Source organism: Colwellia sp. BRX9-1, from assembly GCF_014077195.1.
In the GTDB taxonomy this organism is placed as follows: Bacteria; Pseudomonadota; Gammaproteobacteria; order Enterobacterales; family Alteromonadaceae; genus Colwellia_A.
Window position 1 is genome coordinate 57,672 of record NZ_JACGVM010000008.1, and the last position, 57,671, is coordinate 115,342.

Annotated in this window: 45 protein-coding genes and 1 riboswitch (1 of these 46 only partly in view); of the genes, 24 read left to right on the forward strand and 21 right to left on the reverse strand. The window is 37.6% G+C overall.

All coding sequences use genetic code 11. The features are described from left to right. Positions 1-314 precede the first annotated feature (314 nt). Positions 315-1,724, reverse strand: a complete 1,410-nt coding sequence (locus tag H4J76_RS09615; protein WP_220466015.1) for a M20/M25/M40 family metallo-hydrolase — start codon at positions 1,722-1,724, stop codon at positions 315-317. 207 nt (positions 1,725-1,931) lie between these two features. On the opposite strand from H4J76_RS09615, the gene H4J76_RS09620 reads away from it, so the two are divergent. Further along, on the forward strand, positions 1,932-2,144 hold the full coding sequence (locus H4J76_RS09620; RefSeq protein WP_182230512.1) for a hypothetical protein: 213 nt from the start codon (positions 1,932-1,934) through the stop codon (positions 2,142-2,144). Between the two features lie 134 nt (positions 2,145-2,278). After that, entirely contained in the window at positions 2,279-2,596 is a 318-nt protein-coding gene (locus tag H4J76_RS09625; RefSeq protein ID WP_182215574.1) for a hypothetical protein, read from the forward strand. Positions 2,597-2,639: 43 nt separating this feature from the next. Here the strand turns inward: H4J76_RS09625 and erpA are convergent, their stop codons facing one another. Together erpA and H4J76_RS09635 are read right to left on the reverse strand one after the other, a co-directional pair. Then, on the reverse strand, positions 2,640-2,981 hold the full coding sequence (gene erpA, locus H4J76_RS09630) for an iron-sulfur cluster insertion protein ErpA (protein WP_070375537.1): 342 nt from the start codon (positions 2,979-2,981) through the stop codon (positions 2,640-2,642). Between the two features lie 201 nt (positions 2,982-3,182). After that, the gene (locus tag H4J76_RS09635; protein WP_182215576.1) at positions 3,183-3,992 is read right to left on the reverse strand and encodes a PEP-CTERM sorting domain-containing protein; all 810 of its coding nucleotides are present in this window, start codon (positions 3,990-3,992) and stop codon (positions 3,183-3,185) included. A gap of 298 nt (positions 3,993-4,290) precedes the next feature. Between H4J76_RS09635 and prsT the strand changes: the two genes are divergently transcribed. After that, complete coding sequence (gene prsT / locus H4J76_RS09640) at positions 4,291-7,104, forward strand: XrtA/PEP-CTERM system TPR-repeat protein PrsT (protein WP_182215578.1); 2,814 nt, start codon at positions 4,291-4,293, stop codon at positions 7,102-7,104. Between the two features lie 26 nt (positions 7,105-7,130). On the opposite strand, the gene H4J76_RS09645 is transcribed toward prsT, so the two are convergent. Further along, positions 7,131-7,862 carry a DUF6776 family protein gene (locus tag H4J76_RS09645; RefSeq protein ID WP_182215579.1) on the reverse strand — a complete coding sequence of 244 codons (732 nt, stop codon included), beginning with the start codon at positions 7,860-7,862 and terminating at the stop codon, positions 7,131-7,133. A 78-nt stretch (positions 7,863-7,940) separates the two neighbouring features. Here H4J76_RS09645 and H4J76_RS09650 point away from each other — a divergent pair, with 78 nt between their 5' ends. The 4 genes from H4J76_RS09650 (at position 7,941) to hemL (ending at position 12,621) form a co-directional block, all read left to right on the forward strand. Further along, positions 7,941-9,644 carry a chloride channel protein gene (locus tag H4J76_RS09650; protein WP_182215581.1) on the forward strand — a complete coding sequence of 568 codons (1,704 nt, stop codon included), beginning with the start codon at positions 7,941-7,943 and terminating at the stop codon, positions 9,642-9,644. Further along, complete coding sequence (locus H4J76_RS09655; RefSeq protein ID WP_182215583.1) at positions 9,641-10,072, forward strand: CopD family protein; 432 nt, start codon at positions 9,641-9,643, stop codon at positions 10,070-10,072. The genes H4J76_RS09650 and H4J76_RS09655 overlap by 4 nt, the downstream gene beginning before the upstream one ends. Before the next feature lie 183 nt (positions 10,073-10,255). Further along, positions 10,256-11,263, forward strand: coding sequence for an aspartate carbamoyltransferase (locus tag H4J76_RS09660; protein ID WP_197517584.1), 1,008 nt, complete (start codon positions 10,256-10,258; stop codon positions 11,261-11,263). A gap of 74 nt (positions 11,264-11,337) precedes the next feature. Next, complete coding sequence (gene hemL / locus H4J76_RS09665; protein ID WP_182215584.1) at positions 11,338-12,621, forward strand: glutamate-1-semialdehyde 2,1-aminomutase; 1,284 nt, start codon at positions 11,338-11,340, stop codon at positions 12,619-12,621. A 129-nt stretch (positions 12,622-12,750) separates the two neighbouring features. Here the strand turns inward: hemL and H4J76_RS09670 are convergent, their stop codons facing one another. From H4J76_RS09670 to pepB, 4 genes are all read right to left on the reverse strand, one after another. Continuing rightward, the gene (locus H4J76_RS09670; RefSeq protein WP_182215586.1) at positions 12,751-13,146 is read right to left on the reverse strand and encodes a hypothetical protein; all 396 of its coding nucleotides are present in this window, start codon (positions 13,144-13,146) and stop codon (positions 12,751-12,753) included. Positions 13,147-13,304: 158 nt separating this feature from the next. Further along, positions 13,305-15,614 (reverse strand): penicillin-binding protein 1B, encoded by a 2,310-nt coding sequence (mrcB, locus tag H4J76_RS09675; RefSeq protein WP_182215588.1) that lies wholly within the window; start codon positions 15,612-15,614, stop codon positions 13,305-13,307. A gap of 53 nt (positions 15,615-15,667) precedes the next feature. Next, a complete protein-coding gene (gene hrpB / locus H4J76_RS09680) occupies positions 15,668-18,193 on the reverse strand; it encodes an ATP-dependent helicase HrpB (protein WP_182215590.1) in 2,526 nt (841 codons plus the stop codon). 198 nt (positions 18,194-18,391) lie between these two features. Then, the gene (gene pepB, locus H4J76_RS09685; protein WP_182175393.1) at positions 18,392-19,681 is read right to left on the reverse strand and encodes an aminopeptidase PepB; all 1,290 of its coding nucleotides are present in this window, start codon (positions 19,679-19,681) and stop codon (positions 18,392-18,394) included. 348 nt (positions 19,682-20,029) lie between these two features. On the opposite strand from pepB, the gene sfsA reads away from it, so the two are divergent. The 7 genes from sfsA (at position 20,030) to panC (ending at position 26,315) form a co-directional block, all read left to right on the forward strand. Next, positions 20,030-20,770, forward strand: a complete 741-nt coding sequence (gene sfsA, locus H4J76_RS09690; protein ID WP_182215592.1) for a DNA/RNA nuclease SfsA — start codon at positions 20,030-20,032, stop codon at positions 20,768-20,770. Positions 20,771-21,089: 319 nt separating this feature from the next. Next, a complete protein-coding gene (gene dksA, locus H4J76_RS09695) occupies positions 21,090-21,530 on the forward strand; it encodes an RNA polymerase-binding protein DksA (protein WP_182175389.1) in 441 nt (146 codons plus the stop codon). A 39-nt stretch (positions 21,531-21,569) separates the two neighbouring features. After that, positions 21,570-22,496: a tRNA glutamyl-Q(34) synthetase GluQRS gene (gluQRS, locus tag H4J76_RS09700; protein WP_182215593.1), complete on the forward strand. Its 927-nt coding sequence runs from the start codon at positions 21,570-21,572 to the stop codon at positions 22,494-22,496. 204 nt (positions 22,497-22,700) lie between these two features. Continuing rightward, positions 22,701-24,083, forward strand: a complete 1,383-nt coding sequence (gene pcnB, locus H4J76_RS09705) for a polynucleotide adenylyltransferase PcnB (protein ID WP_182215628.1) — start codon at positions 22,701-22,703, stop codon at positions 24,081-24,083. Continuing rightward, entirely contained in the window at positions 24,083-24,574 is a 492-nt protein-coding gene (gene folK / locus H4J76_RS09710) for a 2-amino-4-hydroxy-6-hydroxymethyldihydropteridine diphosphokinase (protein ID WP_182215595.1), read from the forward strand. Before pcnB ends, folK begins: the two co-directional genes overlap by 1 nt. An 80-nt stretch (positions 24,575-24,654) precedes the next feature. Continuing rightward, positions 24,655-25,452, forward strand: coding sequence for a 3-methyl-2-oxobutanoate hydroxymethyltransferase (panB, locus tag H4J76_RS09715; RefSeq protein ID WP_182215597.1), 798 nt, complete (start codon positions 24,655-24,657; stop codon positions 25,450-25,452). 17 nt (positions 25,453-25,469) lie between these two features. After that, on the forward strand, positions 25,470-26,315 hold the full coding sequence (gene panC, locus H4J76_RS09720; RefSeq protein WP_182215599.1) for a pantoate--beta-alanine ligase: 846 nt from the start codon (positions 25,470-25,472) through the stop codon (positions 26,313-26,315). A gap of 105 nt (positions 26,316-26,420) precedes the next feature. Here the strand turns inward: panC and H4J76_RS09725 are convergent, their stop codons facing one another. From H4J76_RS09725 to H4J76_RS09745, 5 genes are all read right to left on the reverse strand, one after another. Further along, a complete protein-coding gene (locus H4J76_RS09725; RefSeq protein ID WP_157470960.1) occupies positions 26,421-26,558 on the reverse strand; it encodes a hypothetical protein in 138 nt (45 codons plus the stop codon). A 254-nt stretch (positions 26,559-26,812) separates the two neighbouring features. After that, entirely contained in the window at positions 26,813-28,441 is a 1,629-nt protein-coding gene (gene panP, locus H4J76_RS09730) for a pyridoxal-dependent aspartate 1-decarboxylase PanP (RefSeq protein ID WP_182215601.1), read from the reverse strand. A 407-nt stretch (positions 28,442-28,848) separates the two neighbouring features. After that, positions 28,849-29,571 (reverse strand): tRNA (guanosine(46)-N(7))-methyltransferase TrmB, encoded by a 723-nt coding sequence (locus tag H4J76_RS09735; protein ID WP_182215602.1) that lies wholly within the window; start codon positions 29,569-29,571, stop codon positions 28,849-28,851. Continuing rightward, a complete protein-coding gene (locus H4J76_RS09740; RefSeq protein WP_182215604.1) occupies positions 29,571-30,344 on the reverse strand; it encodes an ABC transporter permease in 774 nt (257 codons plus the stop codon). The genes H4J76_RS09735 and H4J76_RS09740 overlap by 1 nt, the downstream gene beginning before the upstream one ends. Position 30,345: 1 nt before the next feature. Beyond that, complete coding sequence (locus H4J76_RS09745) at positions 30,346-31,281, reverse strand: ABC transporter ATP-binding protein (protein ID WP_182215606.1); 936 nt, start codon at positions 31,279-31,281, stop codon at positions 30,346-30,348. A 167-nt stretch (positions 31,282-31,448) separates the two neighbouring features. Here H4J76_RS09745 and H4J76_RS09750 point away from each other — a divergent pair, with 167 nt between their 5' ends. Continuing rightward, the gene (locus H4J76_RS09750) at positions 31,449-33,776 is read left to right on the forward strand and encodes a S9 family peptidase (protein WP_182215607.1); all 2,328 of its coding nucleotides are present in this window, start codon (positions 31,449-31,451) and stop codon (positions 33,774-33,776) included. Positions 33,777-33,932: 156 nt separating this feature from the next. Here the strand turns inward: H4J76_RS09750 and H4J76_RS09755 are convergent, their stop codons facing one another. Both H4J76_RS09755 and H4J76_RS09760 read right to left on the reverse strand, forming a co-directional pair. Beyond that, positions 33,933-36,347: an EAL domain-containing protein gene (locus H4J76_RS09755; RefSeq protein ID WP_182215609.1), complete on the reverse strand. Its 2,415-nt coding sequence runs from the start codon at positions 36,345-36,347 to the stop codon at positions 33,933-33,935. Positions 36,348-36,365: 18 nt separating this feature from the next. Beyond that, entirely contained in the window at positions 36,366-37,988 is a 1,623-nt protein-coding gene (locus H4J76_RS09760; protein ID WP_182215610.1) for a FecR domain-containing protein, read from the reverse strand. Between the two features lie 313 nt (positions 37,989-38,301). On the opposite strand from H4J76_RS09760, the gene H4J76_RS09765 reads away from it, so the two are divergent. Then, positions 38,302-38,811 (forward strand): DUF2059 domain-containing protein, encoded by a 510-nt coding sequence (locus H4J76_RS09765; protein ID WP_182215612.1) that lies wholly within the window; start codon positions 38,302-38,304, stop codon positions 38,809-38,811. A gap of 68 nt (positions 38,812-38,879) precedes the next feature. Here the strand turns inward: H4J76_RS09765 and H4J76_RS09770 are convergent, their stop codons facing one another. The 5 genes from H4J76_RS09770 to H4J76_RS09790 all read right to left on the reverse strand — a co-directional run bounded on the left by H4J76_RS09770 (position 38,880) and on the right by H4J76_RS09790 (position 44,672). Beyond that, positions 38,880-40,016: a succinylglutamate desuccinylase/aspartoacylase family protein gene (locus tag H4J76_RS09770; protein ID WP_404842398.1), complete on the reverse strand. Its 1,137-nt coding sequence runs from the start codon at positions 40,014-40,016 to the stop codon at positions 38,880-38,882. Between the two features lie 33 nt (positions 40,017-40,049). Next, entirely contained in the window at positions 40,050-41,294 is a 1,245-nt protein-coding gene (locus tag H4J76_RS09775; RefSeq protein WP_182215616.1) for a PLP-dependent decarboxylase, read from the reverse strand. Between the two features lie 26 nt (positions 41,295-41,320). Then, entirely contained in the window at positions 41,321-42,070 is a 750-nt protein-coding gene (locus H4J76_RS09780) for a 2,3,4,5-tetrahydropyridine-2,6-dicarboxylate N-succinyltransferase (protein WP_182215618.1), read from the reverse strand. Positions 42,071-42,100: 30 nt separating this feature from the next. Beyond that, positions 42,101-43,033, reverse strand: coding sequence for a 4-hydroxy-tetrahydrodipicolinate synthase (dapA, locus tag H4J76_RS09785; RefSeq protein ID WP_182215620.1), 933 nt, complete (start codon positions 43,031-43,033; stop codon positions 42,101-42,103). 90 nt (positions 43,034-43,123) lie between these two features. Then, positions 43,124-43,295, reverse strand: a riboswitch (Lysine riboswitch). A gap of 126 nt (positions 43,296-43,421) precedes the next feature. After that, entirely contained in the window at positions 43,422-44,672 is a 1,251-nt protein-coding gene (locus H4J76_RS09790) for a DsbA family protein (RefSeq protein WP_182175349.1), read from the reverse strand. 222 nt (positions 44,673-44,894) lie between these two features. Here H4J76_RS09790 and H4J76_RS09795 point away from each other — a divergent pair, with 222 nt between their 5' ends. From H4J76_RS09795 to arcA, 3 genes are all read left to right on the forward strand, one after another. Continuing rightward, positions 44,895-45,929, forward strand: a complete 1,035-nt coding sequence (locus H4J76_RS09795; protein ID WP_259366488.1) for a methyltransferase — start codon at positions 44,895-44,897, stop codon at positions 45,927-45,929. 43 nt (positions 45,930-45,972) lie between these two features. Beyond that, positions 45,973-47,589, forward strand: coding sequence for a sensor histidine kinase (locus H4J76_RS09800; protein WP_182214430.1), 1,617 nt, complete (start codon positions 45,973-45,975; stop codon positions 47,587-47,589). A gap of 201 nt (positions 47,590-47,790) precedes the next feature. Further along, on the forward strand, positions 47,791-48,492 hold the full coding sequence (gene arcA / locus H4J76_RS09805) for a two-component system response regulator ArcA (protein WP_070375514.1): 702 nt from the start codon (positions 47,791-47,793) through the stop codon (positions 48,490-48,492). Positions 48,493-48,568: 76 nt separating this feature from the next. Here arcA and H4J76_RS09810 read toward each other — a convergent pair whose 3' ends face one another. After that, complete coding sequence (locus tag H4J76_RS09810) at positions 48,569-48,916, reverse strand: Hpt domain-containing protein (RefSeq protein ID WP_070375513.1); 348 nt, start codon at positions 48,914-48,916, stop codon at positions 48,569-48,571. Positions 48,917-49,211: 295 nt separating this feature from the next. On the opposite strand from H4J76_RS09810, the gene folE2 reads away from it, so the two are divergent. The 5 genes from folE2 to H4J76_RS09835 all read left to right on the forward strand — a co-directional run. Then, positions 49,212-50,135 carry a GTP cyclohydrolase FolE2 gene (gene folE2, locus H4J76_RS09815; RefSeq protein ID WP_070375512.1) on the forward strand — a complete coding sequence of 308 codons (924 nt, stop codon included), beginning with the start codon at positions 49,212-49,214 and terminating at the stop codon, positions 50,133-50,135. 487 nt (positions 50,136-50,622) lie between these two features. After that, positions 50,623-55,083, forward strand: coding sequence for a glutamate synthase large subunit (gltB, locus tag H4J76_RS09820; protein WP_182214605.1), 4,461 nt, complete (start codon positions 50,623-50,625; stop codon positions 55,081-55,083). Positions 55,084-55,116: 33 nt separating this feature from the next. Beyond that, positions 55,117-56,532: an FAD-dependent oxidoreductase gene (locus tag H4J76_RS09825; protein WP_182214432.1), complete on the forward strand. Its 1,416-nt coding sequence runs from the start codon at positions 55,117-55,119 to the stop codon at positions 56,530-56,532. A 173-nt stretch (positions 56,533-56,705) separates the two neighbouring features. Further along, complete coding sequence (locus H4J76_RS09830; RefSeq protein ID WP_182214433.1) at positions 56,706-57,464, forward strand: ABC transporter substrate-binding protein; 759 nt, start codon at positions 56,706-56,708, stop codon at positions 57,462-57,464. A gap of 110 nt (positions 57,465-57,574) precedes the next feature. After that, positions 57,575-57,671: the 5' portion of a YicC/YloC family endoribonuclease gene (locus H4J76_RS09835; protein ID WP_182214435.1), read on the forward strand. It continues 767 nt past the right edge of the window; the window shows 97 of its 864 coding nt (coding positions 1-97); the start codon lies at positions 57,575-57,577; the stop codon falls past the right edge of the window.

The following is a 57,671-nucleotide window of genomic DNA, read 5'->3' on the forward strand; positions in this document are numbered from 1 at the left end:
CATTAACGTGAGTAAACACCAAAGATTAATTCACCTTTTTTAATAAAAATGAAAATAGGCACAGTGAAGGTACTATTCATTTACTATCGTGGAGAACTTTAGAGAATTTTTTCCGTCAACTATTAGTGAGTATATTTATTAAAAGTTAAGTTTATAGTTCTAATAAAATCAAGAAAACAATAAATGTTTCTTATACTTGTAATAATAGAAGATCAGGTGTCGGTGAGTTAAATAAAAAGAACAAGGGATTATATTTACGAAGTGATGAATAATGAGTCGCGAAAAATCCACCTGATTTTTCACGACTCCTCATATTATTTTCTAAAGTTAATTCCTGATTGAGCTGAAAAATAAGCAAATAGAGTATAAACCGCTGTTGCTTGCTTTAAGTCTTCAGGGTTCACTTTGTCCAAGGTATCGTTCTCTGTATGGTGATAATCAAAGTACTTGGTGCCATCAGGTGCAAAATTCATGCTTGGCATACCTGCAGCGCTCATTACACTCATATCTGATTGTGCTTGTGCATTATTATCGTTTGATAATTCAACGCCTAACGGCGCAAGATGCTTAGCAAGGTCGTTAATTGCCGTTAATGACTCTTTACCAACACCCGAAGTCATTTTATAAATCTTACCAACACCAAAGTCCCATTCGGCGCCAATGATATGATTATCCATATTTTTTTCATGGACCTCCATATATTTTTTGGCACCTAATAAACCCACTTCTTCAGCCGCAAAAAGAATGACGCGGATAGTGCGCTTTGGACGTATAGGTAATTGAGCAATGTGATGAGCAGAAGCAAGCATCATAGCAACACCCATACCATCATCTAATGCACCCGTACCCACATCCCAGCTGTCAAGATGAGCACCAATTGAGACAATTTCATCAGGAAATTCGCTACCGGTTATTTCACCAATGACATTGGCAGAAACGGCTGTTATTTTAGCATCAGTATGGCTGGTTAATTTTAGAAAAAAGCTAACCGGTTTATTGCGCTTTAATTGATTAACAAGTAAGTCTGCGTCAGGATTTGAAAGCGCAGCTGCAGGAATTTTTTTCACGCCAGCCTCATAACGCATAATGCCGGTATGAGCTATACGGTTATTGTCTGTACCTACAGAACGCATAATTAATGCTGATGCCCCTTTTTTAGCGGCTACAACTGCCCCACCCACACGCGTACCTACGGCTGGACCATAGCCGTTACCGTCGATATGCTCTTCCATTTGATAAGAAACAAATGCAATTTTTCCATCTAAACTGTTATCTGGTGCCGCGATTAAGTCAGCTAAGGTTTCAAAATGTGCAACATTTCCAATCAACCCTTCTTCACTGGTAGCAATACTGCCACCAAGAGCAATGGCGACGACCTTATGAGGATAAGGCGAGATTATTTTCGCTTGTGCTTCACCACGTTGCCAAAAAGTACCCGTGACTTCTTCTGTCCACACTTTATCAAAGCCTAAAGCGTTCATTTTAGCTTGCGCCCAAATGACAGCTTTTCTATCACCTTCTGAACCCATTAATCGATGCCCCACTTCCGTGGTTAAAGATTCTAAGACTTGATAGGACAAATTAGATTGCAGAGCGGTATTTTTTAATTGTGTCAGTTGCTTAGTTTCTGATTCAGTCAGTGTTGCCGCTGAACTTGATAAAGCTAACAAAGTACTACTGAAAACAAGCGTTTTTATTACAGATTGAAAAGGCACTTTAAGCATTATATTCCCTTTTATAGATATTATTGATTGTAGAATTAATTCAGTATCAAGAATCTTGCGCCGACATGCAAATAGGTTCGCCTTAAAAAAGTGGCAAACTATCTTTATTAAAACCATTGAGCCCTAATTAAGCGAATACTGAACTTTTAAAAGATTTATAGCTCAATACTACAGCGCTAAATATAAAGTAAACAAGGAGGATTACATTTGAATAAATTAAGCAAAGGACTGACCTTCTCGATTATCTTGCATATAGCTGTACTGATCATTTTTACACAAGGGTTATCAACAGTTCCACTTAGCGCAGTAAAAAATAACGATTCGGTTAACCCTATTATTCAAGCTCGCCTATATTTTCCTTTACGGTTAAGGAAAAAAGCGATTCTTACTTCCAGCAAGGAACCGCTAGCCATTAAATAAACCATGCCAACAGATGAAAAAAAAGAAGTAATGAATGGTTAGAAAAAACCAATAATAGGAAGATACAGCCTGCAAAGTTATCTAAACAGCCAATTGATAAAAACGTGTTGGAGAGTAAAACATCAAGTAAAAAAATGAGTCAAACGTCACTGGAGAAGCTTAAGCAACGTTTAGATAACCAAGCCCGTGAAAACGCTGCAAACAACAGCTTAACTAAATACCTAACCGAGAAGAGTACCGTTGGCCAATCCATCACAACGTATGATCAGTTAGCCCCAGCGAAAGCAAAAATTAAAGAGGTAGATTGTAATAGCAGTAAATTTAATAGTGCGCTAAAAGCGATGTCAACCTTGCTTGGCGGCAGTATCAGGTGTAATAGCATGCCTAATTTAAAAAACTTTTTAAATAAAAGAATGGCCGTAGCTGAAAAAAAAGCACAAAAAAGCCAGTGATATTTCGCTGGCTTTTTGTTAATCGCAATGTAACTAAAGAGAATTAGATTGAGAAAGAAGATCCACAACCACAGGTTGATGAAGCGTTTGGGTTATGTACTAAAAATCTACTACCTTCTAAACCTTCAATATAGTCAACTTCGCCGTCAACTAAATATTGTAAACTCATAGGATCAATAACCATAGTGACGCCTTTTTTCACAATAGTCATGTCACCGTCATTTACTTTTTCATCAAAAGTAAATCCATATGAAAACCCTGAGCAACCACCACCTGTTACATAAACACGTAATTTCAATTCCGGATTTTCTTCTTCTGTGATCAAAGATAATACTTTATTTGCGGCGGCATCGGAAAATTTTATTGGTAATTCGGGAGTTGACATATTGCTCTACTTACAAAGATGTTACGGGAGTGTCTCGCGTGTATTATCTTAAACTTGACTAATTTAGTCAAGTATTGTCTGAGATAGTAAAATTTATCAGCAAGAAGAAAAATTTCATCTTAAATATATACAAAAAATGCGCTATATAATTAAATATAGCGCATTAATTAAACCACTAACGGGTCAGTAGCTAACGGTCAATTAGTGAGTTATTTTTCTACGGTAAATAAGACCAAACATAGCAAGTAACATTAATACAAATGTTTGTGGCTCTGGCACTGCAATAGTATCTTTAGGAGGAGCAAAAGAAGCTACACCTTCAATAATGTCGTTAGCACAGGTCATTGCCCAGCGAAAGGCAATTTGATTAGCTGTCGCTAATGCAGTATTGGCAACATCAAACGAAAAACTAACTTTACCATAACCAACATTTCCTATTTTATAAGAACGACCGCCAACAGACCAATCTGAAGATGTAATAGTTGTACCATCATTACCAGACCGAACAGCTTGATTGTAACGGGCATTTCGATGTTCATCTGATGAAACGATTAAGTTGTTGTTAGAAAACCCTGTTCTCAAGTCACCTGTACCTGATTTATTATTACGTGAACTGCCAAGGTCATAAACATAGTTCCAGTTTGTACCCGTATTAGTATCCGTTTTAGAATATCTATCACCCGTGTTTGGCAGAGCACCGTCTGGATTCCAAGGAGATGTTCCGCTGTTATTAAGGTCTTTGTCCGCGGCCATAAACAAATCACCTAACTCAATATCATTATCGCCAATGTTATTGTAAAATGATGTAAAAATATTAACATTTAGTATTGTTCCAACTCGAGAAACCACCATCTTATCAATGTCATATCTATACTTACTACCATTAATATCGCCATCGTAACCTGCACCAATATATTTATCCATGATCGTTTCCGCCGGGATATCCACAGCAAACCCGTTAATACTTGATACTGAAAGTGCAGCGATTGCAATCCATTTTAAACATTTCATATTTTAAACCTACTTCTAAATACTGGCATAAATAACATGTGTAATAAAAACACAAGACTATGTATAAATTTTATTTACTTATTGACCCCACACAACTCAATATTCAAGCCAAGATTAAAAAGCCCTTTATTTTTAAGTGCATAGGATTATATTATTTGATATATCGGTTATTTTACCTAAAAGTGTAAAAAATATCGACAACTATTAACGGTACAACTTAAACAATTAAAGATCTGCTAGATATTCATAATGACTCCTAGTATCCTTAGCAATTGATTTTCATAAGAGAAATAATTAAATGGCCTCTTTGGTAAAAACGACTTTAGCCTTACTCTCCGGCACAATTTTATTGCTGAGTTCGCATGCTCTGGCTTTGCCCGATCAAAACGCAGATAAACCTTATGAAGATGCCCTAGCAAGCTTTTACCTTTCTGAACTCAATGCGGCAATTATTCATTTAAAGAATGCCTTAAAAAATGATCCTGAACATTTACCTTCTATGGTGTTACTCGCCGAAGTATATATTGCTATGGGTGATGGCGCTTCGGCAGAAAATCAACTAGAAAACGCTCAAGAAAAGAATGCTGATGAAAGTAAAATACTGCCGTTAATGCTTGAAGCTTATCTTTTACAGCAAAAATATAAAAAAGTAATTAATGCGCCAATGGCTTCTATAACTCAAAAACAACAACTGAGTAAAGTTGCCGTATTGCAAGGACGTGCTTTTATAGCGATGAATAACTTAGCGCAAGCAAAAGTTTTATTCCAAGAAGCTTTAGAGTATATGCCTAGTAGTATCAAAGCCCAATTAGGCATAGCACAAGTAGAACTGCTTAATGGAAATATGCTCCAAGCAAGAGCCTATATTGATAAAGCACTCTCTTTATCGCCAACAAACAGTGTCGCTTTGACAATGCTTGCTAATATAGAACAGCAAGCTGGCAATCGGATTGAATCGTTAAAAATAATTTCACAAGTTATTGAGCTAAACAATAAAGATTTTCCTGCGTTACTTACACGAGCCAGTTTATATATTGAACTGGGTGATTTTCAACTTGCTTTAAACGACCTTGGTATAATCATCACAGAAATCCCCAATGAGCCGAAAGCAAATTATTTAAAGATAATTGCAAACAGTGCCTTAGGTAATACTGAAGAAGTTAATAAAACAACCGCTCATATCAATACCGTATTAATGGGATTACCCGAAGATATAATGAAACAGAATCCCGTGTATCTTTATTTAGCGGGTGTGATTAGTTTTCAGCAACAAGAAAACTTAAAGGCTCAAGATTTTTTGCAAAAATATATCGCTATTATTAGTGACGATATAAGAGCGTTAAAGTTAGCCGCTCAAATTGAACTCGCATTAAATAATCCCTTTCGTGCAAAAACATTATTAGTAAAATCTAAGCTAGTAGCCCCTGACGACGTTGAAACATGGTCGCTTCTTGGTCAGACCTATACCGTATTAGGAGAACTACAACTTGCTGAAGATTACCTCAAAGATGTTATTGACAGTGATAAAGAAAATCCCCAACCTTTATTTGAGTTAGCAAAGTTAGAAATTTTAACAGGAAAGTTCCCACAAGCTATTACTCACCTTCAATTAGCAAAATCAATAGATGCTAATATAAGTTTTATTGTGCTGCTCGCAGAGGCCTTCCAACAAAACAATCAGTTTGAACAGGCACTAGAGCAATTAGACCTTGCGTTAATTTTACAAAGTGATGATAGCGTTTTGCACTTAAAAAAAGGTATTTTATTAGGTCAATTAGAACAGCACCTACTAGCAAAAGAATCACTAGAACAATCACTAAAGTTAAACCCTAACAACCTTAGGACACTTGTCCATTTATCAAGAATCGATGTTATAGAACAACAGCCAGAAAAAGCGATAGCAAAAATAAATAAGAAAATCGTTGAACTAACAGAACCCAATTCATTTTTACTGATTGAGCTAGGTAATATACATCGCCTAACCAACAATAATAATGAAGCGTTATCAGCCTACAAAAAAGCCTACAGTGTTGATAATACTAACCCCAATGCATTAATAAATATTATTGAAATACAAGTCATGCTTGGCCAATTGAAAGAAGCGATAACCTTAACCAGTGAGTTTTTAAACAAAAACAACAAAGCAGGAAGTATTTATCTAGCACTGGCTAATTTATACATGGCAGATAAAGAATACCAAAAAGCGTTTAGTACTTTCGAATTGGCGGTTAAAAATAGTAATGATAAATCAAATGTTTATAATATTTTTGCTGATGCACAATTGTCACGATCAGATTTTGAAGGCGCTACACTCAGCTTAAAACGATCTATTTCATGGAATGCTGAAAATCTTGACTCCCATTTAAAGTTGTTTGATATTTATCTGCAACAAAAAAACGAAACGTTAGCGCTCGATATTTTAAAGCGTATAGCCAAAAAAAGTACTAATATTATATTTTTAAACAACCTTGAGGGTAACTTATACTTACAATTAGGAAAACTAGCCGAAGCAGAAAAAATATTTCTAGCTTCCTTGAAAAAAAGTCAAAACCGACCCGCCGTTTATGGTTTATATCGTGTATACAAACAACAAGAACAATTTTCAAAGGCGCTTGATTTATTGACCCTTTGGGTTAAAGAAAATCCAAGAGACATTACCTCTCAAATAGCAATCGCGGATACACTAGTCGCAACAAATCAACTGCAGAGTGCTGCTAAAAAATACCAAGATTTAATTGAGGTGTTTTCTGAACTGCCAATTTTGTTGAATAATGCCGCACAAGTATTCATTAAACTGGAGCAGTTCCCTCAGGCATTAACGTATGCAAAAAAAGCAGACAAGATATTACCTGATAATGTCGCAATAATGGATACACTTGCTTGGTCTTATACCCTAAATAAACAAGCAGATTTGGCACTACCTATATTTAGACAAGTTATTGTTAAAGATTTCAACAATGCTGAAATAAAGTATCACTTAGCTGTTACTTTATATCAATTAGATCGCAAGGGTGAAGCAAAGAAATATCTAAAGGCTGCGTTAGAAAATGAAAGTACACTTCCTAACAGAGCTGCTGCTATAGCACTTATGGAAAAGCTTACTGAGGAATAGCGTGAATAATTAAAAAACACTTGTCATTATTGAGTGTTTTTTAATAAATCATTCCAGATATAGCTCTGGTCTATTCGCTGATATTTTTGCCATCTATTTTTTGGTAAAATAGCAGCTAACGCTAATTTTTCGGGTAAAAAGTTTGCAGGAAGAGTGAACTCACCTTCAACAATTTGAAAGTATTGAAAACTAAAAGATAAATCTTTCTTTGTAGATACCGATATATTACTTAACTTTAATTCGCTTGGCTTATTATCTAAGCTCCCCAATAAAGTAAAATCGACATAGCCTTTAGCAAAACGCTTACGTACTTGCTGTTGCATTAAAACAATTTGAAAACGAAAATGATGTGGACTGGCTGTTGGGTGGATCATCATTCGATCAATCGCCAATCCATCAGCGGTTTTTTCTGGTGCCATCACTTTTTCATAAAAAGCTAATTCTTTTTTTACTTCATAATGCTCAGACTCCATGCTTTTTAAAAGCTCTTGGGAGTGCTGATTAGCCATACGTTCAACTTCTAACTCTACTTCAAGGGTATTAATCTGACTATTTTGCTGAACATTCTTTTCATAAAGTTTACTCAATCGCGTTTGCTGTTGTGCTAACGTTTTAACTTGATAACCATGATAAAAATTCCCAACACGATAGCCACTGTAAAGACAGATAACAATCACGAGAAGAAGTAAAAGGGCGGAACGAAATGCGCCTAAACGCACAACAACCGTATTTAGATTTATTTTTGCTAACCAATTCATTTGAAAAGTATTATGATATCCAACGAGTTAATAAATATTTTTAGGCTCAAACAATAAAAGGTGCACCCTTTCATTATTATGATATCGCTCTCTTTACTTAGAAAACGTTTAGCCTTACCGAGAACTTCCTGGCAACTTTGTTTGTTAGCCGCTTTAGGTGGCACTGCATCAGCACTTTTAGTTGTGCTATTCTCCTACAGCATTGAGACAGTTCAAAGCTTTTATTTAGTCCAAAAAGATAATTATACCAGCTTAGATGCTTTAAGTCGTTTCCATTTGCCTATCGTAGGCGGATTAGTCATTTTATTTTTTGCTTGGCTAACCGGCTACCAGTATTTACGCACCGGCATTCCTTTTGTATTACATCGCCTAAAAGTAGCTAATGGCATTATTCCATTTCGCAATACGTTAAATCAATTTTTCGGCAGTGTGATTGCATTAGCCTCAGGCTTCTCAGTTGGAAAAGAAGGACCTGCTATACATTTAGGAGCCGCTTGTAGCAGTTATTTAGGTAACAAGTTAAATCTACCTTTTAATACCATACGCACACTTTGTGCATGTGGCATTGCCGCAGGTATTTCCGCTTGTTTTAATACCCCCATTGCCGCTGTTATATTTGTTATGGAAGTTATTTTACGCGAATACAAAGTGCATATTTTTATTCCTGTAATGATCGCTTCTATTACGGGGTCAATGATCACCCGAAGCCTTTTGGGGCCTGCCCATGAATTTGGATATTTTAGTAAAATATCCCTAAGTTTTCATCATTACCCTGTTTTGATTATATTAGGGTTAATACTTGGGTTATTAGCCTATGGCTTTAACCGATACTTAGTCCTTATTATAAAATATTCGAGCTCGATTCATATTGTGCCACGCATTATGTTAGCAGCATTAATTACTGGCATACTTGGCTTCTTTGTACCCTTTGCTATGGGCACAGACTTAAGTGTAATAACGTTTGCCTTAGAAAATAATATTCCTTTACAATTATTACTTGGGGTTTTATTCGCTAAAATCTTGATGACCATTACCGCTTTAGGCCTAGGTATTCCTGGTGGTATTATCGGTCCTATTATTGGTATTGGTGCTATTGTAGGCACCTGTGTTTCAGTATTAGCTACGGGTTATCTACCCGGAGAAAATTTTGCTGGTGATTATGCCTTAATGGGTATGGCGGGGTTCTTAGCAGCAACACTAAACGCTCCCCTTGCCGCATTATTAACGGTAGTCGAGTTGTCAAATCAGTTAGAGGTTGTTGTGCCAGCAATGATAGTTATCACCACTGCCTGTGTCTTTTCAGGGCAGTTTTTCAACAACCGATCGGTATTTGTTATGCAACTTGAGCAGCAGGGTCTCAAATATCGAAAATCTCCCATCGAGAAATCATTGCAACGTATCGGTGTATTAGGCGTTTTACAGGAAAATATTAGCGTTTATCAACAAGAATGTTCTTTGGAAGTTTTCAGGGCATTGAAGAATGTTGAATTGTTAAATCATGTTATTATTGAAGTAGCACCTGAAACAGAAAGTCTTAGTCCTTACTCAACATTTTCATGGTTAAAAATAAAACACGAGCCAGGCACTAAGCGCGTTGAAATAGTACAATTACAGCTACTACCTTTGCAAAGCCAATCAACTTTAGCTGAAGCCTATTTAGCCCTGATTGAACAGCGAGATGGTGGTGTTTATATTTATGATAATGATCCTAATGAGATCTTAGGTATTATTACTTTTGAACAGATCAGAAGTTATTTATTAGAAGGAAAAACAACAGTATGACAACTCTTTTATGGTTAAAAGCTTGCCATGTTTTTTTTATGGTCGCTTGGTTTGCTGGTGTTTTTTATTTACCACGCCTGTTTGTTAATCATGCTGAAACCTCTAGTATTGAAGTCGCCGAGCATTTAAAGGGGATGGAAAAACGTTTGTTATATTTTGTAACACCTTTCGCTGTGTTAACCGTGTCTTTAGGCATAGCCTTGATTTATTATTACGGGTACGCTTGGTTTATTGCTTCAAAATGGTTGCACTTAAAAATAACTTTAGTGATTTTACTGCTCGCTTACCATGGTTATTGTTTTAAGTTAGTTAAAGATTTTAAAGAAGATAAAAATGTACGTTCAGGAAAATTTTATCGAATTTTTAATGAATTTCCCGTCCTTATATTGCTCGCCATATTATATTTGGTGTATTTAAAACCTTTCTAATGGCTTATCTTTGCTCATATTCTGGTTTATAGCCCATAAGAAGCTTTCATTAATTAATTTGAACGCTTTGATTTAGACACACAGAAATTGAATAACAGCGATAATCTATTCTCAACATTTCTGAATTGTGCTATATTCCTGCATCAAAAATAGTCGCAGTCTTATAATTTTAGGTAACTTTTTATGATGAAGTTTGAAGGAAGTCATATCCTTTCTGTCTCGCAGCTTAATCGCGATGCTATCTCTCGTATTTTAGAAGTTTCATCACTAATGGCCCCTTATGCTATGCGTAAGAAGCGTTGTCATGTGTTGGATGGCGCAATTCTCAACAATCTTTTCTTCGAGCCCAGTACCCGTACTCGGGTCAGTTTTGGTGCGGCTTTTAACCTTCTCGGTGGTGCTGTTCGTGAGACCGTTGGACAAGAAAATTCATCGTTGAGTAAAGGTGAATCTCTCTTTGACACGGCACGTGTTATTAGCGGCTACTCTGATATTATTGCGATGCGACATCCCACGATGTATTCAGTTGAAGAGTTTTCAAAAGGCAGTAGTGTACCGGTTATTAACGGCGGAGATGGAGCTAATGAACACCCAACACAAGCCTTACTTGATTTGTTTACCATGCAATCTGAAATGGCGCCACATAACAAAACTTTAGACGGTTTAAATATTGTCTTAATGGGTGATCTCAAACACGGGAGAACCGTACATTCATTATCAAAATTACTCAGCTTATATAAAAACATGAAAGTAACGATGATATCTCCTGACGCACTTAACATGCCCGACAGTATAATCTCATCCTTAACCAATGCCGGACATCAAGTTGTGGTTACCGATAAAATTGACCATAATTTATCGTGCGATATCATCTATCAAACGCGCATTCAGCAAGAGCGCTTTGCCAGTAAAGACGAAGCTAATTTGTACCGTGGTCATTTCAGCTTAAATAGAGAAGTTTATCAGCAGTTTTGCCAGCAACATACTGTGATAATGCATCCCTTACCACGCGATTCTCGCCCTGAAGCAAACGAGCTTGATAGTGATTTAAATGATTTAGACAACCTAGCTATTTTTAGACAAGCCCAAAATGGTGTACTGGTACGTATGGCATTATTTGCCTTAACACTGGGTGTTGAAAATAAGCTCAGCCAATTTGAAAAACCAGTGACTTGGTACACCAACAAATAAATAATTCTTAAGTATATAAGCGACAACAGTTTATTTAATGTTAGTCGTATTATAATTAACAAAGTAGGCAATTTATGAACCATTCAGAACAACTTTTTAACAGCGCAAAACAAATTATTCCCGGTGGCGTAAACTCGCCTGTTCGTGCATTTAATGGTGTTGGCGGTACGCCTTGTTTTATTAAACGCGCTGAAGGTGCATATATTTATGACGCCGATGATAAAGCTTATATTGATTATGTCGGTTCTTGGGGACCAATGATTTTAGGCCATAACCACCCGGCTATTTTAGCAGCAGTTATTGAAACTGCTCAAAATGGCTTAAGTTTTGGCGCACCTACCGAGCTAGAAATCACTATGGCAGAGAAGGTACGTGAACTAGTACCGTCAATGGAACGCATTCGAATGACCAGCTCAGGTACAGAAGCTACCATGAGCGCAATTCGGTTAGCTCGTGGCTACACTGGACGTGATAAAATCTTAAAGTTTGAAGGTTGCTACCATGGTCATGCTGATTCGCTATTAGTAAAAGCAGGCTCAGGTGCACTAACCATGGGGGTGCCAAATTCACCTGGTATTCCTGCTGATGTTGCCAAGCACACATTAACCGTTAGTTTTAATAATATTGACGAAGTTAGACAAATCTTTGCTAAATATAAAGATGAAATCGCCTGTATTATTGTCGAACCTGTTGCTGGAAACATGAACTGTGTTCTTCCGGTAGAAGGTTTCCTTGAAGGTCTACGTGACGTTTGTGATGAACATAAAAGTGTATTGATTTTTGATGAAGTAATGACCGGCTTTCGTATTGCATTAGGTGGGGCTCAAGCACATTACAATATTGTTCCTGATTTAACGACGTTAGGTAAAGTTATTGGTGGTGGTATGCCTGTCGGTGCGTTTGGCGGTAAAAAAGAGATTATGGATTATATTGCACCTATTGGCCCTGTTTACCACGCAGGTACCTTATCGGGTAACCCTATCGCTATGGCTGCCGGTTTAGCGGCATTAAATGAATTAAGCATCGGTGATAAACACGAGCAATTGAGTGCATCAACTGAAAAGCTTGCTATGGGTTTAAAAGCAGCAGCCGAGCGCAATGGCGTGTCATTAAGCATTAACTATGCTGGTGCAATGTTTGGTTTTTTCTTTACTGATTCACCAGAGCCTGTCACTACTTTTGAACAAGCAACCGCTTGCGATACAGATAAGTTCAGACGTTTCTTCCACTTAATGCTAGAAAACGGCATCTACTTGGCACCTTCAGCTTATGAAGCTGGCTTTTTATCTATGGCTCATACCGATAAAGAGATTGAATTAACGTTAGCCGCTGCTGATAAGTGCTTTGCTCAACTATAATGTAAAAATTAGCGTGGTTTAGCGACTAAACCACGCCCGTTGACGCACAAGGATGCTCATTTTTTAACAAGACCATCCTTAAAATAAAAAGGGATAGCCGATGGCTATCCCTTTTTATTAACGGTGACGCTAATTTACTTTAACGGCCAGTAATTCATTTTCAAGCCAATGATAAGCTTGTTGCCAACCTAATTCTAAACCTGAAAATACCGGATATTTCCATTGATCAAATGAACGACTTGCCTGCAGTTTCTTCGTCACTAAGACACTTTTTTCAGAATAGCAAACAAAGGCAAGCGCTTTTAAACCTTCATAAGATGCGACTGAAAGTTTCGCCTCATAAGTATAGGTGTAGTTATTAATGCGGTTGATTAACAAGGCAAAATCCCCTTCTACGTTCTCATGCACAAATTCATGGCATTCCTCAACCATTTCAAGTGTCATTTCGACGCCTTCATCAGCGGTTACTTCAATAATATTATTTGCAAATATATTATAAAAGCCAAAACTTAAACGATGCTTCATATCAGATCCAGCGTATTAATTTTATACGTGATATCAATCCCTTATGATTAACAAGCAATCCTATGAGCCAGCTAATTTTTTATACAATAGTATCTGTATAATAAACATGCAAGAAAAGGCATGATAAAAAAACAAGATACATTAGTAAACCTGTCATGCTAATCAGTAAAAAGTTGTTCGAACCAAGATAACTTTTTCTTCTTTTCTGTCAGCTTTTTTCCTAAACAATGCGGCTCTATTAAAAGACCTGTCGTTATTGCCGGATAACTAATCATTTCAGCACACTCGATACTGACGGCGATACCACTGGAAGATTCAAAATTAGTTAATGCAATATTTTCAGGCATTAAACGACTTTTGTTAACCACACCGTTTTTATTCATAAACTGTGCAAATAGCACTAAAGCGCCGCTACTGCCTGTTAGGTTGGTCGGTTTGTTGTCGTCACGACCTAGCCAAGTCGTCACTAAGTTTTGGTTATCATAACCAATAAACCAACTGTCTCTTTGATCATTGGTGGTACCCGTTTTCCCTGCTACTGCTGCCCCATCTAAACGCCAAGTAAGCGACTTAGCCGTTCCCACTTCGGTTACTTGTGATAAAGCATGGTCAAGTAAATACATAGCTTGAGTTGAGAACAACTGCTCGTCTGGCGCTTCAAATTGCCATAAAGTTTCGCCCTGTGCCGAGATAATACGGTCAATCGCATGACTATTACTCTTAAATCCTTGATTGGCTATAGATAAATAAAGCTGATTAATTTCATATGGTGATAAACTTAAAGAGCCCAATAACATACTAGGGCGAGTGACGATATCTTCGGGATAACCTAGCAAGTGAAAGATATTGGCAATATTTTCTAAGCCGAGTTGCATACCTAAATTCACTGTTGGCACGTTTAACGACCTAACTAAAGCATCATGTAGGCTTACCTTGCCTTCAAATTTTCCATTATAATTATTTGGACGCCATTCTTTGCCCCCATCGCTGATAAGTACAATAGGTTCGTCGTTCAATAAGGTTGCAAAGTTATATTGTTGATAACGCTCTAGAGCGGCCAAGTATATTGCGGGTTTTACTAATGAACCGATGGGACGTTTAGCATCTAATGCTCGGTTAAATCCGGCATAACCCGCTTTTTTATCGCCAACTAAGGCTTTTACTTCACCTGACTTGATATCGGTAACCACCATGGCAAGTTGTAAGGACTCGCCTTTGTTTAGTATTGTTAGCTCAGGGATATGCTTAGCTATCGTTTGTTCTGCATTCATTTGTGCTGTTATTGAAAAGCCTGTAAAAACTCGAACACCCGCTTGTTGTTGGAACGCTGAAAGCTTTTCAGAAAGTTCTTTTTTGACCAATTGTAAATAAGCAGGAAACTTTTTATTGGCTAAACGGCGAGTTTTACGAATAGATAAAGGTGATACGACTGCCGCTTGATAGTTTTTTTGTGAGATCAGTTCATTTTGATACATCAACCGTAAAACAAGATCTCGTCGCTTTTTAGCATTTTTAGGATGACGCCAAGGATCATAATAACTAGGCCCCTTGACCTGCCCAACAAGCATGGCCATTTGTTCAATCGTTAAAGATTGGATCGGCTGACCAAAATAAAATTTAGCTGCTAAGCCAAAACCATAAATACCATTAGCATAGTGTTGTCCTAAATAGACTTCATTTATATAGGCTTCAAGTAGCTGATCTTTGCTATATCTAAGCTCCAAAATAATCGACATAACCGCTTCGTTAACTTTACGCCAGAGTGTTTTATCACGGGTTAAAAACATATTTTTAACCAGTTGCTGTGTTAAGGTACTCCCTCCCTGAACCGTTCTCCCTGCTTGAATATTAGCCACTAAAGCTCGAAAAATTCCTAATGGGGAAACACCCGCATGAAAATAGAAATCACGGTCTTCAACTAATAGTAAGGTATCAATAAGTTGCTCTGGTACTCTTTGTAGTGAGACTATCACCCTATCTTCTTTGTTTTCAGGAACTAATCGTCCCAGTGAGTAAGGTTCAAATGAAAAACTTTCAATAGCTCCTTGCTCATTAAACAAAGAAAGTATTTTGTTACCGGCAATATTAATAGTGAAACGCTCTACGTGCGTATTACCGTTGCCAAAATCAAAAGCGCGACGATAAACAATCAGCGTCGTCTTTGATAAAGCAAATTCTCCCGGGTTGAGCGCCTGTTGCTTTCTCTGATAACCAGACAAAAGTAAATTTTGCTTTAGTTGAGCAAGTGAAGCATTATCGCCAACTTTGAAACTGTCAACTTTGCCATAAACTTGCACGGGAATGTTCCACCGTTGCCCCTCAAATTTATCTTTCACTTTACTGTCGAGGTAAACCGCATAAAAGCTAAATAAAAATATAAAGGTGATGAACAATTTCAAAGCAGTATGCCAGCACCAACTTACCCGAGAGGCTCTGGTAGAACTCTTTTCTTTGGTTTCTTTTTTCACATTATTAGTCATTTTAAATAGTATTTTCATCCGTTAATAAAGCTAATGCTTCATTACATATATTTTTTAACGCGGTTAGTCGCCTTTGCATTAGCGGGATCATTCGGCCAAAAGTGCTTAGGGTATTTTGCTTTCATCTCTTTTTGTACTTCCTTGTAGCTTCCTTGCCAAAAAGCAATGAGATCTTGTGTCACTTGAATAGGTCTCTTTGCCGGCGATAGCAGCTCAATAATCAAGGAAACATCGCTGTTATGTTGATCATCGCCAACCTTAGGGGTAACACTCACGCCATAAAGCTCTTGCATAGGCATTGAAACAATTGGCGCTTGCTCGACACTATATCGAATTGGGCAACGTCTTCCTGTTGGGCCAACAAAATACTCAGGGGCAATACGAGCGAAGGTTTTTTGCTGGTTATAATCAAGTAACGATAGTAATGCCGATGATAAATTTACTTTATCTAGCTGGTTTTTATTTTTAATCGCACCAATAAAAGGAACTAACCATAACGCTAAGTGTTGTAATAAATCACTTTCCTCAACATTAGGAAAATTTAAATGCGGCTGAGTTTGATTAACCCAACGCCAACGACTGAGTAATTTTTGATCAGCTTCGCGCCAATGAAGATAGGACAGACCATTTCGCTCAATTTGTTGTTGCCATAAAGTAGCTAGTGCTTCATCACTTATTTGTTCATTACTGGGCTTTTCTGACAAGACAATAGCACCAAATACTGTTTGCTGCTTAGCACTTATACGTTGGGTTTTCGAATCGTAATTAAGTTGTTTTATTTTTTTTTCAGCGATAATTCCCAAATTAATAAGCTTTTTAATATCAACCGGTGCAGCAAGTCTTACTTGTAATTTTTGTTGGTATTCAGCTAAATTAGCAGCCACAATATAATCTTCACTCGCCAGCGCATCTTGCTCATTGATCATAAGACCTTTACCATTTTCAGCTAAAAAATGGCCGTATTGTGCCCGTTGTTTAGCAATACGCTCGGGATAAGCTAAAGCAAGTAATAATCCGGTTAATTCCACTGGTAAGCTTGATAAATTCGATACTGAAACTTCATTAATTCTTTGTAAGTGTTTTTTTGTTTGTAGGAAAAATGACTGATATTTTTTGCTGTTTGATTGCTGAATTAACTCACTCAAACGGTGACGTAAGTCACAATCGGTAAATGCACGTTCACCACGAAATATATCTCGGTCTTCAAGCAATGACGCTAACAATGCGGCGAGGTTTGTTAATCCTAAGTATTGATGTTTTTTTTCTAATGCTGAGGCTCTCACAATCATTTTAGCAAAACGTGGATGACAAGCAAAACCAGCAACATTTTTGCCAAGTGGAGTTAAGTTTCTTTTATCGTCAAGTATCTGCAGCTTTTGTAATTCTTGCCATGCTTGAGTTTCGAGTAGTTTTGCCGGAAGTTCTATCAGAGGTAGTTCATTAAATTGCTTAACACCCCAGCGTGCAACCTCTATAACCATAGGAAGTAAGTCAGCTTGTTGAATTTCACTGGCACTTTGTTCGTTCCTGCGCTGAAAATCTTCGTCGCTGTAAAGTCGAATACATTTACCTGCCATCATTCGACCCGCACGTCCCATACGCTGTATTGCAGAGGCCTTAGAAATATTACGCTGCTGTAACTGATTTGTCAGCGTTTGCCGGTCGTAGATGGCGACTTTTTCTAAACCACAGTCTATAACTAAATCAATTCCTTCAATAGTTAAACTCGTTTCTGCAATATTAGTTGCTAGAACAATTTTATGAAGCCCTTGCTCGGTAGGCGAAATTGCCTGTTGTTGCTCCGCAAGCGTTAAGTTGCCATATAATGGACATAATAAAAAATGCTTGGGTAATAACTCACCTAACTTTTCAGCAAGAAAACGAATGTCAGCGATACCGGGTAAAAAAACCAATATTGAACCTTGGTGCGAGTTTATTGCATTCTTACAAATATTAACCGCGTGTTCACGCCATAATCGGCTATTTTTTACTGGCGAATAACTAACATCAATAGGGAAACTTCGACCTTCACTAGCAAGAGAAACGGCGTCGGGTAATTGCTTGAGTAATTCAGCAGTCGCTAACGTTGCTGACATTAATAATATTTTTAAATCGTCTCGTAACCCTTGTTGTGTATCTCGTGCTAATGCAAAAGCTAAATCTGCATGAAGTGACCTTTCATGAAACTCATCAAAGATCACTAAAGCACAATTTTCAAGCTCAGGGTCATGCTGAATAATTTGGGTGAATATACCTTCAGTGATGACCTCCAATTGAGTATTTTCAGATACCCTACTTTCATTTTTCAACCGATAACCGACTGTTTTCCCGACCGGCTGACCTATCTGCTTCGCTAAAAAACAAGCAACTGTTTTAGCCGCTAAACGACGAGGTTGAAGTAAGTATATTTTTTTACCTTTAAATTGGCCAAGTGCTAATAGCCATAACGGTAGGCCTGTTGATTTACCCGCGCCTGGCGGAGCAGATAGTACAAGAGTTTGATGCTGAGTTAATGCATCAAGAAATTCCGCTTTGATGTTTTCTATGGGTAATGGAGAAACAGACATTTTAATTTTATGAAATAGGGTCGGGTAACAAGCTGATGGTCACTCTATCACAAACGTTTCAAGCCATATTGTTATATTTCGTTCGCCAGCCTAAAACAGGTAAATAACCGCTAAGAATGTAAATATATAAATGCCTAAAAAAAAGCACAATAATGTTCATTATTGTGCTTTATATCGATTAACACGTCACATTAAAAATTACTTAATTAACTCAGCGATCGTGGCAATACCTAAGCCAGTCCCTCCGGCACTAAACAGGCTAGTGCTACTGCCATTATAAGCCGTCGCTAAATCGAAATGTAACCAACCTGCTCCTTCATTGTCGACAAATCTAGATAAAAATCCCGCAGCATTACTTGCACCGCCAGCACCGCCACCCGGTACAGGTCGACTGTTTGCCGTATCTGCAAATTCAGATGGACATTTATCTTGATGCCAAACGGCTAAAGGAAATTGCCATATTGGCTCATTCACTTGCTCTGCGGCTTTTTTCGCTTGCTCTGCAGCTTGGTTGTCTAAAGTAAATAAAGCATTGTATTCACCACCAGTAGCCATTACCGCCGCACCTGTTAGTGTTGCTGCGTCAATAATAAGAGGCGCCTTAGTTTCGCTTGCTGCTAATAAACCGTCAGCCAGTACTATGCGACCTTCAGCGTCGGTGTTAGCGACTTCCATCGTTACACCGTTTTTATAAGTTAAAATATCGCCCAACTTATAAGCATCGTTACTGACCATATTTTCAGCACAACATAAAAATAACTTAACGCGTTTATTTAGACCTTGTCTAATGGCTAATGCCATAGCTCCCGCAACCACTGCAGCACCGCCCATATCACATTTCATGTCAAACATTCCTGCGTTTGACTTTAAGCTGTAACCGCCACTGTCAAAAGTGATACCTTTACCGACTAAACAAGCAGATACAGCCGCATCAGGATCGCCTGTTGGGTTAAAATCAACTTCTAATAAACACGGCGGATTAATACTGCCTTTACCAACATTATAAATGCCCACCCAGCCTTGCTGTTGCAATTCATCGCCAGAGATAATATTGCTGGTGACATAAGCAGGTGCTTGAGCATTAATATAATCTGCTGCTAACTCAGCCAATTTAAGCGGATATAGCTCAGAAGGTGTTTGATTAATTAAATCACGGCTCCAGGCAAAAACAGCTAATTTGTCGTTCAAACTGTTGATACATTCGCTGCTACCGGTAAATTCAACGTTAGTTAATTTTCCGACACAAGTAAAACCGAGTGCAAAACTCCATTGAGTATTAGCTTGCCAGTTATCACCAGATAAACGTGCATGCTTAACGCCAAGTTTCTCAATGCTACGTGCTGCTTTTTGAATCTGTCTTAAGGGGCTACCACTTGAATCTTTCAAACAGATATGAAGTTCGTTATCAACATACTGAACAAGGTTGTCACTTTGCCAATTATTACTACTACTTTGCTTTGATAAATGAATATTTGTTACTTGGGTCATAAACTATCCTGAAGATCATAAATTAATACGACTTAGTTTATACTCATCATCAAGCAAAGCCGATATTTTTTGAAAAGTAGTTATTTAATTAATGTAAACCTAGCCAAACCTCAGCTTTAAACGAGGGCGTTCAGCAGGGAAAATGGATTATTTAACGGTATAATACTGCGATTTTCTTGTTGTACTTTTTAACGACAGCACCAAAACATCTAAGAAATATTTTATCAAAACGGCTAACTTTGCAATAATTTTAGCGAGTATTGTTGGCCAATTAAGTACCACTAACAAAAGTTAGCGGTTTGTCAGTACATAACGTAACATTAATAAAACTTATCATTTATTTTTCCAATGAACATAAATCTTAAAAAAGCGATTTTAATCAAACGTTATAAACGTTTCCTTGCAGATATCATATTAGAAGATGGCACTGAAACAACACTTCATGTCGCCAATACAGGTGCTATGACCGGTTGTGCTACAGAAAAAGATACTGTCTGGTATAGTACTTCCGATAATAAAAAACGTAAGTATCCTTACAGTTGGGAAATCACTCAAACACAGAATGATCATTTTATATGTGTAAATACCCTACGTGCCAACCAATTAGTTGAAGAAGCACTGACTAATAGAACAATTAGTGAACTGCACAACTATAAAACGTTAAAACGAGAAGTAAAATACGGTGATGAAAATAGTAAAATCGACTTCTTACTTACTGACGAAAACGATGTGTTAACTTATATAGAAGTTAAAAGTGTTACCCTGCTAGGTGATGGCTCTATAAGTAAGCAAGGCTACTTTCCTGATGCAGTCACGCTTCGTGGCCAGAAGCATTTACGTGAACTCATGCAAATGAAACAACAAGGTCATCGAGCTATTTTGTTATTTGCTGTACTTCATAGTGGGATTGAAAGCGTTATGGCCGCACAGCATATTGACGCTAAATATGCAGAACTTCTATCACAGGCTAAGGAGCAGGGTGTTGAGGTTATTGCTTACAAAGTAAGCTTTAAGCAAGATATCAGCAACATTCAAATGACTTTGGTCGACGCCTTGCCGGTAAAATTAGCGGAAAATGTAACGGATTAACCAAAAAAAAGAGTTAAATACATTGACTCACCCTAACAAAAATTGTTAAAAAAGCTTGCTCAAAAATAAATTGTTAAAAAATAGTATACAAAAATATTTCCACTTTTCCGAACGAACCCATAACCGTTTGATTTAAAAGAAGAATAATTATTTTTTAAGTTAATTGTAACGAAAGCCTTGAATTATGATTCGTGCAACGCAATATAGACTGGGTATTTCAGGTCTATTTATTATTGGCAATTGCAACCACGGGTGTAGCTTTTAATGAAAGAGCAACAACTTCGCCATGTAGGTCGATGTAGCATTTAGGAGAATAAGCATGCCAGCCAAAAAAGTACTAGGTATTTTAGCATTAGCGGGCGTATCGCCGTACGCAGAGAAAGCCAACGAAGAGTACATGAACGCTGCTCAATTAGAGCATTTCAAGAAAATTCTTGATGCTTGGCGAGTGCAGCTTCGCGAAGAAGTTGACCGCACAGTTATGCATATGCAAGACGAAGCAGCAAACTTCCCTGATCCGGTTGACCGAGCAGCTCAAGAAGAAGAGTTCAGTTTAGAGCTACGCACACGAGATCGTGAACGTAAACTCATTAAAAAAATTGAAAAAACATTACAATTGATTGAAGAAGATGAATTTGGCTTCTGTGATTCATGTGGTATTGAAATTGGCATTCGTCGTCTAGAAGCGCGCCCAACTGCTGATTTATGTATTGAATGTAAAACACTTGCTGAGATTAAAGAACGCCAATTAGCAGGTTAGTTGCTTGATTAAATGATATTACGTTAACGTATTCATTATATGAATCACGACAAAATTAATATTACGCGGCCACAATATTTGAGTAAATCTACGACTCAATATCGTGGCCGTTTTGCTCCATCCCCTTCGGGCTTCCTTCATTTTGGCTCTTTAATCGCCGCACTCGCCAGCTATTTACATGCAAAAAATCAGCAAGGTTTATGGTTAGTTCGTATTGAAGATATAGACCCACCCCGTGAAATGCTCGGCGCCAGTGCTGCAATTTTAACAACACTGGATGCTTATGGACTCCACTGGGACGAACCTGTTTTATATCAAAGTCAGCAAAGCGATTTATATCGTGACGTTTTAAAACAATTAGCAGAGCAAAAACTCACTTACCACTGCCAATGTACACGCGCTGAAATCAAGGCCCAGGGCGGGGTTTATCAAGGTCAGTGCAGAAATAAAAATCATCCGCAAACAAATAGTGCTACGCGGTTATGTAATCTCCACGGTATTTATCACTATCATGATTTAATACAAGGTGATTATTTTTGTCCGCAACAGCTTGCCAAAGAAGACTTTATTTTAGCCAGAAAAGATGGGCTATTTGCTTATCAACTTGCTGTTGTGGTCGATGATATTTATCAAAATATTAGCCATGTTATTCGAGGCTGTGATTTACTTGATCCGACAGTAAGGCAGTTAAGTTTTTATCAACAATTAGGTTATCAAGCGCCACAATTTGGCCATATTCCATTAGCCGTTGATGCTACTGGTTTTAAACTCAGTAAACAAAACAAAGCTCCTGCCATTGATAATAACAATCCAACCCCCTCCTTAATCGCAGCCCTTAATTTTCTAGGGCAACATCCACCCAAAGACCTTTATGCTTATTCTGCCACGCAAATAATAGAGTGGGCGATAGAAAACTGGTCTACAGATGCGATCCCTAAGCAGCAAGAAATAGCATTTTGTCAGTAATATTCAAGTAAAACGGGTGTTTGTTGAATTTTCAAACGTTTTATATTCTCTTTTATTGCCCCGTGATATATTATTGTAGCCAATAAAAAAGTGAAACGTAGCATTACAAGATGTTTCAACTTCCCACATTATCCAATCAAGGCCAGTATTATCAAAAGTGTTATCAACTTGTGTAAAAGAGTATTAGGTAAAGCCTCAAAAAAAATGGCTAAAAGCTCAACTAAAATTCAGCCGACCTCAGGCTCTACTGTTTTAACACGCGACCAGCATAATGTTTCTCGTAAGAAAATGAGCAACAACGCTTTAAAAGTGCTTTACCGCTTAAATAGTGGTGGCTATGACGCCTATTTAGTCGGTGGTGGTGTACGTGATTTATTATTGGGTTTAGAGCCAAAAGACTTTGATATAGCGACCAATGCGACTCCTGAACAAATTAAAGATTTATTTCGCAATTGTCGATTAATAGGTCGCCGTTTCCGGTTAGCTCATATTGTTTTTGGCCGTGAAATTATTGAAGTAGCAACATTCCGTGGCCACCATGAAAATGCGCCAGAGAAAGAGCAAAGTTGCCAAAAGACTTCAAAACAAAGTGAAGACGGCATGTTACTGCGTGATAATATTTATGGCTCTATCGAAGAAGATGCTGAACGTCGTGACTTTACCATTAACGCACTTTACTACAGTGCAAAAGATTTTAAAGTTCATGATTTTGCTAACGGTATTGGCGACATTAACGCTAAATTAATCCGTTTGATTGGTGATCCTGAAACACGATATCGTGAAGATCCGGTTCGTATGCTACGTGCAATTAGATTTGCAACTAAGCTAGATATGACCATTAGCCCAGAAACAGAAGCGCCAATTGCTGAATTAGCTCCTTTAATGGCAAACATACCTCCGGCAAGAATGTTCGAAGAATTTTTAAAGTTATTTATTGCCGGCAAAGCGCAACTTACTTTTCAGCAGTTAAGAAAGTATGATTTATTTCGCTATTTTTTCCCAGCAACTGACCAAATGCTAAGTAAAGGCAATCATCCACATATTGAACGTTTTATCGTTCAAGCACTGGAAAATACCGATAGCCGCATTAATAATGAACAACGCGTCACCCCAGCATTCTTATTTGCCGCTATGCTTTGGTATCCACTGCAAAGTCATGTTGAGCGTTTACGTAGTGCACAACCACAGCTGTCACCCCAAGATGTATTTTTTGCTGCTTTAAGCGAAATAATGTCTGAACAACAGCGCAGTATAGGTATCCCTAAACGTTTTCAGGCAGTAATGAAAGACATATGGATCCTGCAAGATAAGCTAAGTCGTAGAGATGGTAAACGTGCTTATAAGGCGTTAGAACATCAGAAATTCCGTGCGGGATATGATTTTCTTTTACTGAGAGCCCAAATAGAAGCAACACCTGAAAACCCAGCATTAGAAGAGTTAGCAAAGTGGTGGACTGACTTTCAAGTGAATGACCACAACACGCAAGAATTGATGATAAAAAGTATTGCCCAATCACGAACTAGCAGCCGAAGAAGTCCTAGAAAACGTCGAGTTGTTCGCGAAGACAAATCGAGCAGTACTGATTAATGGCGTTAGTCTATGTAGGATTAGGCAGTAACTTGTCTAATCCTCAAAAACAAATAGAACTTGCAGTTGCGTCCTTAACACAAATAAAAAACACCACACTCGACGGTGTTTCTTCGCTGTATTTTAGCCGCCCAATGGGACCACAAGACCAACCTGATTATATGAATGCTGTTGCCTTGTTAAGAACTGACCTAAATCCTTTAGATTTACTCAACGAATTACAAGCCATCGAAAATAATGCCGGTCGTGTTCGAAAAGATAATCGCTGGGGAGCACGTATTCTCGATTTAGATATGCTTTTATTCGATAATGAAACCATTAACCACGAACGCTTAACCGTGCCTCATTATGGCTTAGAGCTTCGTGAGTTTGTCTTGCTACCACTTGCAGAGTTATCACCTAAGCTAACACTCCCCAATGGCAAGCCTGTTTTAGCATTAAGCCAAGCAATTTCGACAAACGGGTTAAAAATTCATAGCAAGTTGCGCTAATTTAACAATTATGCGAAAGTACGCCCACTCAAATACGCTCTCTGAGTATTTACTCAAACCTTAAAAATTTTGGACTAAATATGGCTAAGATAACCACATCAACTTTGCTAAAAATGAAACAGCAAGGTGAAAAAATTTCTACCATCACCGCATATGATGCAAGTTTTGCAAAACTATTCGATCAAGCGGGTATTCACGCTATTTTAATTGGCGACTCATTGGGTATGGTTTTACAAGGCCAAGATGACACATTACCTGTTGATATAGACCATATGGCTTATCATACACAATCGGTAAAGCGTGGTGTTACTGACACCCTCATCATTAGTGATATGCCTTTTATGACATATGCCACTAAAGAGCAAGCTTTCACTAACGCGGCAAAACTTATGCAAGCCGGTGCAAGCATGGTAAAGATGGAAGGTGGTGAATGGCTAGTTGATACAATTAAAGGCCTAGTAGAGCGCGGTATTCCAGTCTGTGCTCACTTGGGCTTAACACCACAATCTGTTAATGTATTTGGTGGGTTTAAAGTACAAGGCCGTGAAAAATCACAAGCAGATAAAATGATCGCCGACGCTAAGTTACTTGAAGCGGCTGGCGCGCAATTGTTAGTTTTAGAATGTATACCTTGTGATTTAGGTAAAGCGATTTCTACTGCTGTTTCAATCCCAACTATTGGTATTGGTGCAGGTAAAGATACCGATGGTCAAATCTTGGTGATGCACGATGCTTTGGGTATTTCCTGTAGCTATATGCCGAAGTTTTCACGTAATTTTTTGATCGATACTGGTGACATTAAAAAAGCCATTGAGTTATACATTAGCGAAGTCTCCGATGGAAATTTCCCTGGTGACGAACATATTTTTGTTAAATAGATTGTAAAATACCCTATATGAAAATAGTAAATGAGATTATCGAATTACGCCAACAAGTCACTAAATGGCGTAAACAAGGTTTAAAAATAGCGTTTGTCCCTACCATGGGCAATTTACACGCTGGGCATATAGCTTTAGTAACAGAGGCTCATCGTCACGCCGACAAAGTGGTTGCCAGTATATTTGTTAATCCTATGCAATTTGGCGCCAATGAAGATATTGACAATTACCCGCGCACGCTCGACAACGATCAACAGCAATTAGTCTCTGCTAATACTGATTTACTCTTTATTCCATCAGCTCAAATGATTTATCCTAAAGGGCTAGATAAGCAGACTTATGTTGATGTACCCAATGTATCTGTTGGTTACTGTGGAGAAAGCCGCCCAGGACACTTTCGTGGTGTTGCGACGGTTGTGTGTAAACTGTTTAATTTAGTACAACCAGACATCGCGTGTTTTGGGTTAAAAGACTATCAGCAAGTCCAAGTGATAAAAACTATGGTTGAAGACCTTTCAATGGCTATTGATATAATTGCTGTCGATACGGTTCGCGAAAAAAGTGGCTTAGCAATGAGTTCGAGAAACGGTTATTTAACGCCGGAACAACTTGCAATCGCACCAGCACTTGCAAAAAGCATTCAATGGCTAGCACAGCAAATAAAGTCTGATCACGACTTTAGTGGTCTGATCAAACAAGCCACACATTTGATTAATAATGCCGGTATGAAGACTGACTATATTGATATTTGTCATGCAAGAACACTGCAACCCGCCAATAAAGATGATAAAGAATTAGTGATCCTCGCCGCTGCCCATTGTGGTAAAGCAAGGTTAATCGATAATTTACAAGTTTTCCTGTAATAATTATTTACTGCTCGTATTAATCAATAAAGATCAAAAAAGCCGAATGTTATTTTCATAACGTTCGGCTTTTTAGTATTTACTGTGCTAAAACGCGACAAAAATTTATTCGTATGAGCGTTCTAACCATTGAATTTGCGATTGCAATTCTAAAATTTCTTTTTGCGCTTCAATTAAGGCTTGTTGAACCGATGAAATGTCAGCGTGATTGTGTTCAGATACTTCTACTGGAGTTTTTCTCATGTCGTATTCCATAATTATTACCACCACAAAATGTAATCGTGCATGAATTATTACACAACAACTTTCATAAAGAAAATAACATTTATAGATCTAAATGAAACTTTATAGAACAAAAATTCATTAAAAATATATATATCCTTACTTAACAGTGAGTTAGATAATGTTTTTTAGAAAGATAAATAATAAAACGAAAGAAATAACTTACACAACGAAAGTATAAGTAAAACATTTCAAGCAGAATTACAAAATATAAGCTAAGTTAAAGACAACAAATCAGGTAGAAAGGTTTCACTTTCTTGAGCCAATTCAAGTTGCTCGACTAGCACATCATTAAGAATTTCATTGGAGGTTAATGGATTCGCCAATACAACACGAAAAACCACAGTTTTACGACCTTGATAACGCTGCACTTCAATACGCGTGCGTGAAACAAATGATTTACCATTTTCACGTTGACGTTTTTGAATAAATTTAGTCAGGTCATCGAGTAAATAATTAATCTTATCTTGTTGTTCTGCTGAACTATTTGCTAATAAGTTTTGCACCGCTTTTGGATTGTAGCGATAGGTTAATAAACATAACTCTGGTTCAGTTATTAACTCAAAGTCAGCATGCTGATTAATGCGTTCTGCAAAATACCGTGCTCTGTCAATTCCTTGGTTAATCAACATTTCATAACCAGGTCGACTGATAATATGTAAGCTTGCATAAACCAACATCGCCATACCGGGTCTTGAACCCTCCAAGGTATGTGAGCCTAAATCTTTTGAACCTTTACGTAAAATATATTCTGCATGGTGTTCAATAGAAGCCACAGAAGCCGGATTTTTAAACACCACCAGGCCTGCCCCCATAGGCACATACATTTGCTTGTGAGCATCGATAGTTACTGAATCAGCGCGTTCGATACCCTTAAGCAGTGGACGATATTTATTTGATAATAACGTCGCACCACCCCATGCAGCATCGACATGAAAGTGTGTTTGAAACTCTTCAGCAATATCAGCCATTTTATCTAATGGATCAATGTTACCTGTTTCTGTCGTACCAGCAACGCCAACAATACTTAATACGCGGATGTTTCTTTGTTTCAACTCAAGACATTTTTCACGCAATTTCTGGCAATCAATGCGGTTATTGCCATCGGTAGGAATTGATATCACGCTGTCCTGACCAATCCCTAGGATATCAGCAGACTTCTTTAATGAATAATGGCCACGGTCAGACACTAAAATCACTAAGCCATCATATTTATAATGTTTTAATGCGTTAAATAAGCCTTCTCGTGCAATACCTTTGAAATCACCATCAGCTTTCAACAAATTATTACGCGCGACCCAAAAGGCCGTTAAATTGGCGACAGTGCCACCAGAACAGAAGGCACCTAATGAATGGTTAGCACTGTGCATCCATTGCTCATAAAAATGGTCATTATCTTTATAAACCAAACGATGCATCATACCTAACACTTGACGTTCAAGTGGGGTAAATGCTTTTGATGTTTCAATTTTGACTAAATTCTGATTTAAACCCACCATCAATTTAGAAAGCGGTAAAATAAAGTAAGGTAAAGCTGAAGTCATATGACCAATAAAACTTGGGCTTGATGTATGCACTGATTGTGCAACAACTTTATCTAAAATATGACGAGTATGATCAGAAACAAAACTAGGTTCTTCGGGAATTGCAGAGCTAGCGAAATCTTTTTCAATTTCGCTTAAGGCACGTTCTTTAGCAGCAATATGATTACCTAAAAAACCAGCAAGATTTTCTGATATTTCTTTTTCGATTAGCCCCAACGTCGAATCAGGTGCTTCCGGAATTGTAAAAATACTGTGTAAAGACTCTTGAGTCGCTTTTGCTGTGCGCTTATTCGTCGTCATACCTTGCCGCTGTAACCATGTTGGTAAGTAAACATAAAACGGCACTTTAATAAAAAATGACTGAAATGTCTTGTACTTTATTTTTATCTACCAGAGAAAAGTCCAGCAATAAAGTCACTACATAATGGTTGCTGCGTAAACTAGCGCTAATTCTACAAGTGCTAAAGTACTCAACGCCATCATTAATACATTCTTTTTAATTAAATTATTCATCTTCAATATCCTTTTTGATTGAGTATTATTACTCATTAATCAAAAAGTAATCAAGATCTAAGCCATATACGTTAAAGAGTTGATTTTTAATGAAAATAAAATTTAATTTCAAATCATTATTTACTGCTCATTAAATAAATTAGCGAGTTTCACTAACTTATTGTCAATTTTGCTAAGCAGCATAGTTAATAAAATTAAATAAAAGGTAGATATTCACGATTGAGCAATAACTGCCAGCAAGGTTGACCACTCGCTTTATATTTTGCTTCAAATGGCGTTAAAGGCTCTTCATTAGTAATCGCACTAATATCACCTAAAATACCCGCTACATCGGCAGCAAATTGAAACTCTTCTAAGTATAATCGCCAGTTACTGCGCAGAATAATTTGTTCACCAATATTAATAATTTGTGGGAATACCGCACTACCATGCCAACGCCTTTGAATATGTTTAGATTTAGGCCAAGGATTGGGATACAAAATATAATGTTTATTTACTGGCCAATTCGCTTGGTCAACTAAACGATAAAAATCATTCAAATTTGCTCTAACTAAATGGAAATTCTCAATTTTAGAGCCATCGTCATGGAGAAGTTCATCAACATTACGATTAATGCGATGCGCTGACTTATCTACACCAATCACTAAAGCCTGCGGATTTTGTTTGGCTAAAATACGTGTACTTTGCCCAACACCACAGCACGAGTCTAAAATAATATCCCCTTGATGGGCCTTCACTAAAACATCCATTTCGGCAAACGCTTGCTCGGTATGTGCTTGAAAAGGCTTTTGTGAGCGGTGCTGTAAATGTTTTTCAACAATTTCTTCAAGTTTTTCATGAATGCCAGGTTGATTAGTGATGATAACTCTTGAATCACCCGTCACGCTGACATCCTCTTTATCGATATTGATAGTCATTAGCTACGTAGCCCTATTCCTTTGGTGATAAGTGTCATGGCAATCGCATATAAGGTAATAATAAATGCCCCTAATACAGAGAATGCTAATGTTAGACTCACATCACTGATGCCTAAAAATCCGTACCTAAAAGCATTGACCATATAAACGATAGGATTTAATTGTGAAACACCTTGCCAAAAATCAGGGAGTAAACTGATTGAATAAAATACACCACCAAGATACGTTAATGGCGTTAAAATAAACGTTGGTATAATGGATATATCATCGAAACTACCAGCGAAAATAGCGTTAATCAAACCGCCTAAGGCAAACGTGGCTGACGTTAAACTAACCGTGGCAATAATCACCCAAATATTATGAATTTGAATATCAACAAACAATAAAGAGACTAAAGTCACTATCGTACCCACCAACATACCACGTGCCATACCGCCACCGACATAACCGGCAACAATCACCCAATTTGGTACCGGTGCAACCAGCATTTCTTCAACATTACGTTGCCATTTAGCACTAAAAAATGACGAGGCGACATTTGAATATGAATTGGTAATGACACTCATCATGATTAAGCCAGGCACAATGAACGACATATAATCAAACCCGCCCATTTGTCCAATGCGCGAACCAATAAGTTCACCAAAAATAACAAAGTATAAGCTAATGGTAATAGCCGGAGGGACCAATGTTTGTACCCATATACGCGTAAAACGATTGATTTCTTTATATAAGATGCTTTTCAGAGCAATAAAATTACTTTTTGATGACATACTATTTATTCTCCTGTTTAACTTTTTGCCCACTACCCACGAGACTGACGAATAACTCTTCTAGGCGATTACTTTTATTGCGCATACTACGAACATTAATATTTTGTCCGTTAAGCTGGCTAAAAATATCATTAATAAGTTGCGACTTTTTCACATCAACTTCTAAGGTGTGGTCGTCAATCAACCGACAAGTGAAGGCATCAAGCTCTGGCGCATTAGTTACGGAGTCGATATCAAAGACGATTGTTTCTTGGTCTAATTTTGACAGCAAAGATTTCATATCAGTATCTTCAACGATCACACCTGAGTCAATAATGGCAATATTTCGACAAAGCATTTCAGCTTCTTCCAAATAATGGGTCGTTAAAATGATCGTAATACCCTGCTTGTTTAATTCACGTAAGAAAATCCACATTGAGCGACGAAGTTCAATATCAACACCAGCAGTAGGTTCATCAAGAATAAGTACCTGCGGTTCATGCATTAGCGCTCTTGCAATCATCAGGCGACGTTTCATTCCTCCTGAAAGCATACGACCTGCATCGTTACGCTTGTCCCATAGATCGAGTTTTTTCAGGTACTTTTCAGCGCGTTTAAATGCTAAAGAACGTTCAACACCATAGTAACCGGCTTGATTAACTAAAATAGTTAACAAGGTTTCGAATTGATTAAAGTTAAACTCTTGTGGGACTAGACCTAAATAGCTCTTGGCTTGTTCAAGTTCTTTATCGATATCATGGCCAAAAACCTTAACACTACCTGCGGTTTTATTAACCAAAGAGGTGATGATACCTATGGTTGTCGACTTACCTGCGCCATTAGGACCAAGTAAAGCAAAAAAATCACCTTGTTTAACCGTAAGATCGATACCTTTAAGTGCAGTAAAACCACCTTTATAAACTTTTTTTAAGCCAGAAATTTCTAGTGCGTTATCCATGGTTCAACCTTTTGTTTTTTGATGTGCAATAGGTGAGGTCAAATTTACTTTTTTCAACCGCTAAGCGATCATTTAAATACGGTAAAAGTGACAAAATAGTCGACCAACAGCATTGCCAATTAATTGTATACAATTTAAAGTGATTGTACGCAAATTAAGGAAATATTATGCCTAAAATAAAAATAACTCGTTGGCTATGCTCAACCGCATTGACCACTGCTATTGCAGTATCATTAGCTGCTTGTCAAAACATCACCACAGAAAATACCACAAATACTAACATTAACCTTAAAAAATCAACGCCGTTAACCGTTGAACGTATTTACAAAGAGGGTGAATTTAGCTCAGATTATATTTCTCGCCTACGTTGGTTAGCCGACGGTAGTGGTTACACCATCGTTGAAAAATCAGCAAAAACAAAAACAGATGAAAAAGGCAAAGAAGTCAGCATAGGTCGTGACATCGTTGTTTATAACCCTGAAACCTTACAGCGTTCGGTATTGATTTCGGCACAACAACTGACACCTAAAGGCACTGAAAAGCCATTAGATATAGATAATTACACTTGGTCAGACGACCGTCAAAAATTGCTTATTTATACTAATAGTAAAAAAGTATGGCGTTCAAACAGTCGAGGTGATTATTGGTTATTAGATATAAAAACCAATAAATTAATGCAACTTGGTGGCAAAAATCCCTTAGCAAGCTCATTAATGTTTGCAAAATTTTCACCTAATGCAAGTAAAGTCGCTTACGTGGTTGCAGACAATATTTATGTAGAAAACTTAGCAAATAATAAGGTGTCTCAATTAACATTTGACGCTGGCGATGGAAAAATCAATGGTTTATTTGACTGGGTTTACGAAGAAGAGTTTACCATTAAGGATGGTTTTCGCTGGAGCCCTGACGGTGAAAAAATTGCCTACTGGCAGTTAGACACCAGTGGTAGTAAAGACTTCATTATGATTAATAATACTGACGAACTTTACCCGACCATCACAAAATTCCCTTACCCTAAAGTGGGTGAAACAAATGCATTACCAAAAGTTGGCGTAGTAAATTTAGCGACAACAAAAACTATCTGGGCCAATCTACCCAACAACTCACGCAACATGTATATTCCACGCATGAATTGGTCAGGTAACAGTCAACAAATATTGGTACAGCATGTCAACCGCAAACAAGACACTAATATTCTTTATTTAGCTAACGCTAATACCGGTGATGTCACAACTGTGATGACAGAGCAAGAAGAGACCTTTCTTGATTTCTTTGACGATGCTCGCTGGTTAAACCAAGGCAACAGCTTTTTATGGACTAGTGAACGCAGTGGTTGGCGCCATATTTTCAACATAACACGTGACGGAAAAACCGCTTTAAACTTAACGGAAGGTGACTTTGATGTAATAAGCATTCAAACCATCGACGAAGAAAACGGTTGGTTGTACTACATAGCTTCACCTGAAAATGTTGCACAGCGTTACTTATATCGCAGCAAGCTTGATGGAAGTTTAAGTAATCAACGGGTCACTCCTGAAGAATTTGCTGGTACTAACAGTTACCAAATGTCGGCAGACGGGCAATGGGCGATTCATTCACACTCGACATTTAGCCAACCAACGCAGAAACGTTTAGTGAAAATTGAAGGTCATCAAACCAAACACATGATGATGGACAACAAGGTATTAATCGATAAATTAGCTGAGTTGCCAAAAACAGATCATGAGTTTTTTCAAGTAAAAGCACAAGATGGTGTCGTTTTAGACGGTTATATTATTCGCCCTGCGGATTTTGATCCTAAGAAAAAATATCCTATCATTTTTTATGTTTATGGAGAGTCTTGGGGACAAACGGTTACTGATAGCTGGCGTGGCAGTGCAGCTATGTGGGATCAAATGTTAACTGAACAGGGTTACATAATAGCCTCTATTGATAATCGCGGTACACGCACACCAAAAGGCAGAGAGTGGCGCAAATCAATTTACGGCGCAGTCGGTGTACTTTCTTCACGTGACCAATCTGATGCATTAACAGCAATGGCAAATCGTTGGGACTATATTGATACTGACCATGTTGCTATTTGGGGGCATTCTGGCGGTGGTTCGATGACCTTAAATATGATGTTCCGTTACCCTGAGCAATATCATGTAGGTATTTCTTTAGCACCTGTGCCTGATCAACGTTTATACGATTCTATTTACCAAGAACGCTATTCGGGTTTATTAGCTGACTTTGCCGAAGGTTACAAGCAAGGTTCACCTATTACCCATGCTAAAAACTTGCAAGGTAAGTTACTGCTTATTCATGGCACAGGCGACGATAATGTTCATTACCAAGGCTCTGAACGCCTAATTAATGAATTAGTTAAGCACAACCGTCAGTTTGACTTCATGTCTTACCCGAATCGAAGCCATGGCTTGTACGAAGGCAGTGGCACAACGTTACACATTAAAACCATGATGACTAATTACTTCAATACACACTTAAAGCTGTAGCGGTTAAAATAAAAAAATTATCTGATAAAAAAACAAGGCCTCTTAATGAATGTTAAGAGGCCTTAATATAGGTAAGTCTTGCTAAAAAATATAAGCATTAGCGGTGTTATACAACAAATAATATGATAATAAATAGTAAAACCACAGCAAATAAAGTTACAAAAACCTACCTTTTTTAAGTAATGATTCAAGATCTTTATAAGATAAAGGCTTACTAAATAAATAGCCTTGTAGCTCATCACAATGATGTTTTTGCAAGAATTTTTGCTGTTCTATTAATTCTATACCTTCTGCAATAGTCGACATATTTAAACTCTGAGCCATAGATATAATCGCTAAAACAATTTTATTTGCATCATCACTGTCATTAATATCTTTAATGAATGAGCGATCGATTTTAATGCGATCAATAGGAAAACTTTTTAAGTAACTTAAAGACGAATAACCGGTACCAAAATCATCAATCGACAAGTTAATATTCAATTTTTTTAATTGAGACAATATATTTTCGGTATTCCCCATATTGTCGATGAGACAGCTCTCCGTTAATTCTAATTCTAAATACTGCGCATTAAAGCCAGTATCATTAAGAATTTTTTCAATGTTTTTTATTAATAACTCCTCATTAAATTGAATCGCAGAGACATTAACGCCCAACTTTATTGGTATACCATAGGTTAATTGACATATTTTAATTTGCTGACAGGCCGTTGTTAATATCCACTCTCCTATTTCATTAATCAGCCCCGTTGATTCGGCAATGGGTATAAATTCAGTTGGCGGTATATAACCTTTTACGGGGTGAAGCCAACGAGCAAGGGCCTCTACACCAACTATCTCACTTGTTTGAGCATTAACTTGTGGTTGATAATAAACTTCAATTTCGTTTTTCTCTAACGCGTGTGCTAAATCATTTTCGAAGTGATGTCGCTCTAAAGTTTCTTGATTAATGTGTTTATGATAAAAGCAAACGCCTCTGCCAGATCTTTCTTTAGCCCTTTGCATTGCTGAAGTTGCACAATTAATCAGGGTTTCTGCGGATAAGCCATCGTGTGGGTAAGTACTAACACCAATACTGATCGGCAAAGTAAACGATTCATTTTGAATAGATAATATTTTAGATAAATTAACATTAATGTTATTACACATAAGCTTAATATCGTCTTCTTTATGACGACCTAACCCAGTAACAATAAATTCTGTTCCTGTGTGTCGAGCTATCACCTGCTGCTCATCAATAAAGTACTGTATTCGTTTGGTGATTAATTTTAATAAGTTATTGCCTTCACTAAAGCCAACCAGATCATTTACTGCGTTAAATTTACCTATATTGATAATAATGACCGGGAAAGGCTTCTTTTCAAGCTGTGCTGATAAAATCAGCTCATTTATAATTAAATTTACTTTTTCAGCGTTAGGTAGTTGTGTTGCGTTATCCGTATATATTTTTTGATTGAGTTGTAGCAAATTATTTTTATAAAATTTCACTTTAAAAAACAATAAATACAAAATAATTAACAAAAGTAAGCCAATGGGCAACAGCGGATCTAGCCATAGGTTATAGACGAGCAAGCTCCCTGTTGCGATAACAAAGGTAGCAATAATTAGTCCGGCTAGACTTGTTAAGACAAAAGCAGAGTTCAATAAAGATAAACAGAGAATCGCGAGTAAAACGATTATCGCTGCAAAAGCATACTGACCAAGGTTTGGTATTAAAGTAATCGTTGCATCTGAGAGTAGAGCATTAACAATATGTCCATTAATTTCAACACCAGAAAGTCGTTGGTGAGACATAGATGTCGGTGTAGTAAAGCGCTCTCCAAGTCCTGATGCGGTAACTCCAATCAATATAACTTTATGGTTAAATATAGTGTTGTCAACATCACCACTGAGCACATCGCTATAAGATAAAGTGGGGATATCTATGCTATTAAAAGCGATATTTATTGGTTTTTGTCTTGTCCAAAAGTTTCCTTTTGAAACTTTATCGGGAGCAATAAATTTATTAGGCTGCATAATTTGAGCAAGAGATAATGCAAAACTAGGCCATTTAGCCTGCTGCCAACCGGCATATAAATAGACTTTGCGCATAACACCATCGGTGTCTAATTCAAAATCATTGTGACCTAATACTACCTTGTTTGTTAAAAAAATCGTCGATGGCAAAAGCTCATGAGCGCTAGCATTTTCTTCAAAATTAGGGGATAAAGGCAAAACAATATTAGCCGTATTGGCGATAGCTTTAGCAAATGTGACATCTGATGTTGGCTCGGCTAGGTCCGGATCGACAAATAAGATATCAAAACCAATAGCGGCAGGTTTTGCAGACGCTAATTTATCGACTAGTTGAGCGTGAACTTTACGTGGCCAAGGCCAACGGCCTATTGTTTGAATACTTTTATCATCGATAGCAATAATAACAGCATGATTTTCTTTAACTTGCTTTTGCTTAAGCACAACATCATAAAACAAGGTGTTTAACACATTTTCTGGCGTATAAAAAAATATGAAAAGGAAGCTAATGAGCAGCATTGCCATTAAATTTTTGTCTTTAAATAGTAGCCTAAACATAATGCTAATCATGACCTATTACAAAAGAATAAAAAGCGCTAAAAAAGCAAACGATATAAGCGCGTTATCATCATTATTACTGATAGTCTTCACGTCGCTCCACTCTCCATGAACATTTAATTTTTTATTGATAACACGCGAACGTATATAGATATCTCTGTCGTTGGGTATAGGTATTGAAAGCGTTTTTACTACCGATTCAAGAACCTGGGTATTAGCCATAAAATCAGACTCATCAGCAACCTGTATCTGTACTGACTCATCGACCTTAAGTGCTGACCAATCAACGACTAACTGATCAGTTTTATGCTGATAACTCCATTGCACAGGAGATAATAATGCCTGCCATAAAAAATCATTGCCCTTCGAAAAAGGTCCTCGACCTTTATGATCAACGCCAGCCACCCGCCAATAGTATTTCCCAAAAGGAAGTGTATTAGGAATAATAAATGAGCTTTCAGACAAATTTGTTAAAATAATAACATTGTCAAAATTACTATCCGAGGCGATTTGTAAAAGCGAACCTGATAATTCTTTCGCATAAGCCCAAGTAAGTTCACGAGTACCAGCATCAAAAAAGCTATCTACTTCACTAATGGCTGGAGGTAATGGCTTATTATTAACAGAAAATGAAGTACTTCGAGCGAACCCTTCTATATTTGAAAGACTAAGCGCACTAACTCTAATAAAGTAATCGCCATCTACGATTTTTGCGAGCGTAGCAACTGTTTGAGATTGATGTTGCTGCCAAACAATATCTGTAAAAGTATTATTAGATGAAATTTGCACTTTGTATGCTATTGCATCCTTAACATTTTCCCAGTCAAAATTTACCTCCTCACCTTCAAAGCGGTTTTTTGTGCTGATAAAACGTGGGGCATTCAATAGCATTATCGGTTTACTAGGAACCTGTCCTTTCGCTACTTTACTGGCAAACCCTTTCGCTATATATTCACTTTGCATTTGTGCGTTAACTTCGACCTCGCCCTCTAATACCTCAATAAGTGAATTATGATCTTGCGAGGAATGTGCAACTCTATAAACCGTGCCTCGCACTGAGCTTATGGCTGAAGCTGTAGATATATCTAAACGAGACCCTGGTCCCTTTGATTTTTTTGCCTGTGTTTCAACTTTACCTTGGTGAAGTTTTAGTTGCGTATCCGCCATTCCTGTTTTGCCATAACTTATTAAAGACTCAAAAGACAATTTACTTTTTTCAAGAAGAGTAAGCACAGAGCCATCAACAAGCGTGAGGCTGACACTAGAATTAGCATCAACAGTTAATATATCACCAAAGCTCAATATTGAGCCGAGTTTAGTGACTTGCGTTTCACCTTGTTTAAAGAAGGTACTTTTGCCCGAAATAGCCGTTATTGTCGCATAGGTTGGATAGCTTTTTATCCACGACATAGGTACTTCTATTAAGGTATTGGGCTGTAATTTTTTAGGATATGTGATTCCATTAAGTTTTTGAAGTTTTTGATAAAAAGCTGTTTCTTCAAGATATTCTTGGCTGATACTCCATAAGCTATCGCCTTCTACAACGGTATAAACCCATTTTTTTTCAGCCGCTTGTATAGTAAGAGGCAAAAAAACAACGAGTATAATATAGTAGAAAAACATCCGTTTAAAATTCACCATTAGTCCTTTATTAATCGTTTAGAATTTATTAAGAGCATTATTTATACCACAAAATTGTCTTTAATAAATATGCTTATGGCTTACTAAGTGACGATTTAATGACTAATTTGATTCCTATGCTTCATAAATGCGTTAAATCAAATTTATTACCTTCCAATTTTAACCATAATCAGAAGTCGATGGTAATCTAGTGATGATTTTCAGTCACTCTACGACTCATCATTTTGTTGCTACAAATGTAATGAAAATGTTGCAATATAATCAACAAGTATTATGATCAATACTCACTCTATTAAAAATTAAAGGAATAATAATGAGAAGAATCACCATGCTGCTATTGGTACTTATGCTTAGTTTTACTAGTAAAGCTAACGACTTATCATCAAGGGCATCGATTGAAAAATTAATGGAATTAACTGAAGTTTCAAAAATGATAGAGAGTATGCAAAGTCAAGTTACGCTAATGTTTGAAGGTATGTCGAAAAAAATGAATATTTCGAACAAAGAGAAAGTTCATTTTGATAAATATATGGATAAAGTAAATGCCCTTCTTCATGAGAAAATGAATTGGCATAGCTTTAAAGAGCCAATGATAGACATTTACAGCCGCAATTTTACCGAAGCAGAAATACAAGGGTTAATAACATTTTATCGTTCAGATATTGGCAGAAGTATGACGAAAAAAATGCCTTTAATTATTCAAGACTCAATCATACTTTCACAACAGTTAATGCAAGATTTTATACCCGAAGTCCAATCTTTAGCCAAAGAACTTAGCGCGAGTATCGAACAATCTCGCCAAAAAGAGCAAACAAACAAGTAGTTCAAAGGTATTGGCAACAGTAGTATTGTCAATACCTTATTTATAAATCAAGGCTAATTCACACAGTATTAAAACTCAAAATACTCACTAAACACTTTATATAATTCTGTACCTTGATTCACACTCGCCGAGGCAAAATGTAAAATAGGAATGACTTTTTTATCCAGTGAAATATAGTGCAATGGATCGCCGTCACCATAATTATCCATGCGTAAAATTCTCGCCAGCGGTTCACCTGCAGCTAATGGTTGACCAAATTCAGCCAAGTAATCGACCATCCCTCCCATTGGCGAATAAAAGGCTTTGTAGTTTTTTAAATAACATCCATAACGTGTCATCGTTTTAGGTCGGTATTCAGTGGTGTTGATGACGTTTTTATGCTGTAAATAATTCATAATACTTTTAGCATCTTCTAAGGCTACATCAAGATCAATCTGTTCTTGCGAGCCTAATTCAACGGTAAAGCTTTCTTTGTTAATAGACGCTGAACTAATCGAAAACTCGATACCTAATTCAGCAAAAGCGTCTTGTAATGACCACCAAGGGCAGAAGGTTGCTTCATCTAAGGCACCATCAAAGTCATTAGGAATTAATAATGTATGTGGAATATCAAAGTACTGAGCGCTTTCTTGCGCATATTCAGGGCAGTATAAATGTTTACTTGAAATAGGCCCGGTATGTAAGTCTAAAACGTAGTCAGCTTGATGAGCCAAGCGCTGTAATTGATAAGCAATGCGTTGTCCGGTCGTTAGCCCATAAATATTATGGTTAAGTTTTTCTTCAATACTTTCAATCATTAGCTTTTTAAAATTGGCTTCAATAACTTGATTTTTTTTGCCAATACATTCACGAACAAACGGCTTGATGATGCTTTCATCAAAGTGATACATCCGATTCCAATTCACTCCGGTGATAGGATCAAATCTGCCAAGGGTATATTCACCATTTTTATGATTACACCCCACAGGGTTGGCATAAGGTACTAAGGTAATATCGCCATTTATTTTTGTGTTTTTCAATAATTCTAATAGTTGAAAAATAACCGCATTACCTTGCACTTCAGCGCCATGCATATTCGCTTGAATATAAACACTGGGTGCATCAGTACGTCCTTTTATACGATAAACAGGAACGGTAAGTGCTGCGCCGCTCGCCATTTCACCAACATGCATAACTTCTTTTTTTATTTCATTCATTTTGTTCACTTTATCTTAAACATTAAGCTGAAGTATTTATCGCTATCTTAAATACCAATCCGCTGGTTGTGCTGCTCTGACTTCAACCAACGTCCCTTGACTAAACACGTATTCAGCAGCGATATGGTGACAAAGAAAAAATGGCATACTTTCAGTAAAACCGTAAGCACCGCAATAGCCAAATACCAGTTGATCGCCAACAGATACGTCATCAGGCAAAGGCAACTTACCCAATTTGTCCATACTGGTACATAGCGGACCATGAATATCAAACAACTGTTTTTCGCGTGTAGACTCTCGTAGTAAATTGACAGGAAAAGGCTGTTCGGTTATCGCCGGTCTTAACAAATGATTAATACCTGCGGCTAAGACTAACTGCTCTTGACCATAATTCATTTTTCTATCAACAACGGGGACCACATAATAACCACACTCAGCAACCGCAAAACGGCCCAATTCTAACCATAACTCTTCGGCACCTGCCTGCTGCTTTATGATCGCCAGATCAGCAATAATTTTCTGCCAAGAAAGTGTTTTGCCTTGCTGTAAATAATCAATACCTAAACCGCCACCTAAATCTAAGATTTTTAATGGCATACCTATGTCATCAGCTAAACCTTTTAATGGTGCAACCATTTGTGACCACAGCGAGAACATTTTTTCATTACTGAGCATATTGCCCCATTGAAAAATATGTAAACCACACAACTCAATACCAGGAAAGTTAACGACTTTAATGCTTTGCCACTGCTCTATCGACAAACCAAATGGTGTTAGGCAATTTCCCCCTAAAGGGTTTTTTTCACCCTCTGGCCATTGCAACTGAACCCGCAACAGCACTCTTGGCTTAACATCATGCTCAATAGCTGCTTCATTTAACCAAGTTAATTGATTCAAACTTTCAGCAACAAAAATATTAACCCCTTGTTTAATGAACGACGTTATTTGTGCTTTTGATTTTGCCGGACCGGTATTTAAGATACGTTCGGGTGTAATACCTTGCTTTAAGACTTGATTTAATTCGCCACTGCTCGCCACATCAAAATTAAAACCCGCATCGTCTAAGGTTTTAATGATGTTAGATAACGGGTTCGCTTTTACCGCAAACCATAACTTAATGACGTCTTGGCGTTGTAGTTCGGCTAAATGGGCTTTAAGCGCATCAAGATGATAAACAAAGTAACCTTCTTGCTGGCTACTTTCAGGTTGTTGCTTTGTTAACTCAGCGCTTAATTCAAGCGCCGAAGGAGAATCAAAACAATAGGTAGTATTTACTAACTCAGACATGATATTCCTGCTTTACCTTAGAGGGCTTAACGTAAAATAGACTCGAGCTCTAACGAGGCATTACTTTTTTCATCGCGATATTTAACGATTAATGCACAAGCCATATTTAAACCGTGCGTTTTCGCCCACGCCCCTGAAACCGGACGTGTTCCTGGCACCACTACAGCACGTTCAGGAATATCAGCACCTTTTTCAAGCATCACTTCATTCACACAATCGTAAACAGGCACTGACGCTGAAAGTGAGACACCTGGCGCTAAAACAGCCCCTTTTTTAACAACAATACCTTCGACAATGACCACACCAGCACTTAGAAAGGCACCATCTTCGATAATAACAGGGCTTGCACCAACCGGTTCTAAAACACCACCAATTTGAACAGCGGCAGAAACATGAACATTTTTACCTATTTGGGCGCACGAGCCAATTAATGCATGGCTATCAATCATAGTACCTGTATCAACAAAAGCCCCAACATTAATGTAAGCGGGTGGCATAATAATGACACCAGGAGCAACATGCGCACCACGGCGAACTGAAGAACCACCCGGTACTAATCGCACTTTATCGTCAGCGGTAAACTCACGCGCAGGTAAATTATGTTTATCGACAAACCCCTTATAAATGCCATCAAAAGCAATGTTTTCGCCCGCTTTAAATGCTGATAATATAGCTTCTTTTACGGCTACATTGGCCTGCCAATTTCCTGCTTCATCTTGATTTGCCGCACGAACAGTACCTGCTTCTAATTGTGTTAATGTTTCTTGCCAATTCATTTTAAATTCTCATGTTAATACTTAAAGGGATCACTTAGCTTGAGTTTCAAGCCATTGATTAATTAATTTATCTGATGCTAACAGCGAGTTGCAGTCGTTAAGTTCTAAATGGGTTAACGGCGCACGTAAAAAGGGAGTGTTGATCATTTTATTTTGGTGCATTAATACTTTTACGGGTATGGGACTTGCCACCTGAAAAAGCTCATCGACCGCATTTTGCCAAAGTGGAAATAAACCTTGAGTCTCACCAGCTAGTGATAGCTCGACGTATTGATGAGTCGCTGCCGGCCAGACATTACTACAAACCGAAACTAACCCTTTTACACCTGCTTGTGCTAAGTAAGGCATCATGGCGTCTTCACCACTATATAGGGCTATATCTGGACAATACTGGCGATAGGCGAGTACCTGATTTAAATCGCCACTGGCTTCTTTTAACGCCCAACAATGCTGATGATTTTGCACCGCCTGTAAAGTTTCAATAGCAATAGAAACACCGCTACGAGAGGGGACGTTATATAACATACAGGGGAAGTTGGCGGCATCAAGTAAAGCACTAAACCATTGCGTTTGACCTATCACACCCGGCTTTGCGTAAATGGGACTACCAAGTAAGTAGGCTGAAATAGGTAATTTATTACAAGCTGTTATCCAATTAATTTGCTCGGTTAACTGATAACCGCCAACAGCAACCATTAAAGGTGCGCTTAGTGATAATTGGCAAACGAATTCAACAATCTTAACTTGCTCTTGCGATGTTAAGGCCAGGCCCTCTCCTGTACTACCTAGCAAGACAATACCATTACCGGCGTCAGACTGACTAATAGCTAATTGTTTGAGGCTTGGAAAATCGATTTGACCATCATCAAGTAATGGCGTAATTAATGCGGTCCATAAAATAGTATGATGAAGCGTTGGGTTAGCTGTTAAGCTAATTTTTTTTGATAGTTTTATTTGATTCATTTCTCTCGAACTCTGTTCGTTCGGAGAACTTTTAGGCGTTTGTAATAACCAAGATAACAATCACTTATGTGAAGAGCATTAGGCTTTACAAAGGCCAGAAGCTCCCCACCAAGTTGGTGACAATTGTTAGGATTCAACCCAAACAACCGATAAGTAAATTATCAAAAAATTACTTACCTCGGCATTAATCCCCCTCGTTACCAATCATTAGAGCTTGATCTCTTTATGATAACTACCTGGTTAATGCTCCTCTTCTGGCCCTTTATCATAAGTTTCGCTTGTTTGAAAAAACAAAACTTTATTGAATTCAGGACAACAACATTAGAACATTTATTCTAATGTTGAGTCAATAGTGCTCTAAATGAAGATAATACGGATATATTATATCTTATGAAACAATGATCGCTTGTTCAATTTGTGCCAAGCGGTCTTGCCCCCAACAAATAACATTTTGAAATCGAAAACAAGGCGCTCCCCATAACCCCATGCCATCTAAAGTACTTTGGTTGGTATCAGACCATTGTTGCCAGTCATGTTCATTATTATATTCTAACGCTTGTAGATAATTGATTTTATGCTGCTGACATAAAGATTCGATTACCGATTTATTTGATAAGTCTAAACCGTCAACATAAATGGCCTTAAACGCAGACTTAATAAAATCGAGTTCTTTATTTTGTTGTTCTGCATACGAAAAAATTTGAAAAGCATTAAAAATACCTTGCCCTAAAGGATCTGCAATACCGGTAAAAGGAATATTAAGTTTTTTAGCTTCACGACTGGCATCAAAAACAGCATAACGTTCTTTATTTTCTGTCGTGGTTAACCCCCGCATAATCAAAGGTAATAACGGCTTTATCTTTAAAGGGATCTGATAATGCTGACTTAACTTTTCTGCTTGTAATAAACCAATGTAAGAATAAGGGCTTCGTAATGAAATAAAGGCTTCTAATATTTTCGTGTCAGCGATGTCAGCGATGTCAGCTGCATTATCTTTCACTTGTTGCTCAGCAAAGACTAATTTATTTTTTTGATAAACAGCAACACTGTCATCTTTTGCTAAACCAAAGTCAGCCAAACGTTTTTCTAGATGCTCAAGCCTATCAATACCAACAAACCATTGCCCCGCAATAAAAATAGACGAAGGTAAGTAATGCCCTTGTTTAACTAAACGTATTAAATTTTTAATTTGATAATTTATTACCGGTGTAGAAGCATGATAGTAGTAATCAAAATCATTCGACCAAGTCTGTTGAAAGAGTTGCCAAGCATTATCGAGTGTTTTAGGTCGCAACTGCCACATTTGCTGACCAGTAAAGAGTGATTCTTGAGTCGGTCGTTGCGTTATTTTTTTCAATTGATATTGATCAGCAATAAAGTTGGCATCTTTTATTGCCCAAGTGCGCATTAATTTGGGATCGATAGTTACCCCTGGAACACTTTCATAGACTAAGAACAATTTAAATTGAATATTGAAACGTTGCTCTAGCTCTGGTAACACTTGAATCAGCATAAAGCTATAAGGGTCATTAAGTGCTAAGTAAACTTCAGCGACAGGTGTTTTTCTAAACCAGTTAGGGACGGTAAAATAGCGAAATTTTAATAACCATGCACGCTTATCACTGCGTATTAGTTTCACTTTAAACCAAGTAAAAAATTTAGTAAAAATAACCCACTCCCTGAATTTTATATGGTGATTTGCAAATTTATTATTCGCCTTTCTGACATGATAATAATATTCACGTAGAATAGCGGCTATTATAAACATATCTTTTCGTTAAGCGTATAAAATACCGTTAATTAATTTAGGGTATAAGTTATATATTTATGAATGCCATAACCCAATTATTTGAGAATAACTTTGTTAGATAACATCAATCAATTATTGCTGCGTAATCCCGATTTACTAAAAGCAAAAGCGCCATTATTTATCAACTTACCTATTGACGATTTTTTTGAAGAATACCATGCACTTCACCCTCAAGCAGTGATGACATGTTATAACACGAATTATCAATCACATTTACAAGCCAAACGATTAGACCTCACTCAAATGACTGCGGTATTTAATGTCTATTATCAAAGTAAGACTGCCCACGACTTAGTGATTATTCAGTTTCCTAAAAGTAAGGCCGAGTTAACTTTTATGCTCGCGATGATAAAAGACTCGATAGCAAATGAATGTTTAGTTTTGGTTGTCGGTGAGAATAAAAGCGGTATTAAGTCATTAGCAAAGTTGACCGAACAACAGCTTGGCGATTGTGCAAAAATTGATGCTGCTCGCCATTGCTTATTATTCGCAAGCAATATACTTGCGACGCAAGAGTCTTTTATCTTAGACAACTGGCTAAAGCCATATTCTTTTATGATTAAAGACACAAGTGTAGATGTGGTTGCCTTGCCTGGTGTATTCAGTCAAAACGGCCTCGACATTGGCACTCAGGTATTGTTGGAAAATTTACCAAAGAAAATTACCGGCGAGCTACTCGATTTTGGCTGTGGTGCCGGAGTCATAGCCAGTTACTTGGGTAAAGTTTTTCCTGAGATTAAGTTACACTTACTTGATGTCAGTGCCTTAGCATTATATTCAGCGCAAGCAACATTGAAATTAAATAATTTAACTGGTCACGTTTTTCCATCAGATAGCTTGTCAGATGTAAAAGGTAAGTACGATTACGTTATTTCAAATCCACCCTTTCATCAGGGCCTTAAAACCAATTATCAAGCAACAGAGACATTCCTTTCAAAAATAAAACCCCATTTAAAACCGAAAGGACAAGTCACTGTGGTGGCAAATAGTTTTCTCCGTTATCAACCCATCATGGAAGAGGCGATTGGAAGAACACAAGTTTTAGCTAAGCAAAAGGGCTTTTCTCTTTATCATTGTTCAATTTAATTGCTCAATATAAAATTTAAGTTACTATAAATATATGGAAAAAATGAAACGCATTCACTCATTAAAGAAAAAACTGATGATTATGATCATCGGTTTCATTGTATTGTTTGTTACTCTTTCTTCTTTTATCATCGCTAATTCATTTATTGAAGATACAAAAGAAGACGCAGCGACTAATACAAAATATTGGGCCGAGCTTATCGCTAATGCCAGCAGCACCAATCTTGTTAATGATAAAACGCTGTTAACTGATCATTATTTATCCATGCTTAAATCTGTCCCTTATATTAATCACGTTCATATTTATAAAGTATCCCCTGAGCCTGAAGGCATAGTGTTTTTTGCGAACTATAATAAAAGTATGAGCTCACCTATACTTGAAAAAACAGATAGAATAATGGAGTTATCTTCGGTAAAGATAAGTACTTATATTATAGAGCTTATGGTACCCATTACCCAGCAAGATAAAAAAGTTGGCTACGTTTATATACAAGTTGGTACTGACTATATTAAACGTATAACAAACAACATGTTCTTGCGTTATAGCGTCATTATTTTCATGCTTATTTTAGTGACGCTTTTAATAACAATAATACTCAACCGCTTTATTACCATTCCTATGTCAGATATGGCAAATAAAGTACAAGATATTTCGAAACATAAACAGTTCAATTTACGCATTGAACAAATGCCTTTTAAAGAGCTCGATATTCTAGCGCGCAACATAAACATCGTACTCAATAGAGCTGAAACACAACTTGCTAAACTCTCCGATGCCAAGCAACTCACTTATCAGCAAAACAAAGATCTTGAAAATAAAGTCAATAAACGTACCCAAGCCTTGAAGGATTCCAATAATGAATTACTTTCAACATTAGAAAAATTGCATCAGTTTCAAGGGCAACTTGTTGAAAGTGAGAAAATGGCTTCGTTAGGCGATATGGTTGCCGGTGTTGCTCATGAAGTAAATACACCGATAGGTTTAGGCGTTACAGCTTCAACATTATTATCGGATCGCTTATTAGAAATAAAAAAAGCTTTTGATGATAAAACCTTAAAATCAAGTCAATTGAAAAAGTTTCTTGTTGAAGGTGAAGAAAATACCGCAATTATTTACCGTAACTTGAAGCGCGCTGCAGAATTAATTGCCAGTTTCAAAAAAGTTGCTGTTGACCAATCAAGTGAAGAAGCACGAACATTCAATATCAAAAATTTGTTTGACGACATATTATTAACGTTAGCCCCACAAATTAAAAAGTTACCTTTTATTATTAATGTGGACTGTCCAAGCGAACTCGTCATAAAAAGCAAACCCGGTCCTATCAATCAAATAATTATTAATTTAATACAAAATTCTATTAATCATGGCTTTGATGACAGAGACCATGGTGTAATTACCATACAGACTAGTATTTCTAGCGATATGCTTACTATTGACTATCAGGACGACGGTAGGGGTATTGAGCCTTCTATTATGAATAAAATTTTTGAGCCTTTCACCACCACAAAAAGGGGTTCGGGTGGCAGTGGCTTGGGCTTACATCTGGTGTATAATTTAGTCACACAAGCACTAGGTGGAAAAATATCCTTTATTAGTGAAATTGAAAAAGGGGTTAATTTCAAAATTATTATCCCAACACAAGTCATTAAAGAAGATTAAAGCTGTGCTGATAAATATTTGTTGAATAAGAAGAAACTAACAAACTTGATTGTTTTTTAGTTAGTGGTTCTATACCATACTAATAATTGTATAAATAATTAACAAAATAAGCATTAGTAACATAGCGTTAATATAATTTTCAGCTATAACTAACATACCGTAAACATTATTGCTAAATACATAAAGAATGGAAAAAAAAACATGCAAAAACCTCACATACTTATCGTAGAAGACGAAGATGTTACACGCTTTAACCTACGTAACTTGTTTGAAGCAGAAGGCTATCAAGTATCAGAGGCTACAGACGGTGAGAGCATGGATACTCAATTACAAAAAAACACCATTAATTTAGTCATCATGGATATTAACCTTCCGGGTAAAAATGGCTTATTATTGGCAAGAGAATTAACCAGCAACAACGAGCTAGGGTTAATATTTCTTACCGGTCGTGATAGTGATATAGATAAGATACTTGGTTTAGAAATTGGTGCTGATGACTATTTAACAAAACCATTTAATCCACGTGAATTAACAATTCGAGCTCGAAACATTCTTAACCGAATTGGTCAGACAAAGAATGAAATTGAAAAAGCAGTGATCACTTTCAATAAATGGTCACTCGATGGTAATTCAAGAAAAATGACCGCACCTGACGGGCAAGTTTTATCTATACCTCGCGGCGAATATCGCGCTCTACGTTTATTAATTGAAAACACGGGCCAAATTGTTACTCGCCAGCAATTGATTAAAGAAATGACCGGGCGTGACCTTCGCTCAAATGACCGTACCGTTGATGTAACGATTAGGCGTTTACGCAAACATTTTGAATCGGTACCTGACGCTGCTGAATTAATTAATACCATTCACGGTGAAGGATATCGTTTTATTGGCTCTGTAGATTAAGCGCGCTTTAACAATAAATAATTAAAAAAGGGGAAGCAATAATTGCTTCCCCTTTTTTAATTGTCTTAAATCATGGTTATTTTGAGTCTAACCATACTTTAAAAGCAGTAACGGCATTTTTATTTATCTCATTCAACTCAGAGATAAAGGCTGATTTTTCTGGCCATTGCCCGGGTAATTTTTCAATTGCCACCAACTTAGCATGAGCGGTTAACAAACCAACACTGCCAGTTGCACCTTTCATTTTATGGCAACGTTCTTGCCATAATACTTGTGACTCTTGTGCAATCGAATCGATAATGTCTTCAATATAGGTCTTTGATTGCTCAATATATAAGTCCAACATCTGTTGCACAATATCTTGTCCTAAGCTATCCAAGTATCCATCTAATAAATTAACATCTAACTGTTCGGTATAATTCACAAAACCTACCTTAAATTATAATTATCGTGGCGTAATTTTCTTCATTGTAACAATATCAACGCCGATGTCATTAAACAAATGCCTTTCATCTAGATTACTTCAAAGTCATTTTAAAAGCATAAAACCATATGAATACAGAGCGTTTCAATAAGTTATCTTGCTCAGTAACTTAAAAAAGAACTGTCGCTATATCTACAAGGAAATATACGTTAGAATACGCGCCCTTAATAAGTTTGTTATGTACTGAAGTTTCAAAAAGCCCTTTACATAGCGTGTTAGAAATACTGGAGTAGAAATGTCCACATTAATGCCTGATATCGCCAACCACACCACAGCTCAAACCGAAGGTACCCTAGATTGGGTTGGAATGAGTAATATAGAAATGCCGATGATGGTTGCTTCGCAAGGTGAGAATGAGCGAATGGTTTCTACTTTTATTGACGCGTTTGTAAACTTAAAAGAACCACAAGCAAAAGGCATTCATATGTCTCGCTTGTATTTACTGCTTGATGAACTTTCAACCAGTAATACTTTAGACTTTCAAAGCTTGGTCACTTTACTCAGTGGTTTTATCAGTAGTCACCACGATCTTAGCGATAATGCTAAAGTGCAGTTCCGCTTCGACTATCACTTAAGAAGAAAATCATTAATCAGTGGTAAGCAAGGCTGGAAAGCATACCCAGTAACATTAACCGGTCGCTTAAATAAAGGTAAACTCGATATAGAGCTAGCAGTTGATGTTAGATATTCATCAACTTGTCCTTGTTCTGCCGCCCTTGCTCGACAGTTAATCCAAAAAGCTTTTAAAGAGAAGTTTAATGGCCAAGAAGCCGATTTAGACTCAATTCATGAGTGGCTGGGTACAACTGAAGGTATTGTTGCTACACCTCATAGTCAACGCTCAGTTGCTGAATTAAAAGTAAAGTTAAATGCCAACATTAGTGAATTCCCTATTACTGCATTAGTCGATATTATTGAAGGCTGTTTAAAGACACCCGTTCAAGCCGCAGTAAAAAGAGAAGATGAACAAGAATTTGCGCTACTGAATGGTCAAAACTTAATGTTTTGTGAAGACGCCGCTCGTCGTTTACAACACGCAATGAATAATACTGCTGGATATGACGACTTTTGGCTACGTATCAACCACCTTGAATCTTTACATGCCCACGATGCGGTAAGTATTACGACTAAAGGCATTGAGGGTGGCTACCAACCCTAAGCTATTGATATTCAATTACAAAAAGTAAGTTAGTATTAAAGCCAGTAATTACTGGCTTTTTTATTGATGAATTTTCACCGTATTCTCCACCATCTTGTACATACATCAATGAATAAAAGATGAATAACAGCTAAAATTAGCATATCTCGTCATATCTCGTCATAAAAATAAAAATGTAATTAAATTACAACAAAGTAAACAAAAATCATTCTCAACTCGCTAAAAGCTATTGATAACAGCTTAAAAAATAGGCGATTAAATCAACAAAACCAACCTACACAAGCAATAACCAATAAAAACATATAGTTACACTAATGTACAAAAACTACGAGCAAATACTCTATTTTGATTGACCTTTTATCGATAAGTGTTTAATGTGAAGGGTTCCACCTGAGTGAAAACAGAGTATTTATGCATTATTTGTATAACTTTATTCCTTTAACATGTTCTCTGTGCTCAAGTGGTTATTTCCTGAGGAGAAAATAACATCATGCTTTACGATCACAGCGTTCAAAAAGACAACTGCGGATTCGGCTTAATTGCTCACCAACAAGGTGAAGCAAGTCATAAACTAGTAAAAACGGCAATTCATGCCCTTGATCGCATGCAACATCGTGGCGGTATTGCTGCTGATGGTAAAACAGGTGACGGTTGTGGCTTGTTGATGCAAAAACCTGATACCTTCTTTCGAGCTATTGCCGAAGAAAACAACTGGAAGCTTGGCAAAAAATACGCTGTAGGTATGATTTTCCTCAATCCTGACCCTATTCAAGCCGCTTTAAGTAAAAAGATTCTTGAAGAAGAGTTAGCGCGTGAAACCCTAACACTTATTGGCTGGCGCATAGTGCCTACTGATACTTCTATGCTAGGTGAAACGGCTGTCAATAACATGCCGCAAATAGAGCAGGTTTTTGTTGATGCTCCTCCGGGCTGGAGAAATCGAGATTTAGAACGCCGTTTATTTATGGCACGTCGTCGTGCAGAAAAACGCATTGAAGATAGCGTTTTTTATGTGGCAAGTTTGTCGTGCTTGGTAACTATCTATAAAGGCTTAATGATGCCGGTAGACTTACCTAACTTTTATTTAGACCTTGCTGATATTCGCATGCAAACGGCCATTTGTGTTTTTCATCAACGTTTTTCAACCAATACTTCTCCACAATGGCATTTAGCACAGCCTTTTCGTTATTTGGCTCATAACGGTGAAATTAATACAATTAAAGGTAACCGACAGTGGAGTCGTGCCCGTACCCACATCTTTAAATCACCTTTATTACCCGATCTTCAAGATGCTGCGCCCTTTGTTAATGAAAGTGGTTCTGACTCATCATCACTAGATAACATGCTTGAATTATTCCTTGCTGGCGGTATGGATTTATACCGAGGTATGCGTTTATTAATGCCACCTGCTTGGCAAAATAGTCCGTTAATGGATGAAGACTTAAAAGCGTTTTACGAATTTAATTCTATGCATATGGAACCATGGGACGGCCCAGCCGGCGTTGTGGTTACCAATGGTCGCCATGTTGCCTGTAATTTAGACAGAAACGGCTTGCGTCCTGCTCGTTATGTTATTACTCGTGATGGTTTTATCACCCTTGCCTCTGAAGTAGGTATTTGGGATTACGGTGAAGATGAAGTGGTCGAGAAAGGTCGTGTTGGCCCAGGTGAAATGCTTGCCATTGATACTTACACCGGCAAAATATTTACTTCTACCGATATTGATGAAGAACTAAAAGTTCGCCATCCTTACCGTGAATGGTTGGATAAAAACATCCGCCGTTTAGTGCCCTTTCATCAACTCGATGCCGAACTTATTGGTAAGCGTATTTTTGATGATAAAGGCCTATCGCAATACCATAAAATGTTTAATTACAGTTACGAAGAAATTCATCAAATTGTGAAAACATTGGCTGAAAATGGCATGGAAGCAACGGGTTCTATGGGCGATGACACCCCTATGGCAGTACTTTCAAGCCAACCTCGTACAATTTATGATTATTTCCGCCAGCAATTTGCTCAGGTAACAAATCCCCCCATAGATCCATTACGTGAACGCTATGTTATGTCGCTGGGTACCTGCATTGGTCGTGAACATAATGTTTTTAACGAAACAACAGGCCATGCCGACAGAATTTTGTTTGCAACACCTATCTTAATGTATACCGGATTAAAGCAGCTACGTGAACTTGCCCCTGAGCATTACCGCAGCGACACACTGAACTTAAATTACCGCACAGAAGAAGGTTTAGAAGCGGCTATTATTCGTTTATGTGATGAAGCCGAAACATTAGTTCGTGATAAAAACACCGTTATTTTAATACTTTCAGACCGTCAAATTGATAAAGGGTTTTTACCTATACCTGCAGCGATGGCAGTTGGCGCAGTACAACAACGCTTAGTTGAAACACAATTACGTTGTGACTCAAATATAATTGTTGAAACGGCATCGGCAAGAGATTCACATCACTTTGCTGTGTTACTAGGTTTAGGCGCTACCGCTGTTTATCCTTACCTTGCTTTTGAGACAATTGAGCAATTAGTTGAACAAGGACAAATTGAGTTAACGGCGCGTCAAGCTGTAATGAACTATCGTGATGGCATTAATAAAGGCTTGTTGAAAATATTATCTAAGATGGGTATTTCAACAATCGCCAGCTACCGTTGTGCAGGTTTGTTTGAAGTGATTGGTTTGCATCAAAATATCATGCAAATATGCTTCCCTGATCTACCAAGTCGTATTCAAGGCGCTGATTTTTCAGACATAGAACAAGACAATATTAATCTTGCTCGTAAAGCCTTTTTAGCTCATCAAAAAGTCAATCACGGCGGCTTACTTAAGTATGTACATGGCGGTGAATACCACGCTTATAACCCTGATGTCGTAACTTACTTACAAAAAGCAGTTCAATCTGGCGATTATGCAGATTACCGCCTGTTTGCCGATCAAGTAAATAATCGCCCAGTGGCAACGTTACGTGATTTATTGGGCTTTAAAGAAGATACCCAAGCCATAGATATTAGCAAAGTAGAACCTGATACTGAAATGTTTAAACGCTTTGATAGTGCCGCTATGTCTATTGGTGCATTAAGCCCTGAAGCTCATGAAGCATTGGCAATTGCCATGAATCGTTTAGGCGGTTATTCAAATTCAGGTGAAGGGGGTGAAGACGAACGCCGCTTTGGTACCGTAAAAAATTCACGTATCAAACAAATTGCTTCTGGCCGATTTGGGGTGACACCGCATTACTTAGTTAATGCCGATGTACTACAAATAAAAGTCGCTCAAGGTGCAAAACCCGGCGAAGGTGGTCAATTACCCGGTGATAAGGTTTCACCGTTAATTGCTAAGTTGCGCTTTTCAGTACCCGGTGTGACCTTGATTTCTCCACCACCACATCATGATATTTATTCAATTGAAGATTTAGCTCAGCTTATTTTCGATTTAAAACAAGTTAACCCTAAAGCGGTTATTTCAGTAAAACTGGTTTCAGGACCTGGTGTTGGCACTATTGCTTCTGGTGTTGCTAAAGCTTACGCCGATTTTATTACCATTTCAGGTTACGACGGCGGTACTGCAGCTAGTCCATTGAGTTCGGTTAAGTATGCCGGTTGTCCATGGGAGTTAGGTTTAGCCGAAGCACACCAGTCATTAGTGACTAACGGTTTGCGTCATAAAGTACGTTTACAAGTTGACGGCGGATTAAAAACTGGTATCGATATTGTTAAAGCGGCAATTTTAGGCGCAGAAAGCTTTGGTTTTGGTACCGCGCCTATGGTCACTCTGGGCTGTAAATTCTTACGTATCTGTCATTTAAATAATTGTGCTACAGGTGTTGCAACACAAGACGATGTTTTACGTGAAAAATTCTTTAAAGGTTTACCTGAGCAAGTAATGAACTACTTTAAGTTTATTGCCCAAGAGGTACGTGAAATTTTAGCCCGTTTAGGAGTCGAAAGCTTAACAGCGATAATTGGTCGAACCGACCTACTCGTTCAATTGACAGGTTTAACAGCTAAGCAGCAAAAATTAGATTTATCACCTATTATTGCGCCTGTTGTAGCAGGTGCTGATACGGCTCTTTATCAAACAGAAGGAAATGAGCCCTTTGACAAAGGCGTATTAAATAAAGAAATATTGGCGGCTTGTACTGATGCTGTTTCGCATAGCGCAGGCGGTGAGTTCCGTTTTTCTATACAAAACACTGATCGTTCTGTCGGTGCATCATTATCGGGTGAAATTGCTCGTCATCATGGTGACCAAGGGATGGCGTCATCTCCTATTAAAATTTATCTTAATGGCACAGCTGGCCAAAGTTTTGGTGTTTGGAATGCCGGTGGCTTAGAAATGACCCTGACCGGTGATGCCAATGATTACGTTGGTAAAGGAATGACTGGCGGTAAGCTAACCATCAAGCCACCTAAAGGTGTTGAGTATTTAAGTCATAAAACCATGATTATGGGTAATACTTGTTTATATGGCGCAACCGGTGGCAGACTTTATGGCTGTGGCCGTGCGGGTGAGCGCTTTGCGGTGCGTAACTCGGGTGCTCATGCTGTAATTGAAGGCACTGGTGATCATGCTTGTGAATACATGACGGGTGGCATAGTGACCATTCTTGGGCAAGTTGGTGTAAACTTTGGTGCCGGTATGACAGGTGGTTTTGCTTATGTGTTTGATGAATCAGGTGATTTAGATGTCCGCTTAAATAGCGAATCTATCGAATTATTACCAATAAGTGATCTGACTATTCATCAAGAACATTTACGCGGTATTATTAACCAACATTTTGATGAAACAGGTAGTGCACGCGCTCAAGAAATATTAGCTGACTTTGATGCTTACGCACCACGATTTAAATTAGTTAAACCTACGGCAACCGATGTTAAAACCTTATTAGGTCATCGTAGTCGTTCATCTGCTGAACTTCGCGTTCAAGCACAGTAGTCGTGTCGAGAATGCGAATTAAGGGAAAACAGTATGAGTAAAAATGTTTATCAGTTTATCGATGTTAAACGCATCGATCCGCCTAAAAAAGCGATTGAACAACGTAAAATAAATTTTGTTGAAATCTATCAGCCATTGAGTACTGACCAAAGTGCTGGCCAAGCAGATCGTTGTTTAGATTGTGGTAATCCTTATTGTGAGTGGCAATGCCCTGTTCACAATTATATTCCACAATGGTTAGAGTTGGTTACCGAAGGTAAGATTTTTGAAGCTGCTGACTTATGTCATCAAACAAATAGCTTACCAGAAATGTGTGGCCGTGTTTGTCCACAAGATAGACTCTGTGAGTCTGCCTGTACATTAAACGAAGATTTTGGTGCGGTTACTATTGGTAATATCGAAAAATATATTACCGACACTGCCTTTGCACAAGGGTGGAAACCTGACTTATCAGACGTAGTAAAAGTGAACAAACGTGTTGCTGTTATTGGTGCTGGCCCTGCAGGTTTATCTTGTGCTGACGTACTAACACGTAATGGTATCGACGCTGTTGTTTACGACAAACATGCTCAAATAGGTGGCTTGCTCACTTTTGGTATTCCATCATTCAAACTAGAAAAAGATGTTATTCAAACGCGTCGTGAAATCTTTGAAGGCATGGGTATTGAATTTAGATTAAATGTCAATGTCGGTGTTGATATTACCATTGATTCATTAAGTGAAGAGTACGACGCGGTATTTTTAGCGCTCGGTACCTACACAGATATGACAGGTGGCTTTGAACACGAAGGCGCTGCTGGTGTTTATACCGCACTCGATTTCTTAATCGGTAATACACAAAACTTAATGAAAATTACTGAAAATGCTAAACCTTTTATTAGTTTTGAAAATAAGAAAGTCATTGTACTCGGTGGTGGTGATACGGCAATGGATTGTGTACGTACCTCAATTCGTCAAAGTGCTACCGAAGTAACCTGTGCTTATCGTCGTGACGAAGCCAATATGCCGGGTTCACCACGTGAGGTTCAAAATGCTAAAGAAGAAGGTGTTAACTTTCAATTTAACATACAACCTCTTGATATTGCTGTTGATAAAGAAGGTAATGCCTGTGGTGTTAAATTTGTAAAAACTCAACTAGGCGCTGCGGATGCGAAAGGCAGAAGAAGCCCTGAACCGATAGCGGGTAGTGAGTTTATTATGGAAGCTGACGCCGTCGTTATTGCTTTTGGTTTCTTACCTAGTCCACCACAATGGATGAAAGATGCCGGTGTTGAAATAGATAAACGTGGACTGGTGTTAGCCGCTGATAATAGCGAATTTGCATTACAAACCACTAAACAAAATATTTTTGCCGGTGGTGATATGGTGCTAGGTTCAGACCTTGTTGTTACAGCTGTTGATCAGGGCCGCAAAGCAGCAATAGGTATTTTAGACTTTGTGCTAAGTTAACCTATATCTAGCGTTTATTTTAAAAAGCAGCTTAGGCTGCTTTTTTTATGCCTAAATTTAATAATATAACCACCCATTCAAATAAAATGAGCTATATTAATAAAAATAAAAATCTTGGTTAAGGTTTATAAATAGTATTGCTACCGAGTATATTACGGATACTTAAAATATATATGATCAAATTATTTAACAATTATCTCACCATTTTAATAATAACTTTTTTCCTTTTATTGGTACCGTTTAATGGCAAAGCTGAAGTCATTGAAGTTGTTACCGAGCTTCTAGAGCCTTATCAAATTAAAAACCCGGATGGTAGCTTAGGTGGTTTTTCTACCGATGTCGTTGAAGCTTTATTTAAAATAACTGAAGACCATCCTAAGATTCAGGTAATGCCTTGGGCAAGGGCATACGACGTTGCACTTCATAACCCTAATGTTTTAATTTACTCTATTGCACATACAAAGCTTAGAAATAAAAAATTTCATTGGATCGGTGCCCTTAAAGAAGAGCGCTTATATTTTTGGGGATTAAAAAAACATTACCCTAAAACTAACTATAAAGTCTCCGCATTAAAAAACCGTAAGATCGCTGTTTCTAGAAATTCTAATTCAGCACAATATTTAATCGCTCAAGACTTCTCCAATATTTACCAACTTGCTAACGAGCGACAAACCATGAATATGCTATTTATTGATAGAGTTGACCTAATACTTGCCACACAAATCACCATAGAAACCAGAGCTAAAAATCTGGGCTATGATTTTAATGAGTTACAAAGGTTAAACGAAGTAGCCGCTTTAAATAACAAACTCAGTATTGCCTTTAGTCTTGATACGTCACCAACATTGATAAAAAAATACCAAACGGCATTTCAACAACTAGTAACCACAGGTCAACTTGCAAAAATTAAAGAAAAATGGAAATTAGATTAACCCTAGTATAAATAAAAATTCATTCTTTAAGCGTATAAAATATAGTAGCTACCTGATTACGCGTTTGGCATAATTACCTTAATTTTTAGATTCAGTAAACGGATAACAATATGATCCATAGTATGACGGCTTTTTCTCGCTTTGAAGTGAAAGGTGATTGGGGTAATGCAGTTTGGGAAATTCGATCTGTAAATCAACGATTTTTGG

Coding starts and splice junctions, on each gene's coding strand:
- H4J76_RS09615 (WP_220466015.1), bottom strand. CDS start 1,724: ATGCTTAAAGTGCCTTTTCAATCTGTAATAAAAACGCTTGTTTTCAGT.
- H4J76_RS09625 (WP_182215574.1), top strand. CDS start 2,279: ATGAGTCAAACGTCACTGGAGAAGCTTAAGCAACGTTTAGATAACCAA.
- erpA (WP_070375537.1), bottom strand. CDS start 2,981: ATGTCAACTCCCGAATTACCAATAAAATTTTCCGATGCCGCCGCAAAT.
- H4J76_RS09635 (WP_182215576.1), bottom strand. CDS start 3,992: ATGAAATGTTTAAAATGGATTGCAATCGCTGCACTTTCAGTATCAAGT.
- prsT (WP_182215578.1), top strand. CDS start 4,291: ATGGCCTCTTTGGTAAAAACGACTTTAGCCTTACTCTCCGGCACAATT.
- H4J76_RS09645 (WP_182215579.1), bottom strand. CDS start 7,862: ATGAATTGGTTAGCAAAAATAAATCTAAATACGGTTGTTGTGCGTTTA.
- H4J76_RS09650 (WP_182215581.1), top strand. CDS start 7,941: ATGATATCGCTCTCTTTACTTAGAAAACGTTTAGCCTTACCGAGAACT.
- H4J76_RS09655 (WP_182215583.1), top strand. CDS start 9,641: ATGACAACTCTTTTATGGTTAAAAGCTTGCCATGTTTTTTTTATGGTC.
- H4J76_RS09660 (WP_197517584.1), top strand. CDS start 10,256: ATGATGAAGTTTGAAGGAAGTCATATCCTTTCTGTCTCGCAGCTTAAT.
- hemL (WP_182215584.1), top strand. CDS start 11,338: ATGAACCATTCAGAACAACTTTTTAACAGCGCAAAACAAATTATTCCC.
- H4J76_RS09670 (WP_182215586.1), bottom strand. CDS start 13,146: ATGAAGCATCGTTTAAGTTTTGGCTTTTATAATATATTTGCAAATAAT.
- hrpB (WP_182215590.1), bottom strand. CDS start 18,193: ATGTCTGTTTCTCCATTACCCATAGAAAACATCAAAGCGGAATTTCTT.
- pepB (WP_182175393.1), bottom strand. CDS start 19,681: ATGACCCAAGTAACAAATATTCATTTATCAAAGCAAAGTAGTAGTAAT.
- sfsA (WP_182215592.1), top strand. CDS start 20,030: ATGAACATAAATCTTAAAAAAGCGATTTTAATCAAACGTTATAAACGT.
- dksA (WP_182175389.1), top strand. CDS start 21,090: ATGCCAGCCAAAAAAGTACTAGGTATTTTAGCATTAGCGGGCGTATCG.
- gluQRS (WP_182215593.1), top strand. CDS start 21,570: ATGAATCACGACAAAATTAATATTACGCGGCCACAATATTTGAGTAAA.
- pcnB (WP_182215628.1), top strand. CDS start 22,701: ATGGCTAAAAGCTCAACTAAAATTCAGCCGACCTCAGGCTCTACTGTT.
- folK (WP_182215595.1), top strand. CDS start 24,083: ATGGCGTTAGTCTATGTAGGATTAGGCAGTAACTTGTCTAATCCTCAA.
- panB (WP_182215597.1), top strand. CDS start 24,655: ATGGCTAAGATAACCACATCAACTTTGCTAAAAATGAAACAGCAAGGT.
- panC (WP_182215599.1), top strand. CDS start 25,470: ATGAAAATAGTAAATGAGATTATCGAATTACGCCAACAAGTCACTAAA.
- H4J76_RS09725 (WP_157470960.1), bottom strand. CDS start 26,558: ATGAGAAAAACTCCAGTAGAAGTATCTGAACACAATCACGCTGACATT.
- panP (WP_182215601.1), bottom strand. CDS start 28,441: ATGACGACGAATAAGCGCACAGCAAAAGCGACTCAAGAGTCTTTACAC.
- H4J76_RS09735 (WP_182215602.1), bottom strand. CDS start 29,571: ATGACTATCAATATCGATAAAGAGGATGTCAGCGTGACGGGTGATTCA.
- H4J76_RS09740 (WP_182215604.1), bottom strand. CDS start 30,344: ATGTCATCAAAAAGTAATTTTATTGCTCTGAAAAGCATCTTATATAAA.
- H4J76_RS09745 (WP_182215606.1), bottom strand. CDS start 31,281: ATGGATAACGCACTAGAAATTTCTGGCTTAAAAAAAGTTTATAAAGGT.
- H4J76_RS09750 (WP_182215607.1), top strand. CDS start 31,449: ATGCCTAAAATAAAAATAACTCGTTGGCTATGCTCAACCGCATTGACC.
- H4J76_RS09755 (WP_182215609.1), bottom strand. CDS start 36,347: ATGTTTAGGCTACTATTTAAAGACAAAAATTTAATGGCAATGCTGCTC.
- H4J76_RS09760 (WP_182215610.1), bottom strand. CDS start 37,988: ATGGTGAATTTTAAACGGATGTTTTTCTACTATATTATACTCGTTGTT.
- H4J76_RS09765 (WP_182215612.1), top strand. CDS start 38,302: ATGAGAAGAATCACCATGCTGCTATTGGTACTTATGCTTAGTTTTACT.
- H4J76_RS09775 (WP_182215616.1), bottom strand. CDS start 41,294: ATGTCTGAGTTAGTAAATACTACCTATTGTTTTGATTCTCCTTCGGCG.
- H4J76_RS09780 (WP_182215618.1), bottom strand. CDS start 42,070: ATGAATTGGCAAGAAACATTAACACAATTAGAAGCAGGTACTGTTCGT.
- dapA (WP_182215620.1), bottom strand. CDS start 43,033: ATGAATCAAATAAAACTATCAAAAAAAATTAGCTTAACAGCTAACCCA.
- H4J76_RS09800 (WP_182214430.1), top strand. CDS start 45,973: ATGAAACGCATTCACTCATTAAAGAAAAAACTGATGATTATGATCATC.
- arcA (WP_070375514.1), top strand. CDS start 47,791: ATGCAAAAACCTCACATACTTATCGTAGAAGACGAAGATGTTACACGC.
- folE2 (WP_070375512.1), top strand. CDS start 49,212: ATGTCCACATTAATGCCTGATATCGCCAACCACACCACAGCTCAAACC.
- H4J76_RS09825 (WP_182214432.1), top strand. CDS start 55,117: ATGAGTAAAAATGTTTATCAGTTTATCGATGTTAAACGCATCGATCCG.
- H4J76_RS09830 (WP_182214433.1), top strand. CDS start 56,706: ATGATCAAATTATTTAACAATTATCTCACCATTTTAATAATAACTTTT.